Source organism: Actinacidiphila paucisporea (assembly GCF_900142575.1).
In the GTDB taxonomy this organism is placed as follows: domain Bacteria; phylum Actinomycetota; class Actinomycetes; order Streptomycetales; family Streptomycetaceae; genus Actinacidiphila; species Actinacidiphila paucisporea.
The window spans coordinates 1-57,096 of sequence record NZ_FRBI01000034.1 but is presented as its reverse complement, the minus strand read 5'-3'; the positions used below and the strand labels follow the sequence as shown (position 1 = coordinate 57,096).

The 57,096-nt window shown below is 70.9% G+C and carries 47 protein-coding genes and 2 pseudogenes (1 of these 49 only partly in view); 29 read left to right on the top strand and 20 right to left on the bottom strand.

The window, feature by feature from the left end:
• Nucleotides 1-119: the 5' portion of a hypothetical protein gene (locus BUE44_RS39010; protein WP_235002671.1), read on the bottom strand. The gene continues 301 nt to the left of window position 1, outside the view; the window shows 119 of its 420 coding nt (coding positions 1-119); it begins with the start codon at nt 117-119; its stop codon lies beyond the left edge, outside the window.
• Nucleotides 120-253: 134 nt separating this feature from the next.
• On the opposite strand from BUE44_RS39010, the gene BUE44_RS39005 reads away from it, so the two are divergent.
• The 8 genes from BUE44_RS39005 to BUE44_RS31930 all read left to right on the top strand — a co-directional run bounded on the left by BUE44_RS39005 (nt 254) and on the right by BUE44_RS31930 (nt 8,510).
• A complete protein-coding gene (locus BUE44_RS39005; RefSeq protein ID WP_235002669.1) occupies nt 254-616 on the top strand; it encodes a carbohydrate ABC transporter permease in 363 nt (120 codons plus the stop codon).
• Nucleotides 613-2,724 carry an alpha-galactosidase gene (locus BUE44_RS31960; RefSeq protein ID WP_073502517.1) on the top strand — a complete coding sequence of 704 codons (2,112 nt, stop codon included), beginning with the start codon at nt 613-615 and terminating at the stop codon, nt 2,722-2,724. Before BUE44_RS39005 ends, BUE44_RS31960 begins: the two co-directional genes overlap by 4 nt.
• An 89-nt stretch (nt 2,725-2,813) precedes the next feature.
• Nucleotides 2,814-3,575: an SDR family NAD(P)-dependent oxidoreductase gene (locus BUE44_RS31955; protein WP_073502516.1), complete on the top strand. Its 762-nt coding sequence runs from the start codon at nt 2,814-2,816 to the stop codon at nt 3,573-3,575.
• 48 nt (nt 3,576-3,623) lie between these two features.
• The gene (locus BUE44_RS31950; protein ID WP_073502515.1) at nt 3,624-4,358 is read left to right on the top strand and encodes a FadR/GntR family transcriptional regulator; all 735 of its coding nucleotides are present in this window, start codon (nt 3,624-3,626) and stop codon (nt 4,356-4,358) included.
• The gene (dgoD, locus tag BUE44_RS31945; RefSeq protein WP_073502514.1) at nt 4,355-5,500 is read left to right on the top strand and encodes a galactonate dehydratase; all 1,146 of its coding nucleotides are present in this window, start codon (nt 4,355-4,357) and stop codon (nt 5,498-5,500) included. The genes BUE44_RS31950 and dgoD overlap by 4 nt, the downstream gene beginning before the upstream one ends.
• The gene (locus BUE44_RS31940) at nt 5,494-6,351 is read left to right on the top strand and encodes a hypothetical protein (protein WP_073502513.1); all 858 of its coding nucleotides are present in this window, start codon (nt 5,494-5,496) and stop codon (nt 6,349-6,351) included. Before dgoD ends, BUE44_RS31940 begins: the two co-directional genes overlap by 7 nt.
• Nucleotides 6,352-6,631: 280 nt before the next feature.
• Nucleotides 6,632-7,279 carry a bifunctional 4-hydroxy-2-oxoglutarate aldolase/2-dehydro-3-deoxy-phosphogluconate aldolase gene (locus BUE44_RS31935; protein WP_073502512.1) on the top strand — a complete coding sequence of 216 codons (648 nt, stop codon included), beginning with the start codon at nt 6,632-6,634 and terminating at the stop codon, nt 7,277-7,279.
• A gap of 247 nt (nt 7,280-7,526) precedes the next feature.
• A complete protein-coding gene (locus BUE44_RS31930) occupies nt 7,527-8,510 on the top strand; it encodes a sugar kinase (protein WP_073502511.1) in 984 nt (327 codons plus the stop codon).
• 238 nt (nt 8,511-8,748) lie between these two features.
• Here BUE44_RS31930 and BUE44_RS31925 read toward each other — a convergent pair whose 3' ends face one another.
• Nucleotides 8,749-9,228: a MarR family winged helix-turn-helix transcriptional regulator gene (locus BUE44_RS31925; RefSeq protein WP_073502510.1), complete on the bottom strand. Its 480-nt coding sequence runs from the start codon at nt 9,226-9,228 to the stop codon at nt 8,749-8,751.
• Between the two features lie 134 nt (nt 9,229-9,362).
• On the opposite strand from BUE44_RS31925, the gene BUE44_RS31920 reads away from it, so the two are divergent.
• Genes BUE44_RS31920 through BUE44_RS31910 form a run of 3 tightly spaced genes read left to right on the top strand, consistent with a single transcriptional unit; the run spans nt 9,363 to nt 12,280 of the window.
• Nucleotides 9,363-10,469 (top strand): LLM class flavin-dependent oxidoreductase, encoded by a 1,107-nt coding sequence (locus BUE44_RS31920; RefSeq protein ID WP_073502509.1) that lies wholly within the window; start codon nt 9,363-9,365, stop codon nt 10,467-10,469.
• On the top strand, nt 10,462-11,493 hold the full coding sequence (locus BUE44_RS31915) for an LLM class flavin-dependent oxidoreductase (protein WP_073502508.1): 1,032 nt from the start codon (nt 10,462-10,464) through the stop codon (nt 11,491-11,493). Before BUE44_RS31920 ends, BUE44_RS31915 begins: the two co-directional genes overlap by 8 nt.
• Nucleotides 11,494-11,527: 34 nt before the next feature.
• Nucleotides 11,528-12,280, top strand: a complete 753-nt coding sequence (locus tag BUE44_RS31910; protein ID WP_073502507.1) for an NADPH-dependent F420 reductase — start codon at nt 11,528-11,530, stop codon at nt 12,278-12,280.
• A 65-nt stretch (nt 12,281-12,345) separates the two neighbouring features.
• Here BUE44_RS31910 and BUE44_RS31905 read toward each other — a convergent pair whose 3' ends face one another.
• The gene (locus BUE44_RS31905) at nt 12,346-12,807 is read right to left on the bottom strand and encodes a MarR family winged helix-turn-helix transcriptional regulator (protein ID WP_073502526.1); all 462 of its coding nucleotides are present in this window, start codon (nt 12,805-12,807) and stop codon (nt 12,346-12,348) included.
• A 136-nt stretch (nt 12,808-12,943) separates the two neighbouring features.
• Between BUE44_RS31905 and BUE44_RS31900 the strand changes: the two genes are divergently transcribed.
• Together BUE44_RS31900 and BUE44_RS31895 are read left to right on the top strand one after the other, a co-directional pair.
• The gene (locus BUE44_RS31900; protein WP_073502525.1) at nt 12,944-13,504 is read left to right on the top strand and encodes an NADPH-dependent FMN reductase; all 561 of its coding nucleotides are present in this window, start codon (nt 12,944-12,946) and stop codon (nt 13,502-13,504) included.
• A gap of 161 nt (nt 13,505-13,665) precedes the next feature.
• Nucleotides 13,666-14,175, top strand: a complete 510-nt coding sequence (locus tag BUE44_RS31895; RefSeq protein ID WP_073502506.1) for a DUF6233 domain-containing protein — start codon at nt 13,666-13,668, stop codon at nt 14,173-14,175.
• A gap of 61 nt (nt 14,176-14,236) precedes the next feature.
• Here BUE44_RS31895 and fxsT read toward each other — a convergent pair whose 3' ends face one another.
• From fxsT to BUE44_RS31880, 4 genes are all read right to left on the bottom strand, one after another.
• Nucleotides 14,237-16,426, bottom strand: coding sequence for an FxSxx-COOH system tetratricopeptide repeat protein (gene fxsT / locus BUE44_RS31890; RefSeq protein ID WP_073502505.1), 2,190 nt, complete (start codon nt 16,424-16,426; stop codon nt 14,237-14,239).
• Between the two features lie 197 nt (nt 16,427-16,623).
• Entirely contained in the window at nt 16,624-17,253 is a 630-nt protein-coding gene (locus BUE44_RS31885) for a hypothetical protein (protein ID WP_143172632.1), read from the bottom strand.
• 156 nt (nt 17,254-17,409) lie between these two features.
• Nucleotides 17,410-17,532, bottom strand: a complete 123-nt coding sequence (locus tag BUE44_RS39430) for a hypothetical protein (RefSeq protein WP_265737190.1) — start codon at nt 17,530-17,532, stop codon at nt 17,410-17,412.
• Nucleotides 17,533-17,574: 42 nt separating this feature from the next.
• Nucleotides 17,575-19,590, bottom strand: coding sequence for a SpoIIE family protein phosphatase (locus BUE44_RS31880; RefSeq protein ID WP_073502503.1), 2,016 nt, complete (start codon nt 19,588-19,590; stop codon nt 17,575-17,577).
• A gap of 531 nt (nt 19,591-20,121) precedes the next feature.
• Here BUE44_RS31880 and BUE44_RS31875 point away from each other — a divergent pair.
• Nucleotides 20,122-21,000, top strand: coding sequence for an LLM class F420-dependent oxidoreductase (locus BUE44_RS31875; RefSeq protein WP_073502502.1), 879 nt, complete (start codon nt 20,122-20,124; stop codon nt 20,998-21,000).
• A gap of 230 nt (nt 21,001-21,230) precedes the next feature.
• Here the strand turns inward: BUE44_RS31875 and BUE44_RS31870 are convergent, their stop codons facing one another.
• A complete protein-coding gene (locus BUE44_RS31870) occupies nt 21,231-21,782 on the bottom strand; it encodes a hypothetical protein (RefSeq protein ID WP_073502501.1) in 552 nt (183 codons plus the stop codon).
• 97 nt (nt 21,783-21,879) lie between these two features.
• On the opposite strand from BUE44_RS31870, the gene BUE44_RS31865 reads away from it, so the two are divergent.
• Entirely contained in the window at nt 21,880-23,226 is a 1,347-nt protein-coding gene (locus tag BUE44_RS31865) for a BTAD domain-containing putative transcriptional regulator (RefSeq protein WP_073502500.1), read from the top strand.
• A 141-nt stretch (nt 23,227-23,367) separates the two neighbouring features.
• On the opposite strand, the gene BUE44_RS31860 is transcribed toward BUE44_RS31865, so the two are convergent.
• On the bottom strand, nt 23,368-23,781 hold the full coding sequence (locus BUE44_RS31860; RefSeq protein WP_073502499.1) for a hypothetical protein: 414 nt from the start codon (nt 23,779-23,781) through the stop codon (nt 23,368-23,370).
• 96 nt (nt 23,782-23,877) lie between these two features.
• Entirely contained in the window at nt 23,878-24,801 is a 924-nt protein-coding gene (locus BUE44_RS31855; RefSeq protein ID WP_073502498.1) for a LysR family transcriptional regulator, read from the bottom strand.
• Nucleotides 24,802-24,920: 119 nt separating this feature from the next.
• Here BUE44_RS31855 and BUE44_RS31850 point away from each other — a divergent pair, with 119 nt between their 5' ends.
• Complete coding sequence (locus BUE44_RS31850; RefSeq protein ID WP_073502497.1) at nt 24,921-25,862, top strand: DMT family transporter; 942 nt, start codon at nt 24,921-24,923, stop codon at nt 25,860-25,862.
• A gap of 58 nt (nt 25,863-25,920) precedes the next feature.
• Here BUE44_RS31850 and BUE44_RS31845 read toward each other — a convergent pair whose 3' ends face one another.
• Nucleotides 25,921-26,877 (bottom strand): NADP-dependent oxidoreductase, encoded by a 957-nt coding sequence (locus BUE44_RS31845; RefSeq protein ID WP_073502496.1) that lies wholly within the window; start codon nt 26,875-26,877, stop codon nt 25,921-25,923.
• A gap of 79 nt (nt 26,878-26,956) precedes the next feature.
• Here BUE44_RS31845 and BUE44_RS31840 point away from each other — a divergent pair, with 79 nt between their 5' ends.
• The 3 genes from BUE44_RS31840 to BUE44_RS31830 all read left to right on the top strand — a co-directional run bounded on the left by BUE44_RS31840 (nt 26,957) and on the right by BUE44_RS31830 (nt 31,555).
• Nucleotides 26,957-27,355, top strand: coding sequence for a winged helix-turn-helix transcriptional regulator (locus BUE44_RS31840; RefSeq protein ID WP_073502495.1), 399 nt, complete (start codon nt 26,957-26,959; stop codon nt 27,353-27,355).
• Nucleotides 27,356-27,655: 300 nt separating this feature from the next.
• On the top strand, nt 27,656-30,271 hold the full coding sequence (locus tag BUE44_RS31835; protein ID WP_143172631.1) for a right-handed parallel beta-helix repeat-containing protein: 2,616 nt from the start codon (nt 27,656-27,658) through the stop codon (nt 30,269-30,271).
• A gap of 30 nt (nt 30,272-30,301) precedes the next feature.
• On the top strand, nt 30,302-31,555 hold the full coding sequence (locus BUE44_RS31830) for an SGNH/GDSL hydrolase family protein (protein ID WP_073502493.1): 1,254 nt from the start codon (nt 30,302-30,304) through the stop codon (nt 31,553-31,555).
• Nucleotides 31,556-31,730: 175 nt separating this feature from the next.
• Here BUE44_RS31830 and BUE44_RS31825 read toward each other — a convergent pair whose 3' ends face one another.
• Nucleotides 31,731-32,360 carry a YceI family protein gene (locus BUE44_RS31825; protein ID WP_073502492.1) on the bottom strand — a complete coding sequence of 210 codons (630 nt, stop codon included), beginning with the start codon at nt 32,358-32,360 and terminating at the stop codon, nt 31,731-31,733.
• Nucleotides 32,361-32,663: 303 nt separating this feature from the next.
• Between BUE44_RS31825 and BUE44_RS31820 the strand changes: the two genes are divergently transcribed.
• The 3 genes and pseudogenes from BUE44_RS31820 to BUE44_RS39910 all read left to right on the top strand — a co-directional run.
• Nucleotides 32,664-33,224 (top strand): TIGR03086 family metal-binding protein, encoded by a 561-nt coding sequence (locus BUE44_RS31820; protein WP_073502491.1) that lies wholly within the window; start codon nt 32,664-32,666, stop codon nt 33,222-33,224.
• Between the two features lie 101 nt (nt 33,225-33,325).
• Nucleotides 33,326-33,514 carry a hypothetical protein gene (locus BUE44_RS37235; protein WP_143172630.1) on the top strand — a complete coding sequence of 63 codons (189 nt, stop codon included), beginning with the start codon at nt 33,326-33,328 and terminating at the stop codon, nt 33,512-33,514.
• Nucleotides 33,515-33,648: 134 nt separating this feature from the next.
• Nucleotides 33,649-34,005: pseudogene (locus BUE44_RS39910) on the top strand (hypothetical protein); the annotation flags it as partial.
• Nucleotides 34,006-34,053: 48 nt separating this feature from the next.
• Here BUE44_RS39910 and BUE44_RS36845 read toward each other — a convergent pair.
• Nucleotides 34,054-35,262: an FAD-dependent oxidoreductase gene (locus BUE44_RS36845; RefSeq protein ID WP_073502490.1), complete on the bottom strand. Its 1,209-nt coding sequence runs from the start codon at nt 35,260-35,262 to the stop codon at nt 34,054-34,056.
• The gene (locus BUE44_RS31805) at nt 35,259-35,720 is read right to left on the bottom strand and encodes a hypothetical protein (RefSeq protein ID WP_073502489.1); all 462 of its coding nucleotides are present in this window, start codon (nt 35,718-35,720) and stop codon (nt 35,259-35,261) included. The genes BUE44_RS36845 and BUE44_RS31805 overlap by 4 nt, the downstream gene beginning before the upstream one ends.
• A gap of 98 nt (nt 35,721-35,818) precedes the next feature.
• On the opposite strand from BUE44_RS31805, the gene BUE44_RS31800 reads away from it, so the two are divergent.
• From BUE44_RS31800 to BUE44_RS31785, 4 genes are all read left to right on the top strand, one after another.
• Entirely contained in the window at nt 35,819-36,433 is a 615-nt protein-coding gene (locus tag BUE44_RS31800; protein ID WP_073502488.1) for a PadR family transcriptional regulator, read from the top strand.
• A 119-nt stretch (nt 36,434-36,552) separates the two neighbouring features.
• Nucleotides 36,553-36,948, top strand: a complete 396-nt coding sequence (locus tag BUE44_RS31795) for a hypothetical protein (RefSeq protein WP_107415911.1) — start codon at nt 36,553-36,555, stop codon at nt 36,946-36,948.
• A 438-nt stretch (nt 36,949-37,386) separates the two neighbouring features.
• Complete coding sequence (locus BUE44_RS31790) at nt 37,387-38,916, top strand: PKD domain-containing protein (RefSeq protein ID WP_159450322.1); 1,530 nt, start codon at nt 37,387-37,389, stop codon at nt 38,914-38,916.
• A gap of 355 nt (nt 38,917-39,271) precedes the next feature.
• On the top strand, nt 39,272-39,475 hold the full coding sequence (locus BUE44_RS31785; protein ID WP_073502486.1) for a cold-shock protein: 204 nt from the start codon (nt 39,272-39,274) through the stop codon (nt 39,473-39,475).
• Between the two features lie 159 nt (nt 39,476-39,634).
• Here the strand turns inward: BUE44_RS31785 and BUE44_RS31775 are convergent, their stop codons facing one another.
• The 4 genes from BUE44_RS31775 to BUE44_RS31760 form a co-directional block, all read right to left on the bottom strand.
• Entirely contained in the window at nt 39,635-42,418 is a 2,784-nt protein-coding gene (locus BUE44_RS31775; protein ID WP_159450321.1) for an NPCBM/NEW2 domain-containing protein, read from the bottom strand.
• A gap of 379 nt (nt 42,419-42,797) precedes the next feature.
• Nucleotides 42,798-44,846 carry a PQQ-dependent sugar dehydrogenase gene (locus tag BUE44_RS31770; RefSeq protein ID WP_200804586.1) on the bottom strand — a complete coding sequence of 683 codons (2,049 nt, stop codon included), beginning with the start codon at nt 44,844-44,846 and terminating at the stop codon, nt 42,798-42,800.
• Nucleotides 44,847-44,974: 128 nt separating this feature from the next.
• Nucleotides 44,975-46,066: an SGNH/GDSL hydrolase family protein gene (locus tag BUE44_RS31765; RefSeq protein ID WP_073502484.1), complete on the bottom strand. Its 1,092-nt coding sequence runs from the start codon at nt 46,064-46,066 to the stop codon at nt 44,975-44,977.
• Between the two features lie 201 nt (nt 46,067-46,267).
• Complete coding sequence (locus BUE44_RS31760; protein WP_235002666.1) at nt 46,268-48,544, bottom strand: ricin-type beta-trefoil lectin domain protein; 2,277 nt, start codon at nt 48,542-48,544, stop codon at nt 46,268-46,270.
• Nucleotides 48,545-49,355: 811 nt separating this feature from the next.
• Between BUE44_RS31760 and BUE44_RS31755 the strand changes: the two genes are divergently transcribed.
• Together BUE44_RS31755 and BUE44_RS39000 are read left to right on the top strand one after the other, a co-directional pair.
• The gene (locus tag BUE44_RS31755) at nt 49,356-51,968 is read left to right on the top strand and encodes a lectin (protein ID WP_079190269.1); all 2,613 of its coding nucleotides are present in this window, start codon (nt 49,356-49,358) and stop codon (nt 51,966-51,968) included.
• Between the two features lie 118 nt (nt 51,969-52,086).
• Nucleotides 52,087-53,535 carry a glycoside hydrolase family 76 protein gene (locus BUE44_RS39000; protein ID WP_073502482.1) on the top strand — a complete coding sequence of 483 codons (1,449 nt, stop codon included), beginning with the start codon at nt 52,087-52,089 and terminating at the stop codon, nt 53,533-53,535.
• A gap of 461 nt (nt 53,536-53,996) precedes the next feature.
• Here the strand turns inward: BUE44_RS39000 and BUE44_RS38995 are convergent.
• Nucleotides 53,997-54,320 (bottom strand): annotated as a pseudogene (locus BUE44_RS38995) (class I SAM-dependent methyltransferase); the annotation flags it as partial.
• A gap of 322 nt (nt 54,321-54,642) precedes the next feature.
• Nucleotides 54,643-55,338, bottom strand: coding sequence for a hypothetical protein (locus BUE44_RS31740; RefSeq protein WP_073502481.1), 696 nt, complete (start codon nt 55,336-55,338; stop codon nt 54,643-54,645).
• Nucleotides 55,339-56,888: 1,550 nt separating this feature from the next.
• Between BUE44_RS31740 and BUE44_RS31730 the strand changes: the two genes are divergently transcribed.
• The coding region (locus BUE44_RS31730) for a MarR family winged helix-turn-helix transcriptional regulator (RefSeq protein ID WP_143172635.1) at nt 56,889-57,096 on the top strand (208 nt) is incomplete at its 3' end.

The window sequence follows — 57,096 nt, the reverse complement described above, 5'->3', positions numbered from 1 at the left end:
ATCAACAGCCTGCTCGTCAGCATCCCGACGGTCCTGCTGTCCCTGCTGCTGGCCTCCATGGCCGCGTTCGCGCTGAGCCGGTACGACATGCCCTTCCGGCGGGCCCTGCTGCTGCTCATGCTCAGCGGCAACCTGCTGCCCCCGCAGATCCTGCTGATCCCGGTCGACAAGCTCAGCGAGAAACTCGGCATCTACGACTCGCTGTACGCTGATCGGCGTCCAGATCGGCTTCGGCGTCGGCTTCTACGTCTTCGTGCTGCACGGCTTCATGCGCGCCATCCCGCCGGAGATCCAGCAGGCGGCCGTGATCGACGGCGCCGGACCCTGGCAGATCTACACCCGCGTCGTCATGCCGCTGGCCCGGCCCGCACTGGCCGCGCTGACCGCGCTGGCCTTCACCTGGATCTTCAACGACCTGCTCTGGGCGATCACGGTCCTGCGCTCCGAGGACAAGATGCCCATCACCGCGTCCCTGCTGAGCCTGCAGGGGCAGTACGTCTCCCAGTGGAACGTCATCGCGGCCGGATCGGTGATCGCCGCGGCCCCGACCGTCCTCGTCTTCCTCCGGTTCCAGCGGCACTTCGTGGCCGGACTCAACCTGGGAGCCGTCAAGTGACCACCGTCCGACCGCAGGACCCGGCCGGTCCCTGGCTGCTGCGTACCGAGCACACCGTGTACGCGGTGCGACTGGGGGGCGAGGGCCGCTGGGCGGAACTCGCCGCGTGGGGCCCGCACGGCGCCGAGACCGGTCCTTCCCCCCTGGACCGGTCCCGGCGCACGCACTTCATCACGCCCGCCGACGCCGCTCCCGCCGAGTACATCCCCTACGGGCTGCGGCCGTTCACCGGAGCCGACCTCACCGTCCGCCGCCCCGGCGGCGAACGCGGCCTGTGGTGGGCCTTCACCGGCGCGCACTACGACGAAGGCATCGCCCTGCGGCTGGAGTTCACCGACCGGCCGACCGGGCTCCGCACCACGCTCCGGTACGCGACGGTGCCCGGCACCGACGTGCTGCTGCGCTGGACCGAGCTGCACAACGCGGGCACCGAGCCGCTGCACCTGGAACGCCTCGACTCGGCCGGCGTCACCGTGCCCGTCCAGGGCGGCGCCCGGCTCACCTATCTCGCCGGACAGTGGTCGCAGGAGTTCGGCCGCCATCAACTCGACCTGACGCGAGGCCGCTTCGAGATGGCCTCCACCCAGGGTGCGCCGGGCCACGCCTACGCCCCCTGGCTCGCCGTGCAGGACGCCGCCGACGCCGACGGACCCGCCTACGGCGTCGCCCTGGAGTGGTCCGGCAACTGGCACATCACCGCGGACGCCGAACCGGGCGGCGCGGTCCGGGTCAGGGCCGGACGCGTACCCCACGAGGGAGCGGTCGTGCTGCAGCCCGGTGGCAGCCTCGACACCCCCCGGCTGGCCTGCGCGTTCAGCCCCGAGGGACTCGACGGACTGTCCCGCGTCTGGCACCGCTACGAAAGGCGGCTGGCCGGCGAGCGGCTGCACCGTACCCGCAAGGTCCTCTACAACTCCTGGGAGGCCACCGGCTTCGGTGTCGAGGCCGACGCGCAGCTCGAACTCGCGGTGATCGCCGCCGGACTGGGCGTCGAACTCTTCGTCGTGGACGACGGCTGGTTCACCGGCCGCCACGACGAGAAGGGCGGCCTCGGCGACTGGCGGCCCGATCCCGCCGCCTTCCCCGCCGGCTTCGACGACTTCATCGGGAAGATCCGAGCCACCGGGCTGGAGTTCGGCCTGTGGGTCGAGCCCGAGGCGATCAGCCCGGCTTCCCGCCTGTACGCCGAACATCCCGACTGGGTCTACCGGATCGAGGGCCGCCCGGCGACACTGGTCCGCGAGCAGCTGCTGCTCGACCTCGGCCGCAACGACGTCCAGGAGTTCGTCATCGGCACCCTGGACCGGCTGCTCACCGGCCACGACATCAGCTACCTCAAGTGGGACATGAACCGCCCGCCCACCGAGCGCGGCCGCCCCGGCGCCGGCCCCGCGGGGGAACTGGACCTCGACGCCGCCCACGTGGCCGGCTACCTGAGAGTCCTCGACCACCTCCGGGACCGGCACCCCCAGGTCACCGTCGAGGGCTGCGCGGGCGGCGGCGGGCGGATCGAACACGCCACGCTGGCCCGTACCGACGTCGTGTGGTCCAGCGACAACACCGCCCCGCTGGACCGGCTCGCGATCCAGTACGGCTATCTGCACGCCCACGCCCCGCACACCATGAGCAGTTGGGTCACCGACGCCCCCGGCGTCTTCGACCCGCGGCCCCGCTCGCTCGCCTTCCGCTTCGTGCTCGCCGCGGCCGGCGTCCTCGGTATCGGCGCCGACCTGCGGCACTGGACCGCCGAGCAGCGGGCCGAGGCCACCGGCTGGGTCGCCCGCTACAAGCAGGAACGCGACGTGATCCACCACGGCGAGGCCCGGCTGCTCGGCACGCCCGCCGACGCGGGCTGCGGAGTGCAGTACGACGCCCCCGGCGGCGACCGCACCGTCGTCGCCGCCTGGAGCACCGGCCGGCTCGACGGCGCGCCTCTCGTCCCCGGCCGCGCCGTACGGCTGCGGCTGCGCGGCCTCGACCCCGGTGCCCGCTACCGGGACACCGCGACCGGCACCGAGTACAGCGGCGCCCACCTGCTCCACTACGGCCTGCCGCTGGCCTGGACCGCCGACCACGACGCCGAACTGGTCACCCTGGTGCGGCAATGAACCCGCCGGGCACGGCAGCCCCCGACCCCGTCCGCCGCCCGTCACCACCGTCGCCGACACACCCGAACGCAGAGGAGCCGACCCGCCCCATGAACGTCACCGCAGCCCGATTCGCCGGGCAGGTGGCCGTCGTCACCGGCGCGGCCGCCGGTATCGGCGCCGCCACCGCCCGCCGCCTCGCGGCCGAGGGCGCCAGGGTGGTCCTCGCGGACATCGCCGCGGACGCGGGACGGGACGTCGCCGCCGACATCCGTGAGCGGGGCGGCACCGCGCAGTTCGTGCCGGCGGACGTGTCCTCGCCGGAGGACTGGGACCGCCTCGTCACCGCCGCTCACACCTTCGGGCCGGTGGACGTCCTGGTGAGCAACGCCTTCACCGTCGACGTCTCCCCCGCGCACGAGACGAGCCTCGCCTCCTGGGAGCGGCAACTGGCGGTCAATCTCACCGGCGGCTTCCTCGGCGTCAGAGCGCTGCTGCCCGATCTGCGGGAGCGCCGCGGCGCCGTCGTGCTGATCTCCTCCGTGCACGCCCACAAGGGCATCCCCGGCCACCCCGCCTACGCCGCCGCCAAGGGCGCGCTGCTCTCGCTGTCCGGCCAGCTGGCCGTCGAGTACGGCCCCGAGGTACGCGTCAACGCCGTGCTCCCCGGCCCCATCCTCACCGCCGCCTGGGACCGCGTATCCCAGGAGGACCGGGACAGGAGCGTCGCCGAGACAGCCGCCGGCCGTTTCGGCAGGCCTGAGGAGGCGGCCGCCGCGATCGCCTTCCTGGCCTCGTCCGACGCGTCGTACGTCACCGGATCGAGCTTGCTGGTGGACGGTGGCTGGAGCGTCGTCAAGGGCTCCGCCTGACCGTACGCCGCCCGACCGACACACCACCCTGGAGAAAGGCAGAACGACATGACGCCATACGCGCGCCGCGGAGTGCACGGCCAGACCGTGGAGGCCCTCGCGCGCCGGGTGCTCAGCGGTGAGATCCCGGAGGGCGCGACACTCGATCTCGTGGCGTTGCAGGCGGAGTTGGACGTCAGTCTGACGGCCCTGCGGGAGTCCCTGAAGGTCCTCGCGGCCAAGGGCATGGTCGACGCGCGGCAGAAGCGCGGCACCTTCGTCCGCGCCCGGGCCGACTGGAACCTGCTCGACGCGGACGTGCTGCGCTGGCAGTTCGCCGGCGGTACCGCGGCCGGCGCCGACCTGTCGCTGCTGCGCAACCTCGGCGAGGTCCGCGGCATCGTCGAGTCGGCCGCGATCCGGCTCGCCGCCGTACGCCGCACCGACGACGACCTGACCGCCCTCGACGCGGCACTCGCCGCGATGGCCCACCAGGACGGCGGTGCGGCCCACGCCGTCGAGGCCGACCTGGCCTTCCACCGCGCCCTGCTCGCCGCCACCCACAACGAGCTGCTCGAACGCATGGAGATGGTCATCGAATCGGGACTCGCCCACCGCGACCAGATCGTCCACAGCTCACCGCACGGCACGGACCCGGTGCCCAGCCACCGCGCCGTCCTCAACGCGGTGCGCGACCGGGACCCGGACGCCGCCGAGGCCGCCATGAGAGCCCTGCTGGACCAGGCGGTACGCGACCTGGACCTGGTGCACGGTGCCGACTCCGGGGCGGAGGACGCCCGGTGAAGATCGTTCGCGTCGAGACCTTCCTCGTGGCACCCCGCTGGCTGTTCTGCCGGGTCGAGACCGACGAGGGACTGGTCGGCTGGGGCGAGCCCGTGGTCGAGGGCCGCGCCGAAGTGGTGCGCGCCGCCGTCGCCGTACTCGCCGAACAGCTCATCGGGCAGGACCCGTTGCGCATCCAGGACCACTGGCAGGTGCTCACCAAGGGAGGCTTCTACCGCGGCGGCCCGGTGCTCTCCAGCGCCGTCGCCGGACTCGACCACGCGCTGTGGGACATCGCGGGCAAGGCCTACGGCGCCCCCGTGCACGCCCTGCTCGGCGGCGCGGTCCGCGACACGGTCCGTGTCTACGCCTGGGTCGGGGGCGACGAACCGGCCCGGCTCACCGACGACATCAACGCCCAGATCGACGCCGGCTTCACCGCGGTCAAGATGAACGCCGCGGGCCGCAGCGACCCGCTCACCACCCCGGCGGGCACCGCCGCCGTCGTGGAGCGGGTGGCCGCCGCCCGCGAGGCGCTCGGCCCCCACCGCGATGTCGCCGTCGACTTCCACGGCCGCTTCACCCCGGCCGGCGCCCGCCGGATCCTGCACGAGATCGCCCCGCTGCACCCGCTGTTCGTCGAGGAGCCGCTGCTGCCGGAACACGGCCACCTCACCGCGTCCCTGGCCGCGTCCACGCCCGTTCCGCTCGCCACCGGCGAACGCCTCTACGGCCGGGCCGAGTTCCTCCCCGTCCTCAGCGCCGGCATAGCCGTCGCCCAGCCCGACCTCTCGCACGCAGGCGGCATCACCGAGGTGACCCGGATCGCCGCGCTCGCCGAGACCTTCGGCGCGCAACTGGCGCCGCACTGCCCGCTCGGCCCCATCTCGCTCGCCGCCAGCCTCCAAGTCGCCTTCTGCACACCTAACTTCCTCATCCAGGAGCAGAGCCTCGGCATCCACTACAACAAGGACGCCGACTTGCTGTCCTACCTCCTCGACACCGAGCCCTTCCGCTTCACCGACGGCCACGCCCGGCGCACCACCCTGCCGGGACTCGGCGTCACCGTCGACGAGAGCGCGGTCCGAGCCGCCGACCGCGCCGGGCACGCCTGGCGCAACCCCGTATGGCGGCACGCCGACGGGTCGTTCGCCGAATGGTGACCGGAGCGCCGGTCCTGCGGGTGGCCACCGACCCCGCGCACGGCGGGCGTTGGACATCGCTGTCGTCCGGGGCGAGGGAGTGGCTCTGGCACCGCGACGAACCGCGCCGCCTGCGGGTACGGCCGGGTGACGCCTTCGCCGACGCGGGCGGCCTGGAGGAGTGCGTCCCCACGGTGCGCGGCCGCCCGGACCACGGCGACGCCTGGTCCCGGCCGTGGACGCGGGACGGCGACACCGCGTCCGTGCGGTGCCCCGACTTCCACCTCACCCGTACCATCGCGGCGGCGGACGGCGGTGTCGTCGCCGACTACCGTCTGCGGGCCGAACCCGGCTACCGCTTCCTGTGGGCGGGCCACGCCCTGCTCGACGTCTCCGAACACGGGCGGATCGTTCTGAGCGAAGGTGCGCCGGCACGGCTCTACCGCGACGGCGGCTCCGGCTGGGAGGCGTTCGCCTGGCCCCGGGTGGGGGCCCCCGACACCGTCACCGCCGCGCACCGTCCCGGGGCGTCCGCCGTGTCCCCGGCCCCGGTGGCACCGGACCTCCGCTTCGATCTGCTCGGCCCGGACGACGGCACGGCGCTGGGGGCGATCGTCGACACCGCGCGGGCGACCGTCCACGACGCACCGGACGGGCTGGAGTTCGCCCTCGAAGCGCCGGACCAGCCGGTCTCCGTCGCCGTGTGGCGCAACCTGCGGGGCTTCCCGGAGGACGCCCCGTACCGCTCGATCGGCGTCGAGCCGATGCTCGGCCGGGCCTTCGACCTGGCCGCGTCGGGGGAACGGGACGCCGCGCGCGTGCCCGCGTCGGGGGAGGTCCGTTGGCGGCTGATGATCACGCCATGTCGCTGACGGGCCGTCAGTGCGGTGCGCGCGCGCAGGACGGGGACCGCCCGCGCGGGCTCGCCCGGCGCCGGAGGAAGCGGGCCCAACCCGGCGCACCGAGGCCAACTCCGGTGGCGGCGGCAGACCGCTCCCCCGATCCGTCCCCGCGGCTCCCTGCCGCCTTCGGGCGCCCGAACGTCAGCCCCCGGCCCTCCGGGCCCGGCCGCTCGCCGGAACCGCCCCTCCCGCCCCGCCCCGTCTCCCGCCGGGCCGACCGCCCGGCTCAGCAGAGGAAAGGAGCCCGCACGTGGACCTACTGACCGCGTTGCGCACCCACCGGCTCGTCGCGATCGTCCGCGGCACCGATCCCGACGCCGCACACCGGACGGTGATGGCCCTGACAGAGGAGGGTGTGGCTCTGGTGGAGATCTCGCTCAGCGGGGCGGGGGCGCTCGACGTCATCGCCCGGACCCGCGCCGCCCTCGGGCCCGCCGCTCCACTCGGTGCGGGCACGGTGCTCACCGCCGGCGACGCCCGCGCCGCCCAGGCCGCCGGAGCCGACTTCGTGGTGACCCCCGGGCTGGGCGAAGGGGTCACCGCAGCCCGCGAGTTGGGCATGCCGGTACTCGCCGGGGTGATGACGCCCACCGACATCGTGACCGCCCGCAGGACGGGTGCCGAAGCGCTGAAGATCTTCCCCGCGGAGCAGGCCGGCGGCCCCGGCTACCTCCGCGCCCTGCGCGGTCCCTTCCCCGACGTTCCCTTTGTCCCGGTCGGCGGTGTGGACGCCCCCGCCGCCCGGGCCTACCTCGCCGCCGGCGCCACCGCCGTCGGCGTCGGATCCCCCCTGCTCGCAGACGCGGCCGACGGCGGCAGCCTGGACGCGCTACGGGTGAGGGCCCGTGAGTTCCTTGCGGTGGTACGGGACGCCGGCCAGGGACGGGAGGCCCGATGAAGGCCCGGCCCGTGATACGGCCCGCGGTGGCGAGCGGCAGGCGGAGCGCGGGAGGGAGCACCGCGGGGGACGCGGCGGGGCTCGCCGTGGCGACGGCTGCGGTGCGGCCGTCGGTGGCGAGCAACGCGCGGCGTGCGGAACCGAACGGGGCGGGGAGAGCCGCGGCGTGGTCCTCGCTGACCGGCCGGGCGCGCGGCGCATCCGCCCGCCGCGGGCACCGCTTTCCCGGTCCGCGGCGAGCCGCACGATGATCCCCCTCACCGAAGGCCCGGTCGTCTGCGTCGGCGAGACCATGGCCGCGCTCGTCCCCGATCCCGTGGGCCCGCTCGTGGCGACAGCGGGACTGCGGGTCGCTGTGGCCGGAGCGGAGTCGAACGTGGCGATGTACCTCGCCGACCACGGCATACCCGTGCGCTGGGTGTCGGCACTCGGCGACGACCCCTTCGGGCAGCGGGTGCTGGCCGAGGTGGCAGCGCCCGGGGTCGACACGACCGGGGTCCGCGTCGATCCGACCCGGCCGACCGGACTGCTGGTCAAGGACCCCGGGGAGGCCGGGACCCGCGTCCACTACTACCGCCGGGGCTCGGCCGCCTCGGCGCTCGGGCCCGGATTGCTGAGCAGCGACGCCGTGCGGGACGCGGCGCTGCTGCACCTGACCGGCATCACCGCCGCCCTGTCACCGTCCTGCCTGGCACTGGTCGAGGAGGCCTTGCGCGGTCCCGTTCCGGTGAGCTTCGACGTCAACCACCGTCCCGCGCTGTGGACGGACGGCTCCGCTCCCGACCTGCTGGGAGCCCTCGCCGACCGCGCCGATCTGGTCTTCGTCGGCCTCGACGAGGCCCAGGCGCTGTGGGGCGACCGGATCGGCACGCCGGACGACGTACGGAGCCTCCTGCCCGGCCCGCGCCTGCTCGTGGTCAAGGACGGTGCCCACGCGGCCACCGCCTTCGACGGAGCCGTCGCGCACACGGTGACAGCCCTGCGGACCGAGGTGGTCGAACCCGTCGGCGCGGGCGACGCCTTCGCCGCCGGCTTCCTGGCCGGACTGCGCCGGCGCGAGGCGCTCCCGCGAGCGCTACGCCTGGCCCACCTGACCGCGGGTGCCGCCCTGCGGGTGCCCGGCGATCACGGCGTGCTGCCGCCTGCGGACCGGATCGCGTCGCTGCTGGCCGCCTCGGAGGAGGAGTGGCGGCACCTCGGCCCGGCGGCCCGGCCGGACTCCTCCGTTTGAATCCGCAAGGCGCCCGCGGCTGCTCGCCCTGGAGGATGCCGCGACCGCGCTTGCCGACGCGACGGTCGGCGAGGTCGCCGAGGCGCTCACCCTTGGGCGGAGAACGGCGCCCGGAAGCCGCCCGACCTCCACGGTCACCGGCCCCGTGGCGACCTGGCGGCAGGTCGGCGCACTGGCTGCCGCCCACCCTCCGCCCCCCGACGCCGTTCGCACCGCCGCCGGACGGGCGGAGGCGCGTTCAGGGGCCGGGCGGCAGGCGATCGCGGAGCGCCGCGACGATCTCGGCCACGGCGTCGAGCTGGGCCGGGGTGAGCGCGTCGAGGAAGAGTTCCCGGACGGCACGCAGGTGGGGAACGGTCGCCCGGCGGAAGGCACTCATGCCCTCGGTGGTGGCGAGGATCTCCGCCCCCCGGCTGTCCTCCGCGCACTCCCGGCGGGCGACCAGCCCGCGCCGCTCCATCCGCCCGAGGTGGTGCGAGAGACGGCTGCGCTCCCAGCCGATGTGGGTGGCGAGAGCGGAGGAGCGCATGCGGCGCCCTTCGGCCTCGCTGAGCGCGAGCAGCACCCCGTAGTCACCCTCCGACAGCCCCGAGTCCTCGCGCAGCCTTCCGCCGAGGACCGTCCTGAGCTGCTCCGCGGTCTCGATGAAGCCCCGCCAGGTGGCCAGCTCGTACGAGGTCAGCCGGCGACCGGGCCGGCCGCCTGTGGTGTGCGTCATGGTCACCCCTCTTTGTTTGACGCGTCAATCATATCGCTGCATCATCATGATTGACGTGTCAATCACATGGCTGCCGCCAGGTGGAGGACTCGCACCACACGACCGCGCGAGGGCACGGCCGACAGGAGGGAACGATGACCGCACCGCCGTTCGAGTTCGGCCTCAACAGCTTCGGTGAGGTCGCCACCGACGCCGGCCGCACGCTGACCGACGCGCAGACGCTGCGACTGCTCGTCGACGAGGCGCGGCTCGCCGACGCCGCGGGCCTCGACGTCTTCAGCGTCGGCGAGCACTACCGGCCCGACCACACCGATTCCGCGCCGCCGGTGCTGCTCGCCGCCATGGCGACCGCCACCGAGCGCATCCGCCTCGGCACCTCCGTCACCGTGCTGAGCACCAACGACCCGGTCCGGCTCTACCAGGAGTTCGCCACGCTCGACGCGGTATCCGGCGGACGGGCCCAACTGGTGCTCGGCCGCGCCTCGGCGACCGAGTCCTTCGCCCTCTTCGGCTACGACCTGCGGGACTACGACACGCTGTTCGAGGAGAAACTCGGCCTCTTCCTGCGGCTGCAGCGCGAGGAGTCGGTGACCTGGTCGGGCACCGTGCGCACCCCGCTCACCGGCCTGCGGCTGCGCCCGCGGATGCCGCGCGGCGGCATCCCTACCTGGATCGGCGTCGGCGGCAGCCCGGACTCGGTGCTTCGCGCGGGCCACCACGGCCTGCCGCTGATGCTCGCGATCATCGGCGGGCGCCCGGCGCGCTTCGCCGGCCACGTCGAGCTTTACCACCGGGCGCTCGCCGAGGCGGGGCACGCGCCCCAGCCGGTCGGGCAGCACTCTCTCGGGCTGATCGCCGAGACCGACGAGGAGGCGCGGGAGACCTGGTGGCGCCACTGGCAGCCGGTGGTGGCGAACCTGGCCGCCGAGCGTGGCTTCTACCCGCCCACCAAGGACCGGTACCTGGCCGAACTCGACCAGGGCGCCCTGTTCGTGGGCTCGCCGGCGACCGTGGCCGGCAAGATCGCCGCCGTCGCGCGCGAACTGCGGCTGAGCCGCTTCGACCTCAAGTACGACATCGTCGCCCTGCCGCGCGACGCCCGTGCCCGCACGATCGAGCTGCTCGGCCGCGAAGTGGCCCCACGCGTCCGCGAACTGCTGGCGGCGGAGCCCGTACCGCTGCCGTTGCGGGCCGCCGCCTCCCACCCTCACCCGGTCCCCCTGGACGGACACCATGACTGAGCTGCTCTTCGGCCTCGACACCTTCGGCGACCTGCCGCAGAACGATGAGGGCCGCACCCTCTCGTACGCCGCCGCGATCCGGCACGTCGTCGAGGAGGCCGTACTCGCCGACGAACTCGGCGTCGACGCGCTGGCCCTCGGCGAGCACCACCGGCCCGAGTACGCGATCTCCACCCCCGAGACCGTGCTCGCCGGCATCGCCACCCGCACCTCCCGTATCCGCCTCGGTTCCGGCGTCACGGTGCTCAGCTCGGACGACCCCGTGCGGGTCTTCCAGCGCTTCGCCACCGTGGACGCCCTGTCCGGGGGGCGGGCCGAGGTGATACTCGGCCGCGGCTCGTTCACCGAGTCCTTTCCGCTGTTCGGCTACGACCTGCGCGACTACGACGCGCTGTTCGAGGAGAAACTCGACCTCTTCGTGCAGTTGCTGAACGAGAAGCCCGTCACCTGGGAGGGCACGCTCCGCCCGCCGCTGGAGGCCGCCGATGTCTTCCCCAAGACCGACTCCGGCCGGCTGACCACCTGGGTCGGCGTCGGCGGCTCCCCGCAGTCGGTGATCCGCACCGCCCGGTACGGGCTCCCGCTCATGCTCGCCGTCATCGGAGGCCCCGCCGCCCGGTTCCGGCCGCTGATCGAGCTCTACCGGCGCGCGGCCGCCGAGTTCGGCACCACCGCGCACCCGGTCGGCATGCACTCGCCCGGCTTCGTCGCGGACACCGACGAGGAGGCGCGGGAGGTGTTCTGGCCGCACTACCGCGTCATCCGCGACCGGATCGGCGCGCTGCGCGGCTGGCCGCCGGTCCGCCGCGCCGAGTACGAGAACGAGATCGCGCACGGCTCGATGTACGTCGGCTCCCCCGACACGGTCGCCGCCCGCATCGCGGAGGCCGTCCGCACGCTCGGCGTCGGCCGGTTCGACATGATCTACAGCAGCGGAACCGTACCGGCATCGGCACGCCTGCGCGCGGTCGAGCTGTACGGGTCACGGGTGATCCCCCGAGTGCGCGACCTGCTCGCCGGCTGAGAGCCGCCGGGCGGAAAGAGGAGAGGTGAGGACGATGGACACGACCGACGATCCCACGGCCGCAGCGCCGGCGCCCGGGACGACCCTGGGCATACTCGGCGCGGGCAAGTTGGGCACGGTGCTGGCCCGGCTGGCACTGGCGGCCGGCCTGCGCGTACTCGTCGCGGGCTCGGGCGACCCGGCAGGGATCGCGCTGACCGCGGAGGTGCTGACCCCCGGCGCCGAGGCGACGACCTCCGCCGACGTGGCACGGCGCGCGGACATCGTCGTGCTCGCGCTGCCGCTCGGCAAGTACCGCACGGTCCCCACCGAGGAGCTGCGCGGAAAGCTCGTGGTGGACGCGATGAACTTCTGGTGGGAGGTGGACGGTCCGCGCGAGGACCTCATCGACCCGGCCACATCCTCCAGTGAGACGGTGCGGGCGTTCCTGGCGGAGTCCCGGGTGGTGAAGGCGTTCAACCACATGGGCTACCACGACCTGGAGGACGAGGCGCGCGCGGCCGGCCTCCCGGGCCGCAAGGCCATCGCACTCGCGGGCGACAGCCCGGCGGATGTCACTGCGGTCGCCGCACTCGTCAACGCGCTGGGCTTCGACCCGGTCCCGGCGGGTGTCCTCGCGGACGGCGTCCGGCTGGAACCAGGAAGCGAGGCCTTCGGCGCGAACGTCGAGGCGGACGCGCTGCGGGCGATGCTGGATCGTTTTCCCGGGTCCGCGCGGGGGCGGGGGGTGGCGCGGGGGCGGGAGGTGGCGCGGGCGCGAGCGGTGCCGGGCGAGTCGGCGGCGTGAGCGAACATCTGCCCCCGCCGCGTTGCCGAAGTCGCTGAGGCGCGATTCCGGGACGAACTCCGCGGCTAGGCCGTGTCGGCGATCCGCTTCATCACCTCGGCGAGCCGGGTGAGGTCCTCCTCGGGTATGTGGTCAAGGACGTGTCTGCGGACGCTGGCGAGGTGTATCGGCCAGGAGTCCTCGAGTGCGTCGAGGCCGGCCTCCGTGAGGACGGCGTTCCAGCCGCGCCCGTCCTCGTCGCACTTGGTGCGCTCGACGAATCCCCGCTGCTCCAAGCGGCCGACGATCCGGCTCATGCCGCTGAGCGAGAGGTTCGAGACCGCCGCCAGCTCGCTCATTCGCATGGTCCGGTGCGGCGCCTCGGACAGGTACATCAGTGCGGTGTACTCACTGAGCGGGAGCCGCCTGGCAGCTGCCATGTCCTGCTCCACCGCGCGCGGCAGCGCGACGAGCACCCGGCCCAGAGCCCGGACGAAGTCCTCCTCGGTCGCAGTCATCCGCTGCACGCGATCGTCACTCTTCACCATCCGCATATCGTAGTCGATTGTTGCGTCAAGCAACAAGATATTTGCTTGACGCAGCAATCTCTTCGGGGTTCACTTGACAGTGCAAGGAGATCCATCGGGTCCCCGACCCGAACCGAAGGCCATGAAGGGCTCAGACATGACCAAGATCGGCATCATCCTCGGCAGTACCCGCCCCGGGCGCAACGGCGAGGCCGTGGCCCGCTGGGTCAACGACATCGCCGTACGGCGGGACGACGCCGAGTTCGAGCTGATTGACCTGCTCGACTACCGGCTCCCCCACCTCGACGAGATCGTTCCGCCGTCACTCGGCCAGTACTCCCAGCCGCACACCCAGGCATGGGCCCGCAAGATCGACTCGTTCGACGGCTTCGTCATGGTGACGCCCGAGTACAACCACTCGACGTCAGGCGCTCTGAAGAACGCCATCGATTTCCTGTACGCGGAGTGGAACAACAAGGCGGTCGGCTTCGTCAGCTACGGCTCCGCGGGCGGCACCCGCGCGGTGGAGCACCTGCGCCTGGTCGCCGCAGAGTTGCAGATGGCGGACGTTCGCGCCCAGGTGGCGCTCTCGCTGTTCCACGACTTCGTCAACTTCAGCGAGTTCAAGCCCACCGAGTTCCAGGTCGACTCGCTGAACGCCACGCTCGACCAGGTGATCGCCTGGAGCGAGGCGCTCGCCCCGCTGCGCGCGAAGTAGCACCAGCCGGTTCCGATATCGCCGGTGACGGCAGGGAAGGCCCCCCGGCGCCGACCGCTCTCCAGAGCCGCGCGGCCCTGTGCGTGTTACGGCACGGCCGCCGCGGCGGAGCGGGGTGTTCCCCCGTAGAATCGAACGGATAATCGAACTAGGTTGGAGGGGTGAGCGACGACCAGGACCAGGAGCACGGCGAGAGGCAGCCGGCTGACCTGCCGCAGGCCGACGGGCCCCTGGTCGACGTCGCGCTCCCGGACGGGCAGCACCTGTTCGCCGTGGTGAAGTCCCGCCGGCAGGAGCCCGACGGATCGTGGTGGTACGACCTCCAGATCCACCTGCCCAGCCAGGGCAGCGAGCTCGGCCGGCTCCTGGTCCTGCCCGCCGCAGTCGACTTCCGCGCCCCGGCCGCCCTCTGCGAACCGATCGACGGCCAGCCCTACGATCAGGTGCCCACCGAACGGCCCGGCGTCACCCCGGCCTGGAAGGTCGAGGAGAAGGTGTACTTCGGGCCCGAGCGCGGCCCGGCCCGCATCGTCCACCGCGGCGACTGCCACGCCACCCGCGACCTCACCCGACCGGCCACCACCGAGCAGGCCCGCATCGTCCTCGACCGCGACGACGCGGCACCCTGCCCGATGTGCCGGCCCGACCGGCCGTTGCGGAGGGCCGCGTAGCGTCCGCTGTCAGCTTCCGCTCGGCGTTCCACCGCGTCCATGCACGTGCCACTGCCCGCGTTCACGATCTCGGGCCCGTTCCCGCCAGTACGTCGGCCAGGGAAAAGGCGTCGGCGGTCTGGGGGTGGGTCTTGCCCAGCCGCGTGTGCAGGATCTGCGCGCCCCTGCGTGCGAGGCCCGCTGCGGCGGGGTCGTTCAGCGCATGCAGAGCACGGGCCTTGAGCAGCAGGGCGTATCCGATGTAAAGGTGGTCCGGTGCGTAGCTGGCCTCGCGGATGCGTAGCGCCCGGGAGATCAGCGGCATGGCCACGGCGTGGTCGCCCAGGGCGACGTGGACGCCCGCCAGTGCGATCAGGTCGAAGCTGACGTACGGGTCGTCCGGCCCGTACGCCGCCTCGTCGATCCGCAGCGCGCGCTCGGCCAAGAGCACCGCCGTCCGGTGATCGCCGAGAATGTGCCGGATGCGCGCCAGGGTGGCCAGGTCCGTCGCGATGGCGGGACTGTCCGCCGGCAGGCAGGACTCGTGCAGGCGCAGCGCTCGTTCCGCCGTCGGACCCGCCCGCTCCGGAGCGCCGCGGTCCCGGTGGATCTGCGCCAGGGTGATCAGGTCGAAGCCGAGTTCCGCCTCCCTGTGGTCGAGCGACTCGTCGATCGCGACGGCACGCTCGCACAGGGGCAGCGCCACCGAGTGGTCCCCGATCGACAGGAGGAACTCCGAGGCCAGCCTCAGCAGTTCCGCGGTCTCCGCGGCGCACTCGGACGGCGGCTCGTCCTTGGTCACCACGACTGCGTGCGGGAGCAGTCGCTGCCATCGCGACCGCGCGTCCGGGTCACCGTGGATGTCGTGCGGCACCGCCGCGAGCAGCGCCCGGCACAGCCGCACCCGGGCGTCGCTGCGTACGTCGGCCGGCATCGCGGCGCGGACGGCGGCCTGCACCAGCCGGTGCAGCACCAGGGAGGAGGCTTCGCGCCTGGCGAGCCCCAGACCGGCCAGCGCACCGACCGTCGTGTCCCAAGCCACCGGGTCGGCCGCGGCCGCGTTCAGGGTTTCGGTACTGCCGGTGAACAGGTCCAATGGGATCGGCTCCGGCGCCAGCAGGGCACACTGCTCCAGCAGCTGCCTGGCTTGCGGCCGCTCGACCTCCAGCTTGCGCACGCTGAGCTGCCACAGGGTCGCGACCACCACCGCCGGCCGGTCCGCCAGCTCGCCGAGCGCGATCATGTCCTCCAGCCGCGAGGACAGCAGAGCCAGGTAGTCCTCGGGTCCGGTGCGGTTGTAGTCCATGTACCCGGCCGCCTGCTCCAGCGCCAGCGGCAGGTCCCCCAACTGCTCGGCGATCCGGTCGGCCACCGCTGTGGTCATGCCGCGCACCCGCCGGGCCAGCAGTCCCACCGCCTCCCGGCGGGTGAACACCTCCAGGTCGATGACGCCGGCCCTGCTCGACCAGCCACGGCGCCTGGTCGTGACGATGATGTGGCCGCCGGTCCCCAGGTCACCCGTCGGCAGCGCGTCGCGGAGCATGCCGGGCCGCTCCCCGTTGTCGAAGATGACCAGCCAGGGCGTGTGGTCCAGTAATCGGCCGTACACCTGCGAGACGACCTGCTCGGAACTCACCTCCGCCAGTCCCAGCTCCCTGGCCAGCGACGCGAACTGCGACGCCACCAGATCGGGATCCTCGGCGTCCACGAACACCACGTACCGGTATTCCGACCGGTAGAGGTAGGCGTACTCCACCGCGAGCTGCGTCTTGCCGACGCCGCCCAGCCCGTGCACGGCCTGCATCGCGCCGTCGCCGCCCGAGGTGAGGCGCTGCCGCAACTCGCGCAACGCGGCGTCGCGACCGGTGAAGTGGGTGTTGCGCGGCGGCAGCCGGTACGTCGCCGGGCGGGGTCGCGAGCGCTCGGGACGTGGCGCCGGAGTGCGGACGTCCCGGGCGTCCCTGGACGCGGCCTCCAGCAGATCGGTGAGGGTGGCGTGGTCGCCGCGCAGCCGCGCGATCTCCTCCTGGGGCGAGACGTCGATCCGGGCGGCGTGCGCGGCGCGGACGCAGGCGGTCGCGTAGGCCGCGACCCGCTCCCACGGGGGCGGCTTGGTGAACTTGCCCGCCAGCAGGTCCGACAGCGACGACCGGGAGAGGACCTTCTCCTCGTCGCAGGCCAGCAGTTGCGCCTGGGTGGGCGACCCCGAGGACGTGCGCAGACGCTGCAACCGGTTGACGAACCAGCTCTGCGGTGAGTCCGCTCCGCCCATGTACGCCGCTCTCCCCGTCTCGCCCTCCGGATTCGTCCGGACATCGGAGTCCAGAAATGTAGCTCATCCGGCGGCCGAGCCCGGCCGATCCGGGCTCCACGGAGAACGCCCTACCCGGGCCGCGCCGCCCCTCACCGGTCCAGCCCGTCCACGCTCAGCGCGGTGAACCGCTGCCTCGGCTGGAGCGTCGTGTCCGACTACTTGCCGGCCTCGATCCGGTCAGCGTCCTTCTGGGCGTCCGCGAAGTCCTCGCGGAAATGGGCCACGGCATCCTGAACCGCCTGCTGTGCGGCGGCGTCGCGGGGGCCGCCCGCGTCGAGCCCGAGGTAGGCCAGTATTGCCAGATCGGCGGAAAGGAGGCCGTTGTCGTCGTACCAGTCTCTGACTGAGGACGGCGCATCGGCGGCGGTGAAAAACCCGTACACCTCGGCGGACGCGTCCTTCCAGGGCTGCTGGTCACCATTCGCCGCCCTTTTGTGCCAGGCGTAGAACGCCGGGTAGCTGCCGGGCTTGGACCGGTTGAGGATCGCGATGACGCCGTCGTGGAACTCGGTCTGGTAATAGGCGTTGGCGGTGCGGCAGATCGCGGCTGCCTTGCGCCGTGCGGCAGCCGGCGCCAGGTGTGCGGGTTCCGGTGCGGACAGCCCCGCGGGGGTGGCCTTCCTGGTGCTGGAAGTGGCCGAGGGGGACGCTGCGGCCTTCCCTCCGCCGCTGCTGCCCCGCAGGCCGGATGCCGTCCCGACGATCACGATCGGCGCGCACACGAGCACCACCACAGCGATCCCCCTGCGCTGAAGGGCGCTCAGTTTGCGCCAGAACGACGGCATGCCGCACCCCCCGATCGTGCGAGCCGCGACCCGGCGCGCTGTCGCACCAGACCGTACAGCACGCGCCGACCTGGGCGGCTTCTCCTTTCCCTGGTCCGCCGGGTGCCGGCCGCAGGCGACGTGCGGCGAACGGCGAACGGCGAACGGCGAACGGCATCAGGCGAGTTGCGGCATGAGCTCGGCTGCGATCCACTCCATCGCCTTCTCCACATGCCCAGCCGCGACGGGCAGCCACAGAGTGCAGGTGGCGTGCGCCGCGTTCGCGGACGGGTACGCCAACAGCGCCGAACTCGTCGGGGTTCCAACCGATGGCGGCCGGGCTCACCGGGGCAGGGGGAGCGTGCGGGCCAGCAGCAGGGCGGTGTCGTCCGCGGACCCGCCCTCGGGCAGCATCGTGTCGATGACTGTGGTGCACAGGTCGTCCAGGGTCGCCGCCGGGCGGGCGAGGGCCGTGCGCAACCGGTCCAGGCCCTGGTCGATGTCGGCTTCCCTGGTCTCGACCAGGCCGTCGGTGTACAACGCGATCACGCTTCCCTCCTCCACGTGCATCTCGGCGGAGCGGAAGTCCCCCAGCCCGATGCCGATCGGTGCTCCGGACGGCAGGGCGACGAACTCCACGCTCCCGTCCGGGGCGACGATCGCCGGCGGGGGGTGCCCGGCGCTGGCCATGGTGCAGGAGCGGGTCGCCGGGTCGTAGACGACGTAGATGCAGGTGGCTCCCACGCTCGGTGAGGTGAGCTCTTCCTCGGGCCGGTCGCGCGCCAGGCCGACGACGAGTTCGTCCAGCCGGGCCAGCACCTGGTCCGGGGGCAGTTCCAGGTTCGTCAGGGTGTTCAGCACCATACGGAGCCGACCCATGGTCGCGGCGGCGTTGATGCCGTGGCCGACGACGTCGCCGACGACCAGGGCGACCCGGTCGTGCGACATCGGGATCACGTCGAACCAGTCGCCGCCCACCCCGCCGTGCTTGTCCGCGGGCAGGTAGCGCGAGGCCACCTCGACCGCGTCACCGCTGCGCAGGATGTGCGGCAGCAGGTCGCGCTGGAGCGCGAGGGCGGCCGTGCGCTCGCGGCTGTAGCGGCGGGCGTTGTCCAGGCTCAGCGAGGCGCGGGCCGCCAGTCCCTCGGCGAAGAAGAGGTCGGCCCTGCTGAAGGGCGCCGGGTTCTCCGAGCGGAAGAAGGTGACGATGCCGAGCACGTTCCCGCGGGCCTGGAGCGGAATGATCATCAGCGAGTGCATCCCGAACTGCTGGAGGACCGCGGCACGGCTGGGGTCGTCGTCACGCCAGGTCCCCGGGGAGGTGTCCATCACCGGCTCGAAGTGGGACGTCCCCGTGGCCCACACCTCGGTGTACGGGGACGAGGGCGGCACGAAGACCGGCATTCCGCGCGGCCAGATGGCCTCGGGGACACCGGAGTGGATGGAGGCCATGCCGCCGCGGTAGAAGGCGGCGTGGCCGGCCTCGTTGGAGCTGACGCGCTCCAGCGGTTCCTGATCCGGCGTGATGGAGTCGGCGAGGTCGACCGTGACGAAGTCCGCGAGCGTCGGCACCGCGGTGTCCGCCAGCTCCTGGGCCGTGACCATGACGTCGAGCGTGGTCCCGATCCGGGTGCCCGCCTCGACGAGCAGTCCCAGCCGCTGCCGCGACCAGCTCTCGCGGATGTCCTCGACGATCAGGCACAGGCCCAGCGCCCGGCCGTCCGCGTCGTCCACGCGGAAGAGGGACAGCGACAGCGACGGCTCGGGGCTCCCGTCCGGCCCGGGCGGCATCCACAGCAGGTCCACCGAGGCTGTCCCGCGTTCGAGGATCCGCCGCATCGCGGCCTCAAGGCTCTGGCCGCGCCCCGACGCGAGCAGCTCGGTGAGCCGCCGCCCCACGCGGGGGCCGCCAGGGATGAACTCCATGCCGGTGATCGCCTCGTTGTACCAGGTGCAGCGCAGGTCGAGCCCCCACAGCGCGGCCCCCATGGGCGCGTGCTGGAACAGGGTCTCCAGCGCGGCCGTGTCCAGGCCGGAGGGGGGCAGCCGCCCGGCGGGAGCGGCCTCCCACACCAGCCAGTCGTGGCCGGCCTCGCCGACGAAGAAGGGGGTGACCCGGAAGTCCACGTTCCGTCCCCGGCCGTCGGCCTGCCGAATGTCCACCGGCCCTGACCAGCCCCTGGCGGCGTTCAGCGGACCGGGCCGCCCGGGCTCACCGCCGACCGTCACCAGCCGGTCGGCGGGCAGGCCCAGCGCCTCGGCGGCGGAGAAACCCCAGAGGCGCTCGGCCGCAGGAGCCCAGGTGACGACCGTACCGGCGTCGCTGATCACCGCCACCAGTTCGAACGAGCTGCTCACCGTCTGCTCTCCTTTGACCCCGTGGGGTCATCGACGGGCGTGCGAAACCGGCCACCGGGGAAACCCCCCTCACCGCCAGGCTCGCACAATATCGGGCATATCGTACAAACAGCGACGGTCGGGGCCTCCCGCCACCGGCGCTCCCGCGGGACGCGCCGCCCGTCCACGCGGTGCGGGACGGACGCCGCGCCCGGCGGAAGCCCTCCCGTGGGCGCGAGGCTCGCTGACGACCGGGGCCCCCAGCAGGCCGGCGATCAGGGCGGGGGACGCCCGTGGCGGGGCTGTCGCGGCGCGGACCCGGGGGTCAGTGGGGGCGGGAGATCGGAGGGAGGCCGGTGGATTCCTCCCGGACGACGTGGGCGGCGGACATGGCAGCGGCCGGCGATCACTACTCCTACAGACGTCCTGGCGCGCGACTTCGTTATGTCCGGCAGCTCAGCGCACGCGCGAGGTGCGCGTCCGCAACGGCGGGCACCGGGCCGTGTACAACGGAGGTGACCGCGAATTCCCTTTCGAGCGAGGACGACACACATGGCACAGGACAACCCTCTGGGCAGGATCGGCGTCTGGAGCAGCGCCTGGACCACCGCCCAGAACGGCGACGGCCCCGCGTACTCAGGTGTGCACGACGAGGCCGCGGCCGAACTCGACTCCCTGGGCTACGGCACGATCTGGCTCGGCGGCAGCCCGGACGTCGGCTACGCGGCGCCGCTGCTGGCCGCGGCGCCCCGGATCGTGGTGGCCACCGGCATCCTCAGCATCTGGCAGCACGGCGCGGAGGAGGTCGCCACCGGGCGGGCGGCGCTCGAACGCGCCCATCCCGGGCGGTTCCTGCTCGGGCTCGGTGTGAGCCACGGAGCACTCGCCAAGAACTACGCGAAGCCGTACTCGGCGATGCGCGAGTACCTGACCGCGCTGGACTCCGCACCGGAGCCGGTGCCCGCGGCCGGAAGGGTCCTGGCCGCGCTCGGCCCCAGGATGCTGGAGCTGGCCAGGGACCGCGCGGCAGGCGCGCACCCGTACCTGGTGACCGTGGAGCACACCGCCGGGGCCCGCGACATCCTGGGCCAGGACGCGCTGCTCGCCCCGGAGTTCAAGGTGGTGCTCGACCCGGACCTGGACCGCGCCCGCGCCACCGCCCGCGACTACCTGGCCATGTACCTCACGCTGCCCAACTACACCGCGAACCTGCGGCGGCTCGGCTTCACCGAGGACGACCTGCGCGACGGCGGCAGCGACCGGCTGCTGGACGCGGTGTTCGCGCTCGGCGACGCCGACAGGGTCGCCGAGCGCGCCCAGGAGTTCCTCGCCGCGGGGGCCGACCACCTGGCGCTCCAGGTCGTCACCGCCGCCACCCGGAGCGAACTCCCGCTGGACGCCTGGCGGCGGCTGGCCGGGGTGCTGCTGTAGCGCGCGCCCTGCCCACATAGCGGGCGCCGGCCTCGGCGCGGGCGTAGAACGCGGCGAGTTCGTGGCTGGTCCGCCACGACCGGACAGGAAGCAGGACGCCCGATCCACGAGTAGACCTCGACGCTGTCCGCCTCATCCGGAATGAGGAACCGGCCCGTCACCGCACAGCTGTCACGCCCAATAGGGACACGGATATGCCGTCGGTGACCACGGCGCGGTCGTTCGGTGACTCAGCCGATTCGCGCGCAGAGGTCGTCCGTCGAGCCGTGCAGCATGGTCAGGGTCTTGTATCCGGTGGGGCTGAACTCCAGCGTGTAGGCGCCGTCGATGGTGTAGAAACCGCGGGCCAGGCTGCCGCTGTTCTCGCCGAAGCCGACCAGTACCGGTCCGAGCACGTACCAGAGCTGGGAGCCGTCGGTGCGGTAGTCGACGATCGCCGTCCCGCCGGCGTCCGCGTCGTAGAAGGCGCCGGTGTCGGTGTCGGTGAGCCGTACGACCAGGTCGCCCTTGTAGGCGACGCGCTTCGCGGTGCCGTCGGCGTACGTGTCGAGGACGCGCTGCTCGACCTCGTCGACGACGGGCTCGCCGTGGACGGGGAAGTCGCACCGCGCGCCTGCCGGCTTGTCCCAGGGCGCCGACGGCGCGGGGACCCAACCCGCGGCGGTACTCCCCGCGTCGGACGCGGACGCGGACGCGGACGAGGTCGCGGACGCGGTGGCTACGGGTGCCGCGCCGACGGCGACAGCGGCAAGGACCGACAGGGCGATGACAGTTCGTCGCATGCTTTTCCCCTGGGGTGAGGTGGTGGAGATCCGGACCTCAGCCTCACCCCGGCAGCTGACCGGATTCTGACCACGACTCATGAGGGTGGGGGCAGTCATGAAGTTCCAGTTGCTCGGCCCGTTCGAGGCCCGCCACGAGGGCGAACGCGTCATGCTCGGCGAGCGCCGGCAGGAGCGCTGCCTGCTGGCGATCCTGCTGCTGGAGGCCGGTCACGTGGTGACGACCGCACGCCTCATCGACCTGCTGTGGAACGGCTCCCCACCCGCGTCGGCCCGCGGCACCGTGCACACCTACATCGGCAGGGTGCGGGCCCGGCTCAGACCGTACGGTCTGCTCGTCGAGACCCGCCACGGCGGTTACCTGCTCGACCTCGGCGAGCACACCACCGATGCGCGGGAGTTCCTGAGCCTGGTCGGGGAGGCGGCCGTGACCGGCGATCCCGGGGAACGGGTGCGCTCCTACGACCGGGCGCTGGCGCTGTGGCACGGGCCGCTGCTCGCCGACGTCATCGACGACGAACTCCGCGGGCGGCTCGGCGCCCGGTTCACCGAGCTGCGGCTGTCCGCTCTGGAGCAACGGGCCGAGGGCCAGCTCACCATGGGCCTGCACGAGCGGGTGCTGGCGGATCTGACGCCGCTGGCCCACGAACTACCCACGCGGGAGCGGCTCGTCATCGCCCAGATGACCGCACTCTACCGAAGTGGCCGTCAGGCAGACGCCCTTGAGCTCTACCGGCATGCGCGCCATGTCCTGGTGACCGAACTGGGCATCGAGCCGGGCCCCGCGCTGGCCACGCTGCACGACCGCATACTCCAGGGCGACCGCCGGCTGGACCGGCCGCCCGCGCCCTTGTACGCCGTGCGGGTGCGCGAAGAGTGGCTGCCGTGGAGCACCAGCGGGCATCCGGCGCTGGAGTTCTGCAACACGTACGCCGGCTGGGGAGCCCCCGGGCTGCCCGGTGCGGACTGGCTGCGCCGCTACGCCACCCTCGCCGTGTGGGCGGGTCACATGGACCTGGCGGACGACCCGACCGTCGACCGGCTGCTCCAGCAGGCGCAGGAGCAGCCGGACGAGGCCGCCGCCGCGCTGGAGGAGGCCCGGGGCTTCCGTACGCAGCTCTACGCCTGCCTGGCCGACCCGCACGACGCCCGTGCCTTCAACGCGGTGGCCGCGGTCGTGCAGGACGCCGCCGGCTCCGCGGTCTTCACCCGGGGGGAGGACGGCCTCGGCCGCTGGCGGCTGTCCCCGGCCGCGGGCTTGCGGCTGCCCGTGCGCGCCACCGCCCGCAGCGCGGCGGAACTCCTCGCGGACCCGCGCCGCTTCACGATCCGCGCCTGCTCCAGTGACGACTGCGGGTGGCTCTTCCTCGACCACAGCGGTCGCCGCCGCTGGTGCAGCCTGGCGACCTGCGGCAGCAACCGGGCGCGGGCGGGCGCGGGTTGAGGCAGCTGGGGAGCGCGGTCCACGGCAGCGGTGAGCGGGCCCGGTCGTGGGCCGCTGCGGTCGGCGCGGAATCCGTGCTCGCGGCAGCCCGCGCCTCCCGCGTCAGGCCGGACGTCGGGCCGTCCCCCGGGGCCGTCGGACCTAGGGAGCGAAGCCGGCCTCCCGGTCCGCGGCAGCGATCTGGTCGTGGAAGCGTTTGTGGACCCAGTGACGCTTGCCGAGGAGGTCCAGCTGCCCCCATCGTCCGGAGACCGGGCCGAGTCGGCTGTGGCGTGGCATCGTTGCCGCCAGGCGTTGCGGGTGGGCTCCGCCCGACAGCCTGCTGCTGTCCAACACGTGGATGGCGTCCTGAGTGACCGCCACGCACCGGTACTCGTTCCGGAACATCGTCAGGCCGGTGACGTAGGTGATGACGAAGAACCAGAAGCTCGGCGCGCTCTGGCAGATGAACGCCTGCCGAATCTCACTGCCGGCGGGCAGGAACGGCGCCGACCGCCGTACAAGGTCCTGCCGCGGCTCGGGGTCGCGCCGGCCGGACTCCTCAGCGGTCGTCATGTCCTGCCTTCCCTGGCGCGGTGCTCCCGCGTCCACGAGGTGATCGAACGGTGCTGTCGCGGAGTAACCCGTTGCAGCAGTGGCGCGATGGCGCCGCTACCCCCGCCGGGGGCGCGGTGTGGTCGGTCCCTCGTCCTTCGCCGCGTCCTTGAGCGCTTCGAGCAACGCGCGCAGGGCGGGTTGCTCAAGGGTGGTCTCCGGCACTGCGGCGTAGATCGTTCTGACAGGCTCGGGGCGGCGCACCCGCCGGACAGCGACGCCGGGGTGGCGGTTGCCCAGCCCCGTGCGAGGTATGAGGCAGACGCCGAGGCCCGCTGCGACGAACGCCTGCGCCGTGGCGTAATCCTCGCTCGACGCCGCGAAGTTCGGACTGAATCCCGCTGCGGCGCAGGCGTCGGTGATGGGCACGAGGCACGGGCCCGGCGCTTCGCTGCCGACCCATGCCTCACCGGCGAGTTCGGCCAGATCGACGGTGCGTTGCGCCGCGAGCGGATGCCCCGAAGGCAGCACCGCGCGGTAGGCGTCATCGAGGAGATGCACCAGATGGACGCCCTGCGGGACGCTGCGGCCCGACCCGACCATGATCGTGAGGTCCGCCCTGTTCTCGTCCGCCACCGACAGCGGGTCCTCGGGGTCGATGAGTCTGAGATCGATCCGCAGCCCCGGGTGCTCCTTGCGGAGGCGGGACAGGGCGGGTGCCACCACGGTGGGGCCGATCGAGGACATGTAGCGGATCGCCAGCCTGCCCGTACGCCCTGCGCGCAGGTCGGCCAGCGCGGTCTCCGCCTCGGCGAGGTTGTGGCTGATGATGCCCGCGTGCCCGGCGAGGAGCCGCCCGGCCGCCGTGGGGCGGACGCCCCGCCCGATCCGTTCGAGCAGCGAGATCCCGGCCTCCTTCTCCAGCAGGGTGATCTGCTGGCTCACGGCAGAGGGCGAGTAACCGAGGTTCCGGGCGGCCGCGGTGATCGATCCACTGGTGACCACCGCCCGCAGCAGGTTCAGGCGTCGCACGTCGAGCATGTAGAGGAGCTTAACGATAGTGCAGTTCTCTGTGCTTGTCCTTGAGGGCAGGCCTTGGCATCGTTCCTGATCGTGGACCTGGACGACCTGATCCTGGCCCTGGACGAGGGGAACAACGAGTGAACAGCGCCGCAGGCCGGGCATGGGTGGGGGCACGGCTGGGTGTGCTCGCCCTGCTGTGGGGATCCACTTTCCTGTGGATCAAACTGGCTCTGGCCGCCCTGGCTCCCGTCCAGGTCACGTTCAGCCGCTGCGCCCTGGGGGCGGCCGTCCTGCTGGTCCTGTGCCTCAGGGCGCGCCACCGGCTTCCGCGGGGCCGCACCCTTTGGCGCCACATCGTCGTCGCGGCCTTCTTCTGCAACGCCCTGCCGTTCGCCATGTTCAGCCTCGGCGAGAGAAGTGTCAGCTCCGGCCTGGCCGGCGTACTCAACGCCACGACACCGCTGTGGTCGGTGCTGATCGGTACCGCCGTCGGCACCGAACGCGGACTGCCGCCCGTCCGGCTGGCCGGGCTCGTCCTCGGCTTCGCAGGAACGGTGCTGATCTTCGCCCCGTGGTCGCAGACCGGGCCCGTCGGCTGGGGCGCACTGGCCATCCTCGCCGCGGCGGCGAGCTACGCCGTCGGCTTCGCCTACATGGCCCGCCATCTCGTGGGCAGGGGCATCCCCACCCTCTCCCTGTCCGCGGCTCAACTCGTCGCCGCGGCCGGACTCACGGCGCTCACCCTGCCGGCCGGCGGCCTCGTGGCGGTCCATCTCCCCGCCAAGGCATTGATCGCGGTCACCGTCCTCGGGATCTTCGCCACCGGGATCACCTTCCACCTCACGTACCGCATCATCGCGGACGAGGGTGCGACGAACGCCGCGACAGTCGGCTACCTGCTACCGGTCGTCTCCGTCGTGCTGGGAGCGATCGTCCTCGGCGAGGCCCTCAACCCGCGGATCGTCACGGGCATGGTCGTCGTCCTGGTCGGCGTCGGCATGACGCGCCGGCACAAGCGGGTGCCGTCGCCGGCGGCCCCGGAAGCGCTGTCCCGTTCACCACTCCCCCAGCCGGAATGACCGGTCGCCGCCCGCAGTGTTCGTGGGTACGCGCCGCGATCGCGTGGACGGGCCCGCCTCAGGCCTCGTCTGCAGGAGTCAGCAACAGTCGGCCGCGTATCCCGCCCGCGGCGAGGCGATCATGCGCCTCGGCCGCGCGCTCGAGCGGGAGGACGTCAGCGACCCGCAAGCTCAGATCCATGGCGGCGAGACCGGCCAGGGCGCCCCCGTCAGCACTGATCCACTGCTGGTGGACGCAGATGCCACGCAACGGCGGTGGCGCTGAACCGCCGACCATCGTGACGTAGGAGCCCCTGGTGCGGACGGCGGCCAGCGCGCGGATGCCGAGCCCCGCGGTGTCGAGCGCGCCGGCGACGCCGCCCGGAACCAGGCGGCGGACATCGCCCGCCAGGTCGCAGGCGTCACGGCCGACGACCCACTCCGCGCCGAGGCTTCGAGCGCACTCCTCGTCGTCGGCGCCGGCTTGGGCGACGACGCGCAGGCCGCGCCGTGCCGCCAGTTCGACGGCGAAGCCGCCGACCGCCCCGGTGGCTCCGGTCACCAGCACCACATCGCCGGTGACGAGGTCGAGCAGGTCCAGGGACTGGAGGGCGGTGAGGCCGTTCAACGGCAGCGTCGCTGCGGCCGCGGGACAGGCGCCGGGCGGCGCGGGCGCGACAGCCGTGGCGTCCAGGACCAGGTATTCGGCGTAGGCGCCCAACGACACGTCGAGCAGGTCGCGCAGGCCGATCACCCGCTGCCCCGGTGCGAACGCCGTCACGCCCCCTCCGAGCCGGTCGACCACGCCCGCGACGTCCCATCCGATGCCCGTGTGTTCGCGGGGCGCCATCAGCCCTGCTTCGACGAGCGCGCCGGAACGGGTGACCAGGTCGACGGGGTTGACGGTCGCGGCCTCGACGCGGATCCGCACCTGCCCGGGACCGGGCTCGGGCAGCGGGACCGTCACCGACTTGAGTACCTCGGACCCGCCGTAGCCGCGGGCGACCACCGCCCGCATCTTCTCTTCAGCGATCATGTGGCTACCGTAGAGAGCACTACTCTCCAGCGGTAAGTACGCACTTCGAGGTGCCCAAGGCACCGGAAGGAGAGCCAAGATGCCCACCCGCACCGCCTCCCAGCGCCGGGCCGAGGCGAGCATCATTTACGACGCCTACCTCGCCGAGTGCCCCGCCCGGCAACTGCTGGACCGCATCGCCGACAAGTGGGTCAGCCTCGTCGTCAACGCGCTTGCCGACGGGCCACGGCGGTACTCCGAACTGCAGCGCAGGCTGGCCAGCGTGAGCCAGAAGATGCTGACACAGACCCTGCGGCATCTCGAACGCGACGGTCTGGTGTCGCGGACCGTGACCCCTGCCGTCCCGGTGCGCGTCGCCTACGAGCTCACCCCCCTCGGCCGCTCGCTGCTGCCGGTGATGCGCGCGATCAAGGACTGGGCGGAAGAGCACATGGACGAGGTGCAAGCCGCCCGCGTCACCTACGACACTCCGGACTGACGGGTCGGGGGCGTCGACTGGTCGGTGGCCTGCGGGGGCTCCACGACCGTGCGGGCGCCGTGGACGGGTGGCACGTCCGGCGCCCGGAGGGCGGGCGAAGCCCGTGGGCCGACAGGCCGTCGCACCCCCCCGATACAGCGGTCAAGCCTCGACGGCCCCACGGAGTAGGACGGTTGCGGACTACGGAAAGGTCCGATCTCCTGCAGGAAAATGCGGGCGCGATCTAGGAAGCAACCGCGTGCTCCCGTACATTCATAGGACGTATCTCCCTCATCGTCGCCCGCCGTCTGGAGAAAGAACATGCGCAGGGCTGTTGTTGCATGCCTTGCGGCCGTCGCCGCCGTCACCCTCGGGGTGTCGAGCGGCGGTTCGGCCGAGGCCGCTCCGCACACCGATGTGCTCCACGTCGCGCCCGACGGGCACGGGACCGCCTGTACGGCGCAGAGACCCTGTTCGCTGGACACCGCCAGGGACCAGGCGAGGAAGCTGGTCCCTGGCGCAGAAGGGGACGTCGTCGTCGAACTGCAGGGCGGCACCTACCGGCTCACCGGTCCGTTCCGGCTCGGGGTCCAGGACTCCGGACGGCCCGGGCACCCGGTGGTCTACCAGGCCGCCGCGGGGCAGAACCCGGTGCTCACCGGTGCCGTCAAGGTCACCGGGTTCGTCAAGACCGACGCCGAGAAGGACGTCTACCGCGCGAAAATACCGGCGGGCGCCGCCGGCCGGGAGCTGTTCGTCAACGGAGTGCGGGCCGACCGCGACCGGGGCACCCGGGACCCGAGTGGGTTCACCGTCACCGCCACCGGCTTCACCACCGCCGACCCGGGGTACGCCCGTTGGACCGATCCGGCCAGGGTGGAAGTCGTGCGCAACAGCGGCTGGAAGCAGATGCGCTGCCCGCTGGCCTCCATCGCGCCCTCCGCCTCCGGCGGTTCGAACCTGACCGTGGACCCCGCCTGCTGGAACAACAACCACTCCTCGGTACCCAACCCGGGCTTCCCCTTCAACGGCGCCGGCCTGCCCACCCTGGACGGCATCACATGGCTGGAGAACGCCTACCAACTCCTGGGCACTCCAGGGCAGTTCTACATCGACCAGAACGCCGGCTACCTCTACTACGTGCCGCGACCCGGTGAGAACCTGGCGACCGCCGACGTCGAACTGCCGGTCGCCCCGGAGCTGGTGGACGCCTCCGGCACTCCCGGCCATCTCGCACCGCTGAACGACACCGACTGGCGGGCGGTCTACACCGGCAGTTGGGGTTACTCCGGCGGCCGGCACCTCGGTGACCTGAACGCCGACGTGCACTACACCTCCACCGACGGCGACGCGGTCAGCTACACCTTCGACGGCACCGGCATCCAGATGCTCTCGGAGAGCAACGGCGACGAGGGCAGCGCAGACGTCTTCATCGACGGCACGAAGGTGTCGACGGTCTCCGGCAACGGTCCCGTACGGCTGGCCCAGCAGGCCATGGTCTCCGTCACCGGGCTGTCCAAGGGGTCCCACACTCTGCGCGTGGTCAAGACCGGCGGGTCGTACCTGCTGGTCGACGGCTTCACCGTGATCCCGGACCCGATCGCACCGGTGCACGACATCACCTTCTCCGGCATCACCTTCCAGGGCGCCACCTGGACCGCCCCCACCGCCGAGGGCTACGTGGACAACCAGGCCGGCGTCGTCTGGGACCCGACCACGCGCGCACCGGCCCGTATCCCGGCCGCCGTCCAGGTGCACAGGGGACAGCGGATCACCTTCACCGGCGACACCGTCACGCACACCGGCACCAGCGGGATCGACCTGGCCGACCAGACCCAGGACTCCACGGTGGCCGGCAGCACGATCACCGACACCTCCGGCATCGGCGTGGCGGTCGGCGAGGTCGACGACTACTACCAGACCGAGCCCGGCCTGATGACCAGCGGCAACACGGTCTCCCGCACGGTGGTGCAGTTCCCCGGCCAGGAGTACGCGGACGCGGTCGGCATCTGGGTCGGACACAGCCGGGGCACGACGCTGTCGCACAACGACGTCGGCTACACCCCGTATTCGGGCATCTCCATCGGCTGGGGCTGGGGCTGGGCCTCGGACTGCACCCTCCAGGAGAAGCAGGGCCTTCCCAACCCGTGCCTGCACGGCACGACCTACGCGGGCGACGCCCATGTGGTCGGCAACCACGTGCACAGCGTCATGGGGGCGCTGTTCGACGGCGGTCCGATCTACACCCTCGGCGGCCAGTCCGCGCCCTCGGAGTTCACCGGCAACGTCCTGTCGGAGTGCATCGACGGCTGCAACATGATCTACCACGACGAGGGAAGCTCGCTGTGGGAGACCCACGACAACGTGGTGCGCTTCGGCAACGGGTCGCTCTGGACGAACCTGTGGACGCCGAGCATCCACGACGACTCGATCCATGACAACTACAGTGACACCGCCGCCTACAACAACAGCGGCACCGGCATCACGTTCCAGCAGGCCACCGTGGTGAGCGACGGGAACTGGCCGGCGGCGGCGCTGGCGATCATCAAGGCCGCGGGTCCCGGCACCCTGCCCGGCAGCGCCGTCGACGACGACGACCTCCGGGTCGCGTACACCGGCAGCTGGTCGTCGAGCGGCTCCCGCGGCGACGGCGACCTCGACAACGGGGTGCACTACACCCAGCAGAACGGTGCGGCCGCCACGATCAGCTTCACCGGCACCGGCGCCGCCTTCTTCACCGAGACCAACTCCGACGAGGGCGACTTCGGCATCACGCTCGACGGCGTGTCCAAGGGCACTGCCAGTGCGAACACTCCGCAGAGACACAGCCGGCAGACCCTCTGGTCCATCTCCGGCCTGACCGACGCCCCGCACACGCTGACGGTGACCAAGCTCAGCGGCACCTACTTCCTGGTGGACGGCTTCGCCCTGAGCTGACCGGCCGTCACGGGCCGAAGAAAGGCAGAAATGATCCTCGCCAAGACACGAAAGCTGCCGGTGCTGGCGGCGGCGACCGCGATCGTGGCCGCCCTGCTGGGCGCCGCACCCTCCGCACCCGCCGCGCCCACCGCACCCACCAAGGGCGGCTCGGCACCCGGCAGTGGGCAGCTGGCGGCGTGGTCGCCCAGCATGACCATCGGCGGACCCAACTTCGACAACCGGACCATCCGGATGGTCGTCCACTCCAGCATCAACGGGCATTCGCTGCGTATCCACCTGTCCAACCTGCGCGGCACCACCCCGCTGACGATCGGGGCGACGAACGTGGCCGTACAGGCCGACCGGGCCACCGCGGTCCCCCACACCGAGCACGCGGTCACCTTCGGGCACCGCACCTCGGTGACGATCGCCGCGGGGGCGGAGGTCGTCAGCGACCCGGTCCCGATGGCGGTCTCCGCCGACCACAACATCCTGGCCAGCGTCTACCTGCCGAACGCGACCAGTTCCGCGACCTGGCACTCCGACGCGTTCGACACCACCTACCTGTCCGCCGCGGGCGACCACACGGCTGAGGCGGGCGACGGCAACTACATCGCGTCGACCACGTCCTGGTACTACTTGTCCGGTCTCGACGTCGTCTCGCCCGACGCCCGCGGCGTCGTCGTCGCCTTCGGCGATTCCATCACCGACGGGTACAACACGCCGACGGGTACGTACCAGCGCTGGCCCGACGACCTGGCCCGGCGGCTGGCGGCCACCAGCCCGATGGGAGTGGTGGATGCGGGCATCGGCGGTAACCGCGTGCTGACCGACGTGCCCAACATCTGGCAAGGCGTCAGCGCCACCAAACGCTTCGCCCACGACGCTCTCGGCCAGGCCGGAGTGCGCGACGTGATCCTCATGGAGGGTATCAACGACATCGGCAACAACGCCGGACCCGGCGGCGGCCCGCTCACCGCGCAGGATCTGATCGACGGCTACCGGAACCTGATCGGCCAGGCCCACGCCGCCGGAGTCAGGATCATCGGTGCCACCCTCCTGCCGGACAAGGGCAGCGGCTACTACAGCGGCTCCGCCGACGCCCTCCGGCAGGCGGCCAACACCTGGATCCGCACCAGCGGCGCCTTCGACGGGGTGGTCGACTTCGAGAAGGCCGTCGCCGACCCGGCCGATCCCTCGGCGCTCGACCCCCGCTTCGATTCGGGCGACCACCTCCACCCGAACGCGGCCGGCATGCAGGCGCTGGCCGACGCCGTCGACCTCCACCTGCTGCACCAGTAGCCCAGCCGCGCTCCTCCCTCACCACCGGCTCGCGGCGGGGAGGTGACGAGGCCGTAAGGTCATGGGGCGGTCCTCGCCGGACCGCCCCATGACCGTGCGGCGCCACGGTGCGTCACGGCCGCCTCGGAGGAACCTGGTGCTCACGGCCTTACCGTCCGAGCCGAGGCCGGCCGGGTCAGGCCTGCCTGACCGCCGAGATGTCGAAGGTGAGCTTGACCTTGTCGCTGATCAGGACGCCGCCGCCCTCGAGGGCCGCGTTGTAGGTCAGGCCCCAGTCGCCGCGGCTGACGGTGGCGGAGCCGTCGAAGCCGACACGGACGTTTCCGTAGGGGTCGGTGACCTGCCCGTTGAGGGTCAGGTCGATCGTGACCGGGCGGGTGATGCCCTTGACGGTCAGGTCGCCGTGCATGCGGTAGGTCTCGGCGTCGATCTGCTCGGCGCTGGTGCTGCGGAAGGTGATCTCGGGGAACTCCTCAGCCGCGAAGAAGTCGCCGTTGCGCAGGTGCTCGTCCCGCGCACCCAGCGCGGTGTCGACGCTGGCGACCTTGATGGTCAGCGTGGCGCTGGAGGCGGAGGGGTCGGCGCCGTCGAGGGCGAGGGTGCCCTCGTAGTCGGTGAAGCGCCCGCGGATGGTCGTGACCATCGCATGCCGCGCCGAGAAGCCGATCTCACTGTGGGAGGTGTCGATGACGTAGTCACCGGTCAGGTGCGCCAGATCCGCGGTGGCGCCGGCCTGCGTGGCAGACGCGGTGGCCGCGGGTGCGGCGGCCGGGGTGACGGTGCTCTTGCGGGCGAACAGGCCCATGGTGTGCTCCCTGGGGACGGGGTTGGTTCGCTTTTCAACCACACACAGAGGAGTCCCATTCCTTGCTTTATGCCGGCTTCGCGTGATGCCGGTCACCCGCCGAGGGGGCGGGCGTACCGGCGGCGGCGCGAGCGGTGACACATCCGGGGCGGGCGCCGGCGACGGGCCGTGGATGGTGTGGCGCTGATCCCTGGTCCAGGCACTGCCCGGCTCACGAACGTCCCGCTCCACATGGCAGGCGTATGTCGCCTTTGTTCAATACACCTCCGACCCGGGCCGCCTAGCGTCGCTCCCATGTCACATATGTCCAACGCTGCCGAAGCCATGGCCGCAGTCACCCGCACCATCACCGACGACCAGCTCGCCAACAAGACCCCGTGCACGGAGTACGACGTGCGGGCACTGGTCAACCACCTCCTGTTCTGGGGCCCGTCGCTCGCCGGCGGCGGCCGCAAGGAGTCCGTTCCGCAGCCGGCGGCCGCCGAGTCCGATGTGGACCTGGCGGGCGCCGACTGGGGGGGCCGCCTGCTCGCCCTGCTGGACGACATCACGTCGTCGTGGGCGCCGCCGAGTGCCTGGGAGGGCGAGACGAGCATGGGCACGCCGCAGACGCTGCCCGCGACCGTCATGGGCGACATGATCGTCGGAGAGCTGGCCATGCACGGCTGGGACCTGGCGGTCGCGACCGGGCAGCGGCTGGAACTGCCCGCCGACCTGCTGGCACATCTGCACGACACGATGTTCACCGGCGTGGAGCAGGGGCGGCAGATGGGCATGTACGGGCCGGAGGTCGCGGTGCCGGCCGACGCACCCACCTTGGACCGCATCCTCGGCCTGACCGGCCGTGATCCCGCCTGGGCGTAGCCTCCGACCGGTGATGCCGGTCACGTCTGGCGCGAGCCGTCGAAGCGTGGTGCGGTGGCGCCGGGCAGCAGTGGGCGAGGTGCGCACAGTGGCTGTCGCGCGTGCCTCCTCCGCGCGGCGGACGTCTGCTGAGCGAGCTGTCCACCGTTGTCCAGCGCTGCCCACACCAGCACCGGACGCCGGCGGCGCGAAGCGTTCGGGCTCTGCTGCGTCCGGGCGAGGAGGCGGAGGTCGACTTCGCGGACTTCTGGCTGGACCTGGCCGGGCAGCGCCGCAAGTGCGTGCGGTGAAGGTCCTGGCCTTGCCCCACCGTCGCGGAATCCGCGAGCGGCTGCCGCTCTGCGCTTCGCAGCGATCTCGAAGCAACCGCAGAATGCGGGACTGGCAGCGGCATACCTGATGACTGAGGCGAGCAAGGGCGGCCATGGCCAGTGAGACCGGACGAGGAGGACAGGCCATTCGCCAGAGGAAGGCCATGGGCTGGCTGTCGAAGGTGGTCGGTGCCCTCCCCCAGCCGGTGAAAAGATCATTCGTTCGCCCCAATGAACTTACCGGGTCGGTCGGACACATGGGTCTGCCGCACGTTTGGGCATCGGCTTCGGCGTCGTGGTGTACGCCCGAGACCCGATACTCTTCCGAGCCGTTCGCCCAGGCATTCACCATCGTCGGCGACGCCGGGCTCATTTCAGCCCCGCACGCAGGGGAACTCGCCGGCCCGGCCAGCGTGCGCGCCGCACTCGATGTACTCGGTGCACGACGGATCGCCCACGGCATACGAGCGGTCGCGGACCGGCCGTCCCGGCCGTCGCAGCCGGGGGTGGGCCGGGGTTCAGGTGAGGGGGGCCGCCCCCGCGTTCCAGTCGATGTGGTGGTCGAACTGCCAGGCCGTCTTCTCCGGGTTGATCAGCCTCATGGCCACCGGCATCGCGAGGTCGCGCAGTACGCGGCCGACCGGGCCCGCGCTCTTGTTGCCGTTCGTGCGGGCGCCCAGCTTGATGATGCGTTCGACGCGCGGGCGGCGCAGTTGTTCGTACGTCGAGAAAGCCTGGTCGTAGGGCAGATCCCGGAGGCAGCGCGCGAGTTCGACGGCGCTTTCGGTGGCGATGGAGGCGCCCTGACCGGAGCTGGACGACGCGGCGTGGGCCGCGTCGCCGATCAGGGTCATGCGGCCGCGGGTCCAGGTCGGGACCCTTGGCATGTTTTCCATCGGGCCGGTGATGAGGAGCTGGCCGACGTCGGTGCGGCTGATCATCTCGGAAGCGGGGGTGCGGTCGTCGGCGACGGCGGCCAGGAGGGTGCGCATCCACTCCTGCGCGCCGATCGCCTGGGCCTCGGCGACCGTCATCGGGACTGTGCGGGGCAGGTTCACGAACCACACCGCCGAGGAGTCGTCGAAGACCTGGTAGCCGAAGAAGGCGCGCTTGCCGAAGCACATGTACATGACGCCGCCGGTGGAGGGAAGTCCGGATTGGTGCATCTGGGCTCCGAAGCAGACCAGACCGGCGTACTTCGGCTGCGGCGCGGCCGGGTCGATCAGGGGGCGGACCGTGGAGCGGATGCCGTCGGCGCCGATCAGGATGTCGGCGCCGGCCCGCGTACCGTCCGCGAAGTGCGCGGTGACGCCGGAGTCGCTGTCCGTCACGTCGGTCAGCCGCTTGCCGTGGTGGACGGGTACCGAGCGACGCTCCGCCTCGTCGTAGATCGCACGGTAGAGGTCCGCGCGCCAGACGAACTGCAGGGACGGCAGGCGGGAGGGCGGGGCGAACTGTGCGAGGTGCTTGCCCGTCCAGCTCCGTAGGCCCATGGCGGTGACCGGTGTGCCGATGGCGCGGACGAGGTCGCCCGCGCCGATCGCGTCGAGGGCGTTCTGGCCGTTCGGGGCGATGGTCATGCCGCCTCCGACCCCGTCGGCCGTGGAGTCGTACGCCTCGTAGACGGCAGCCTCGATACCTGCCTGGCGCAGGGCCATCGCGGCGACGGGTCCCGCGATGCCGCCGCCGACGACGAGCGCGGTGCGGGTCTTGCCGGTGCGGGTCATGACTGCTGACCGGTGGTCAGGCCATCGATGGTCATGGCGCCGCCGGTCTTGTGGGCGCGGCGCGCATCCTGGATCCACGCACGGGAGAACATCGCCGACAGGACCGCGATGCCGCCGCGGTGGATGCGGATCTCGCTGTTCGTCGCGGAGCCGGACAGGCGGATCCGGCGGCCGGTCCCCTCGTCGCATCCGGATACGGGCCGGGAGTCCTTGATCCTGCCTCGGGCGGTCCACCTCAGGTTCCAGTGGTCGATGGCGGCGCTGTCGTCGACGAGCAGCTTGACCATGGCCCGGTCCAGGTCGATGTGGATCACGATGTCGTCGGGGAGGCCGGGGGAACGCAGGTCGAGGACAGCGGCTCCATGGCGGGCCTTGACCTCGAAGCGGCCGGCCTCGGTCCAGTTACCCAGGTGCTTGACGAGGCCGTGGTCGGAGTGGATGCGCTCAGCGAGGGACATCTCGGTGGTTCCTTTCGTGGTGGTGGTGTATCGAGAGCAATAGTCTCTCTGAGACTAGTCTCCTGTCAACTAGTCTTGATGAGGCTAAAATCGGCTCCATGACGTCATCCGCTCCGCGCAGCTCCCCCCTCGCCCTGACCGTCCTGGCCCTGCTGCACTACAAGCCACTGCACCCGTACGGCATCCAGCGCCTGGTCAAGGACTGGGGCAAGGAACAAGTCGTCAACGTCAGGCAGCGTGCGAGCCTCTACCGCACGATCGAGCGGCTCAACGGCGACGGGCTGATCGCGGTCCGCGAGACAGAGCGCGATCAGCAGTACCCCGAGCGGACCGTGTACGAAGTCACGGACGCGGGGCGCGAAACCGCCCGCGCCTGGCTGGAGGAGATGCTCTCCGCGCCCAAGCAGGAATTCCCGGAGTTCCCGGCCGCCCTGTCGAATCTGCTGCTGCTCACGCCGGAAGAGATGACGGAGGTGCTGGAGCGGCGGCTCGGCGCGCTCACGGAGAACCTCGCCGGACTGGAAACGGCCATGGCCGCGGAGGCGACGCAAGGGCTGCCGCGCATCACCCGCCTGGAGACCGAGTACCTGCGAGCCGTAACGGCCGCGGAGCTGGAGTGGGTGCGCACGGTGGTCGAGGACTTGCGAGCCGGCGGGCTCGTGTGGTCGAAGGAGCAGCTCGACGCCCTCGCGGCGGGGCCCGTGCATCAGTGAGCCCGTTGCCTCCCGAAGTGGCTGGTCACGGGTCTGGGGTGGCGGCTGCACCGGTTCGCCTCCGGCGCCGTCACCCAAACCCCTGGCAGCCGGCCCTGGGGCCGTGAGATCGTCCGCAGGTGACCGACGTTGCTGGTGGAGAAACTGCTTCGGAACGACCGGACGACCGCGCCGCGTCCGCCCTGCGCTTCGCGACGGAGCTCGTCGCGTGGGTGGCCACCCCCTGGGCACTGGCCGGCCACTCATGGCTGCTTGCCGCCGTGTCCGTGGTGACCCTGATCGGCCTGCCGACTCTTTTCTCCACCCGGGGGGACAAGGCCAACGTGATCATCGCGGTGCCCGGCTGGGCCACGATCCTGCTGGTGCTGCTCCAACTCGCCGCAGCCGTGATCTCCTCCTGGCTGGCCTGGCCCGTCTGGGCAGCGGTCACCGTGACCCTGCTGGCCGCCGGCACACTTGTCACTGAGCGTTCGCGCTGGCGGTGGCTCGTTTCCGCGGACCAACTCGCCGGCTGAGGCGCTCATCCGCCGGCTGAAGCGCTCGGTCGCACGTGCATGTCCGTGCCTGACGCGCAGGCCCGTGTCCTAGCGCCTGGCGGTAGCCGTCCGCGGCGTCCTCGCGGGTGCGCACCGGCCCGGCCGGCTCCGGCACGGCAGCCGGGCAGCAGGTCCAGGCGGCCGTGCTCTGCGTCGGACCTGACGGCCCGCACGTGGCCCGCCAGGTCCGGGGGGATGGCGGGCCACTGCCGCAGCACGCTTCCGCCGGCGGCCGGCCCGGACCTGACCAGGCCTCAGGCGGCGGCACAACCTAAAGGCCCGATCGTGGGTCGAACAGGTGCGGGATCTCCCGCCTTCCGGTGGCGTCGTCGCCCCGGTCCTTTCGCGCCGCCGCCCGGGCGGGCCCGACCGCGGTCCGGACCGTGCCGGCGCGGCGTCCGAGTAGTTGGGGGAATCGTGCCTCTGCGCTTCAGAGCCACCGCTGTGGCCGCCTTCGTCCTCGTGTCGGCGGCGGCCGGCCTGCCGTCGGCCGCGCCCGCACTGGCCGGTACGCCCGCGATCACCGCGGGGGTCACGGTCAGCCCCCTGCCGGGGAGCGATCCGCTGGCGGTCACCTTGCATGGCAAGGCGACCGCCGACGGATCCCCCGTCCCCGACTCCGTCACGTACACCTACGATTTCGGCGACGGGACAACGCCGACGGTCACCTCCTCCCCCGCGGTGGACCACACCTATCCCGCCGCCGGGATCTACGCCCCGGCCGTCACCGCCGCCGATGCCTCGGGCACCAGTACACCGGCCCACCTCGCCGGCGGCCGCATGGTGCTGGGCTCGGGCTACAACCCGCTGCCGTCCACCCGGATCCTCGACACGCGCGCGGGCATCGGAGTCTCCGGCAACGAGCCGCTGCGCAGCTACGACACGCTGACCATTCCGGCCGCCGGCCGGGGCGGCATCCCCGCCGACGGCGCGACCGCCTTCGTGCTCAACGTGACGGTGACCGGCGGCACCGCTCCCGGATACCTCCAGGTCTTCCCCCATTTCACCGGTGGCCCGGGATCCAGCGTCAACTGGGCCGCCGGACAGACGATCGCCGCCCAGGTGACCGTCGAGGCCGTCGCGGGCGGCATCGACATCGGCAACTGGTCGACGGGCTCCGTCCACGTCGTGGTCGACGTCCAGGGCTACTACAGCCCCGCGCACGGCTACCGTTACGAGCCCGTTCTGGAGACCCGGGTCCTCGACACCCGCGTGAAGAAGGGCGTGCCGACCACCACGCCGATCCCGGCCGGTGGCTCGGTGACGGTGACCGTGCCGCTGCCGGCGCACGCGCCGAAGGACCCGCAGGCCGTGGTCGTCAACGTCACGGCGACCGGTTCCACCAGGGCCGGCTATGTGACCGCCTACGGCGCGGACAGCCCTCGGCCCGCGGTCTCCACCGTCAACTGGGCCGCCGGGACGACCGTCGCGAACCTGGTGACCGTGCCCTCGCAGGGCGGCCGCATCACCTTTTACAACCACGGCCCGGCCCCTGTCCACCTCATCGCCGACCTGAACGGCTACTACGCCGCCGCCGCGCGCACCTCGTTCCGCGACTCGCGCATCTTCCGGGTGCTCGACACCCGCTCCGGGTTCGGCACGGCCGTCGTGGCCCCCGCACCGGCCGGCGGCGACATCAGCGTCCCCCTCCCGGTGCCCGCCGATCTGGCGGAACCCGAACAAGCCGCCCTGCTCCTGCGCATCACCGTGACCCGGCCCGCCGCACCCGGCGTCCTGCTGCCCTTCAGCGGCCCCTACAGCCTGCCGCTGAACGCCTCGGTGCTCAACTGGACGACGGGCCAGAACATCGGCAACACCATCAACCTGTCCGCCCGGCACTTCGACGAAGTGCGCTTCCGCAACCACAGCGCCGGCCCCACCGACCTCGTCGTCGACCTCGTCGGCTTCTTCGACACCCTCACGCCGCCCGACGGCACGACCGGCTGAGCGCGCACACCGCCTCGCTCACCGGCGGCCGCCCGTCCCACAAGGACGTGCTGGACCTGGCCGTACGACGCGGAACCGTGGCGAAAGCCCCTCAAGACGGCGTGGCGGACCCCCGGCGACCGCCCAGTCGCCGTGCCGGGCGCGTTCGATCACCTCGCACTTGTCATCGGTGTTCTGTGGTGTGGCCGGGACTGGCCGTGTAAGGTCGGAAACAGCTGTCATGGTTCCGAAGTACCGGTCGCCCGTGCGCGTGTGCACGGGCGATTTTGCTGTTCACCGTCTCTGAGGACCAGGGCGATCACCTCCGGATCCCGCGCGGTGCGGGAACCGACTTCGAACCCCCTTGGAGGGACAAATGGCCAGCGGAACCGTCAAGTGGTTCAACTCGGAAAAGGGCTTCGGCTTCATCGAGCAGGACGGCGGAGGCCCTGACGTCTTCGCCCACTACTCCAACATCGCCAGCTCCGGCTACCGAGAGCTCCAGGAAGGCCAGAAGGTGAACTTCGACGTCACCCAGGGCCAGAAGGGCCCCCAGGCGGAGAACATCACCCCCGCCTGACCCGCACTCCTGTACGGCGCCCGCCCCGCGGCATCCGCGGGGCGGGCGCTGTATGTCGTCAAGCCGCTGACTCACCCCGGCAGGCCGACCGGTGGCGGGTCCGGGGACGAGCTGAGCGGCACCGGGTCAGCGGGCTCGGACAGTGCTCGGACAGTTCGTTCAGCTGGTGCAGGTCAGTCGGGGGGTGGCCCAGTCGCCGTGGTCGTAGGCGTTGCCGTCGCCCGCGTCGCCGACGACGAGGTCGAGCATCTGTACGCCGGTGAGGTCGGCGCTGATCTGCTGGGCCGGGTCATTGCCCCGTACGGTCCCGGTGGCAGCCAGGGTCTTGCCGTCGCCGAGGACGCTGAAGGTCATCGTGCCGTTGCCGCCGGCGTCGGCATCGTCACCGACCGTGGAGGTGAAGGTGGAGCAGTTGCCGCCGAGGTAGATCGTGATGTCGCTGACCGAGTTGGTGCCGAGGCCCTTGGGGTAGACGGTGCCGTTGACGGTCAGCGGCGTTCCGTCGTCGGGGTTGGAACCGCCGACCGAGTGGTCGCGTTCGACAGGGCCCCAGCCGTTGGTCGACGAGACGAATTGCAGGTCGCCGACGTCGTTGACGCCGGTGGGGGGCGGCGGGGTGACCACCGAGATCTGGGAGTCCGCCCGGAGCCAGTGCGCGACGCCGCCCTGGGCGAGGGTGGCGGTGGCGGTGAGGTTCGTCTTGGCCGTCTTGTCGGTGGGTGCGGTCAGCTCCCAGGTGGCGATCGCGCTGTGGCCGGGCTTGATGGCGCCGAAGACCTGGGGCAGCGGGTCGAAGCCGAATCCGGGTGCCGTCAGCGTGATGTTGACGCCTTCGGCGGTCCTGGCCGTGGACGGGACCGAGACGGTGGTGGTGACGGTGACGGTCTTGCCGAGCTGGACGGTCGAGGCCGACGGCGTCACGGCGAGCGTCGAGGAGGGGGCCTGCCCGGCGGCGCGGGCGAAGGACAGGTTGTCGAACTGGTCGGTGGCGTACGAGGTCAGGCCGAGACCGCCCTGACCGGCGGTGTACGTGCTGTCGTTGACCACGCCGATGGCCTTGCCGTCGACGGACGCGGTGATCTGCGGTCCGCTGAACGACAGTCCCAGCTTGTGCCACTTTCCGGTGCCGAGCACGGTGGTGGAGGAGCGGGCCAGCACTGTCCGGTTGCCGCCGGCGTCGCTCTTGAACAGGGTCCACGCGCCGGTGTCGCTGATCTGGTAGTAGTAGCCCTGCTGGTGGGACTGGGGGCGGTTCTGCGTGCCGGCCCGCCCGATCAGCTCGACGGTGCCGGGCTTGGCCAGTTCGACGTCTGACTGTATCGAGTAGTCGGTCCAGGTCGGATCGCCGACGAGAGTGAAGGCGTCACTGTCGTCCTGCCATTCGATGGGCTTGACGGCTGCCATCTGCTGCAGGCACATGCCGCTGCGACCCGCCGCGCACTTCTGCACCTCGAACGAGCCCTGCATGTCGGAGACGTACTTCGCCTCGGTGCCGGCCGCGTTCTTGTTGAAGTTGTCGCTGTAGGGCAGGGCGAGCGGGTGGGCGGCCGGGGCGGTGGCGGCGCCCTTGCCCTGGCCGGTGGTCGTGGTGACCGTGTAGATGTAGCCGGGCTTCAGCACCAGCGAGTACGCGCCATCGCTCGGGGTGACGTCCTGCGTGTGGACGAAGTCCGTCGAGGGGCTGGGGGCGGTGACGGCGGTGGCCCACACGTGGACGGCGCCGGTCGACAGGCCGCCCGCGACGGTGAACTTCGCGGTCTGCGCTTCGGTGGCCGAGGTCGTCTCCAGCACCGCGGAGTAGTCCGTGCCGTTCGGGGACTTCAGTGTCACGTAGCTGCCGTTGGACTCCTTGCCACCGAGGTAGCCGGAGGCGGAGTCGACGAACTTCCAGCCGGGCTGGGCGAACTGGGTGACATGGGCGGTGGCCCAGGTGTTCTCGCCGATGCTGTAGTTGCCCGACCAGGGCGAGTTGGCCGTCGCGAGGCCGACGGTGTTGTAGGGAAGGTTGGGGTAGATCGCGGCGATCAGCGGCCAGTTGAAGTAGCTGGTCATCTTCGCGTCGACGTATCCGCGGGTGATGGAGCGGATCAGGGCGGGGGCGCCGGTGTTCATGTCCTGCGAGCCGTTCTCGGACGCCCACAGCGGCTTACCGCTGTTCTGCGCGGTGGCGGTGCTGGAGCAGTTGTCGGCCGGTCCGCCGTCGCCCTGGCAGGGGTAGTGGGCACCGATGATCGACACCGCGTCGTCGAACGCGGAGTCCTTGGCCATGTCGTCGGCGACATCCCAGCCGCTGTCGTCGGCGACGAGCTTGACGCCTGAGTAGCCGGCCTTGTCCAGTGCGGAGCGCAGCTGTACGTACCAGCCGGCGTCGTGGCCGCGTTCGTTCCAGCCACCGAGGTAGCTGATCGTCAGGCCGTGCTGCTTGGCGCAACCGAGCCAGGAGATCAGGTAGTCGATGGTGTCGGTGGACCAGAAACCGCCGTTGATCCAGCCCGGCGCGGCCCATGCCAGCCCGTACAGGCCGATATCGGGGTTGCGCGCCTTGGCCTGCTCACCGAGCCAGAACTCGTACCCGGCGTTGCAGTTGACCGTGCCTCGGGCGTGCTCGATCGACGGCTCCGAGCCGTCGGTGGAGTTCGCGTCGCCGCCGATCTCCAGCTTCAGCAGCTGGAGGTTCGCGCCGTAGCCGGGCTTGAACATGTAGTCGAGAATCTGCTTCTGCTGCGCGGCCGGATAGTCGGTGAGCAGGCGGGAGTTGCCGCCGCCACCACTGATCGCACCGATCCCGTCGAAGGTCCGCCCGCCCTTGCTTCCGTCGACGCTGATCGTCGTGTCGTCAGGGGCGGCGTGGGCCGAGGTGGTGCTCACTGCGAGCAGGGCGGCGAGAAGTGCCAGCACCCACAGAGGGATGAGTCCGTGTGCGCGGGATACGGCTCGGGGCATGGTCGACATCCTTCAGGCGGTGGAAGTTGGTGCCTAGCGTGTCTTTATGTTGAATCCGTCGTCAATGCAGCGGACAAAGAAACATGAGCAAACAAATCTGCGGCTGTGTCCTCGCGTGCGTTCTGCTGCAGGGGCGTGCCGCCCGCCAGCCCCCCACGGGTCTGGGCGGACGGCACGCCGTCTTCTGGGTGCCTTCCCCGTGAGGTCAGGCGCCGGGGAGGGACCAGATCTGCGCGGCGGTGTCGTCGGTCAAACCGCACGTCTCGTCAGGCACCGTGGGGGCCAGAAAGGGCCAGACCTATCTGAGAGCGCTCTCAGAATCGTGGCGCCGGCAGCCGGCCCGCCGACGTGCGGACGCGTCGGCGGGCCGGGCACGGGATCAGCCGAGGGTGACGTGGAAGAGCTTCTCGTTGCTGTTGTTGGGGATGCTGTCCTTGTCGCCGTCGTTGCTGGTGGTGAGCCACAGGCCGCCGTCGGGCGCGGGTTCGACGGTGCGCAGCCGCCCGTAGGTGCCGTTGAAGTAGGTCTGCACGTTTGTCAGGTCGGTGCCGGATATGACCTCGCGGTACATCCGGGTGCCGCGCTCGCAGGCCACGTAGAGGACATCGCGCACGATGGCGATACCGGAGCAGGAGCCGTCCGCGGTGGGGTAGGTGTACTTGGGCGCGATGTATCCGGCGGTCCCGCAGGTGCCGCTGGTGCCTTCACAGGCGGGCCAGCCGTAGTTGCCGCCCATGGTGATCAGATTCGTCTCATCCATGATCGCGTTGCCGAACTCCTGCTCCCACAGCCGTCCCTGGGAATCGAACGCCAGGCCCTGGGGATTGCGGTGGCCATAGCTCCACACGTAGTTGCCGAACGGGTTGTCCGAGGGGACGGTGCCGTCGGGGTTCAGCCGCAGGATCTTGCCGTTGAGGCCGTTCTTGTTCTGCGCGTTGTCGCCGTTCTGCGCGTCGCCGGTGGAGGCGTAGAGCTTCCCGTCGGGGCCGAAGCGCAGCCGGCCGCCGTCGTGGAATTTGTTGCGCAGGATCCCGGAGAGCAGGACCTGCTCACTGCTCAGGGTGAGCTTGTCGTCCTCCAGCTTGATCCGCACGATCCGGTTGTCAGTGGGTGAGGTGTGCATGATGTACAGCCAGTGGTCACTGGCGTAGCCGGAGGAGATGGCAAGGCCGGTGAGGCCGCCCTCGCCGTCGGTGTTCTCGACGTTGGGCACGGTGCCCACCGTGGTCTTCGCGCCCGTGACGGGGTTGAGGTGGATGATGTCGTGCGCGTCGCGCCGGTTGTACAGGATCGTGCCGTCCGGGAGGGTGACCAGGCCCCAGGGGATGTCGGTGTCGCTGGCGATCTGGGTGACCGCGCACACCGGGCTGCCGCATGCGGCGCCGGTCTTCACACTGACGGCGTTGCTGTGGGCGGAGACGTTGGCCTGGGCATCGCGGGCCACTACGTAGTAGGTGTAGGTGGTGTTCGCGGTCAGTCCGCTGTCGATGAACGTCGTCGCCGGCGGGGTCGCCCCGTTGGCGGTGACGGTGCCGGCCTTGGCGGTGCCGCGGTAGATGTCGTAGTACTTCACCGCGACGTTGTCGGTGGCCGCCGACCAGTTCAGGGTGACCGTGGTGCCCGAGACGGACCCCGTGAGGTTGCCGGGCGCGGTCGGTGCCTGGGTGTCGACCTGGCACTGCGGTGGTGTGACCGGCACCGTGGAACTGGCCTGGGAGACGTTGCCTGCGGCGTCACGGGCATTGACGTACAGCCCCCAGGTCACTCCGGGGACGACGGTCAGGCTGGTCGAGAGAGTACTGCCGCTGACCGATTTGATCAGCTGGCCGTCGTGGTAGACGTCGTAGAAGGCCACGCCGGTGTTGTCGCTCGCGGCGCTCCAGCCGAAGGTCACCGAGTCGCACAGCAGGTCGCTCACCCGGGGGTTCCCCGGGACAGTGGGGGGCTGGGTGTCGCCCGCGGTGGTCTTCCACTGCTGGTTGCCGCCGCCGTTGCAGGTCCACAGGTCCACCAGCGAGCTGTTCGCGGTGGCCGCGCCTACGACGTCGAGGCAGAGCCCGGACTGCACTCCGGAGATGGTGCCGTTGCTGTTGATCTTCCACTGCTGGTTGGCGCCGCCGTTGCAGGGATAGATCTGGAGTTTCGCGCCGGCGGTGGTGGACTGGCCGACGACGTCGAGGCACATCGGGTTGTCGTAGACCCGCAGCTCCCCGGCTGCGGTGAAGGTCCACGCCTGGTTGGCCTGGCCGTTGCAGTCGTAGATGTTGATGCCCGCGCCGGAGGACGTACTCTGTCCGATCACGTCCAGGCACCGCCCGGAGGCGGTGCCGGTCACCGGTGTGCCGGTGGCCGCAGAAGCGGTGACCGCGCTGGTCGTCAGCATGGCCACCAGGGCGGCGACAGCTGCGAGCAGCGCTATGAGGGCCACGGGCAAAGGGCGTCGCCTTCTGGGATGGGTGGTTCCGAACACGCTGTGCTCCTTGCGAAGTCGGGATGCCGGCAGGACCGGTGTTCGCCATCGGCCCTGCCGCACGGTGTGCTGTGTGTTCGGGCCGGTCAGGCTCCCGGGGCGGACCACTGCTGGTTCGCGGCGCCGTTGCAGTCCCAGATCACCGCTTGCGTACCGTCGGTGGTGGAGGCAGCGGGGTCGTCGAGGCAGCGGCCGGAAACCGGGTTGCGGTAGCCGCCGTTGTACGGCTGCCACTGCTGGTTGGCGCCGCCGTTGCAGTCCCAGATCTCGACCTTGGTGCCGTTCGCCGTGCCGGCGCCGGTGACGTCGAGGCACTTGCCCAGTGCGTGCAGCGTCCCGTCCGGGGAGGCGGCCCAGGACTGGGCACCGGTCCCGTTGCAGCCCCAGATCTGGGCGGCGGTTCCGTTGACGCTGCTGCCGGTGTTGACATCCAGGCACTTTCCGGCGACACCGGACCGGATCGGACCGCCGGCGGCGACCGGGGGTTTGATCCATCCGGCGCTGTCCGCCGCCTGCACACCGGCGTTGAAGGCGTCGGCCATCTTGCTGAAGCCGTTGTCGTTGGGGTGCAGAGCGTCCGACAGGTCCGACGGGGTCAGCGCGCTCATGTCGACCAGGCGGACGTGCTTGCCGGCGGCTTGCTTGGCGGAGACGATGCCGGGGAGCTTGGCGTTGAAGTCCGCCCGGTACTGTTCCTCGGTCGTGGCGGTGGAGACGATCAGGGTGCCGACCAGGACGGTCGCGTCGGGCGCGTCCCGGGTGATCTGGTCGATCAACGTGCTGAGCCGGTCGCTGGCCGTGGTGGGCTGGTAGTTCCCATTCAGGTCGTTGGTGCCGATCTCCAGGGTGACCACGTTCGGCCGGTACTGCGCCAGGACGGAGTCGGCGATGCCCGCGATCTGGTCGATCCGCCAGCCGGAGTGGCCCTCGTTGTCCGGGTCGGACATCGGGCCGTTGCGGCCCGAGCCGACGAAGTCCAGGGTGTGCCCCTCGGCCGCCAGCTCGTTCCACAGGAAGCCCCGGTAGCTGTTGCCGGACGGGCTGCCGACACCCCAGGTGATCGAGTCACCCAGCGGCATCACCCGCAGCGGCGCGGGGGCCGCTGCGGCCCGGGGCCCGGTCACAGCTGTGCCGGCCATCGCGGGCAGTGTCGCGCCCAGGCCGAGCGCAGCCGTCATCGCGACAATCAGACCTGCCTTGTCATACCTCACGTCTTCTCCTGCTGTGTGGGGGTGCAAAAGATAGTGACGGGATTCTTTCTGGTCCTGCCATGAGGCGGGCGTGGGTGGCGGGCCGGGCGTGCGTCGTGCCTCGACGCACGCCCGGCCCGCGTCAGCCCCCGCAGCCTCGACTGTGTTCATCCAGGCGAACGCGCGGAGTCATCCGGTGGGGAGGTTCCATTTCTGGTTGGCGCCGTTGTTGCAGTCCCAGATGTCGAGCTGCGTGCCGTTGGTGGTGGTGAACCCGGGGACGTCGAGGCAGCGTCCGGATGCGGGATTGACCAGGGTGCCGTTGCTCACCGTCCACTGCTGGTTGCCGGCCCCGTTGCAGGTCCACAGGTCCACCAGCGAGCCGTTGGCGGTGCCGTTTCCGACCACATCGAGGCACAGGCCGTTCGCCTTGACCGAGCCGTTCGACACCGTCCACTGCTGTGCGCCGGTGCCGTTGCAGTCCCACAGGTCCACCACTGCGCCGGCGGTGGTCGAACCGGTGTAGTCGTCCAGGCACTTGCCCGCGTTGATCGCCGAGGTGACCGGTCCGGTGGCCCCGCCGGTGCCGCCGCCCGTACCGGGGGTGATGGACAGGTTGTCGAACTGGTCGGTGCGGTAGCCCTGGATGCCCAGGCCGGCCTGCCCGGTCTGGAAGGAGGCGTCGGTGACCGAACCGAACTGGTTTCCGTCGAGCTTGGCGCTGATCGTCGAGCCCTGGAAGGTCAGCGAGAGGTTGTGCCAGGTCCCGGTGCCCAGCGCGGTGGTGGTCCCGGTGGCCAGGGTGTGGTTGGACCCGTCGGTGTACATCTTCTCGATCCACCACTGGCCGGTGTCGCGGATGCGCAGGTAGTACGCGTTCATGTGCGACTGCGGGCGCTGCTGGGTGTTCGCCCGGCCGAGCAGCTCGGTGGTGCCGGCACCGCGCAGGTAGACATCCGAGCTGACGGTGTAGTTCGACCAGCTCGTGTCACCGATCAGCGCGTAGGAGTCGGAGTCGTCCTGCCATTCGATCGGCTTGACCGGCGCCATCTGCTGCACGCACTGACCCGAGCGGCCGGTGCACGGCTGGACCTCGAACGAGCCCTGCATGTCGGAGAGGTACGTCGCCTCGCCCCCGGAGACAACGTTGTCGAAGTTGTCGGAGTAGGGCAGCGCGAGCGCGTGAGCAGCCGGAGCAGTAGCGGTGCCCCTGCCGGCGCTGCCGACGGTGGTGGCGGTGTAGACGTACCCGGGCTGCATGGTCAGCGAGTACGAGCCGTTGTTCGGCGTGATGTCCTGGGTGTGGACGAACGACGTCGCACTGCTCGGGTTGTTGACGTTGGTCGCCCACACGTGGACGGTCCCGGTGGACAGGCCGCCCTTGACCGAGACGTTCACCGTCTGCGACCCGGTTGAGGTCGTGGTCTCCAGGACCGTGGAGTAGTCCGAGCCGGTGTTCGACTTGATCGTCACGTAGGTGCCGTTGTTCTCGTTGCCCCCCAGGTATCCGGAGGCGGAGTCGATGAACTTCCAGCCGGGCTGGGTGAACTGGGTGACCTGAGCGGTGGCCCAGGTGCTGGCGCCGATGTCGTAGTGGCCGGACCAGGGAGAGTTGGCAGTGGCGAGGCCCACGGTGTCGTACGGCAGGTTGGGGTAGATGGCCGCCAGGAGCGGCCAGTTGAAGTAGCTGACCATCTTCGCGTCGATGTAGCCACGGGTGATGGCTCGGATCAGCGCCGGAGCGCCGGTGTTCATGTCCTGCGAGCCGTTCTCGCTGTCCCACAGCGGCTTGCCGTTGTTCTTCGCCGTGGTGGTGCTGGAGCAGGTCTTGGCGTCGCCGCCGTCACCGCCGTTGCACGAGTAGTGCGCACCGATGACGGAGACCGCGTTGTTGAACGCCGAGTTGTTGGCCATGTCGTCGGCCACACCCCAACCGGAGTCGTCTGCGACGAGTTTCACCCCGGAGTAGCCGGCGTTGTTGAGCGCCGAGCGCAGCTGGATGTACCAGTTGGCGTCGTGGCCGCGTTCGTTCCAGCCGCCGAGGTAGTTGATGCTGAGGCCGTGCTGCTTGGCGCAGCCGAGCCAGGAGATGAGGTAGTTGATGGTGTCGGTCGACCAGAAGCCGCCGTTGATCCAACCCGGCGCGGCCCACGCAAGCCCGTACAGGCCGATGTTGGGGTTGCGCGCCTTGGCCTGCTCCGCGAGCCAGAACTCGTAGCCGGCGTTGCAGTTGATCACCCCGCGACTGTGTTCGATCGAGGGCTCCGAGCCGTCGGTCGAGTTGGCGTCGCCGCCGATCTCGATCTTCAGCTGCTGCAGGTTCGCGCCGTAGCCGGGCTTGAACAGGTAGTCGAGGATCTGCGCCTGCTGCGCGGCCGGATAGTCGCGCAGCAGGCGGGAGTTGCCGCCGCCACCACTGATCGCGCCGATTCCGTCGAATGTCCGGCCGCTCTGGCTGCCGTCCACCGTGATCGACGTGGTCGCCGCCTGGGCGGGAACGCTGCTGACCGCAAGAACTGCCGCAAGGAGCGCCAATACCCATAAGGGGGCAAGCTTCCATAGTCGTGACATAAGTGACATCCTTTACTGAGGGATTGGCGCACAGTGTGCTGTCATGTTCATTTGCCAGTCAAGGCCCCTGACAAGAAGACAGAAACAAACAACTGTCGCCGAACTCACCCAGTCAGCAAGCCGGTTGGAGCGCTACAGGAACGCACACCGACCCCTCTACCCAGAGGGCTGATCAACACCCTGCCCAGGTGGGTATGAGGCGTGCTTTTCAGCTACCAAAGAGCTCCCCCGGCACCCGGCCCGATGCGGCGAACTGCGCTGACAGCAGGGAGAGAGCGCTCTCTGAAACTAGCCAGCGACCATAGTCCCGTCAATGGTCTGGACATATGGTCGGACCGCTCGGCCGTCCAGCGCCATCCGCGCCGTCGACGCGGTCGCGCTCCCACGCCCAGGGATCGGCGGTATCGCGGGGCACCTTCACCCGGTCCTCCCCCTGGCGCCACCGACCAGTGCTCACCCGTTCTGACCTGCGGGCAAGGTGCGGAAAAGCAGCGACGAGAGGGCGTCGCGCCGGCGTCGGGCACTGCGGGAGCCACAGGGCGATAACACCCCCTCACGTTCAAACGCCTTTGCTCCGATGTCTGTTGAGTCATGTTCGCTATTTTGGTCCATTGCGTTGACACGCCTTCCGGGACTGCCCTTTGCTGTGCGGGTCTCACCCCACCGGCGCAGCAAGAGCCGTGCCGTCCGCACCTGGAGCCGCGAAATGAAGCGATGGCGTATCCCCCTGGCGAGCTGCCTCCTTCTCCTGGGCCTCGCCGCCCCCACCACCGCCGCGCACGCCGCCACGCCGGCCGGGGTGACCGATCCCGCCTCTCTGGTCAACCCGCTGTTGGGCACGTCCAACGGCGGCAACACCTTCCCCGGAGCCGACACCCCGTTCGGAATGGTGTCGTGGAGTCCCGATACGAGTTCCCGGCCGCCCGGCGGTAACTACGCTTACTCCGACAACGTTGTCACCGGGTTCAGCCTCAACCACATCTCCGGTCCCGGCTGCGGCGCGATGGGAGACATCCCGGTGCTGCCGACGATCGGCACCGTCGACGGCGGCGCGACCCAGACGTTCAGCCACAGCAACGAGTCGGCGAGCGCGGGCGCGTACGCGGTGACCCTGGGCAACGGCGTGCAGACCGAGCTGACCGCCACGGCCCGCTCGGGCATGGCGCGGTTCACCTTTCCCGCCAGCACGCAGGCCAATCTGCTGTTCAAGCTGAACGCGGACAAGGCCACCAACCTGCACTTCAACCGGGTCAGCAGCACCGAGGTCAGCGGTTCGGTGGACGCCGGGCTGTTCTGTGCCTCGGCGCCGTCCTACACCGCCTATTTCGACATGGTCTTCGACCAGCCGATGACGGGCAACGGCACCTTCAACGGCGGTGATTCGGTCACCTTCAACACCACGAACAACCGCACCGTGCAGGCCAAGGTCGGCCTGTCCTACGTATCGATCGCCGGAGCAACCGCCAACAGGGCGGCGGAGAACGGCGGCTGGGACTTCAACGGCACCCGCACCGCCGCGCACAACGCGTGGAACGCGGTACTGAACAAGGTCGCGATCAGCGGCGGCACCTCTGACCAGCAGAAGGTGTTCTACACCTCGCTCTACCACTCGCTGCTGCACCCGAACCTGCTGAGCGACAGCGACGGCCGCTACTGGGGCTTCGACCACCAGGTGCACACGGTCTCCGGCAACCAGAAGGCCCAGTACGGCACCTACTCCGGCTGGGACATCTACCGCACTCAGGCGCAGCTGGAGGCGCTCGTCGCTCCCCAGCAGGCCAGTGACAGCGCGCAGTCGCTGGTCAACGACTACACGCAGGCCGGGTTCTTCCCCAAGTGGTCGCTCAACTCCGCCGAGACCCAGGTGATGAACGGCGATCCGGGCCCGGCCGTCGTCGCGGACTACTACGCCTTCGGCGCCCGGAACTTCGACACCGCGACCGCCAAGGCCGCCATGGTCAAGGAGGGCACCACCAGCAACCCGATCCGGATGGGCCTGGACCTGCAGACCAAGTACGGCTACCTGCCGTCGGACGGGGCCTACCCCAAGGACTTCTACGGCTCGGCCGCGACCCTGCTCGAATACAGCGCGCAGGACTTCGCGACCTCCGCCTTCGCCGGCGCGCTCGGGGACACGACCACCCAGTCGCAGTTCGCCAACCGCGCGCAGGACTGGAAGAACGAGTTCAACCCCTCCAGTGGCTTCATCCAGCCCAAGCAGGCCAACGGCTCCTGGAAGTCCGGCTTCAACCCGACCAGCAGCGACCAGTTCGTCGAGGGCACGTCCTGGCAATACACCGGCGCGGTCCCGCACAACATCCGCGGCCTGGCCGACGCGATGGGCGGCAACGCCAAGTACGCCGCCTACCTCGACAGCGTCCTGTCTGACCTCCACGGCTCCGGCGGCGCGCACGCCGACCTCGGCAACGAACCCTCCGTCGAACTGCCTTGGGAGTACGACTACGTCGGCCAGCCCTGGAAGACGCAGAAGATCGTCCGCCAGGTCCAGGACCAGCTCTGGCCGAACAATCCGGCCAACTGGGGCGTCGGCAACGACGACCTGGGCACCATGAGCGCCTGGTACGTCTTCTCCGCGATGGGCTTCTACCCCGAGACCCCCGGCACCGCAGACCTCGCCCTGGGCAGCCCGCTGTTCACATCCGTCGACGTGACCCTGGGCAGCGGCGGCCACATCCTGGTCAACGCCCCCGCCGCCGCCGACAACGCGCCCTACGTCCAGAGCGCCACCCTCAACGGCGCCAACTGGAACAACGCCTACCTGCCGCCCTCCTTCGCCAGCAGCGGAGGCACGCTCAACCTCACCCTCGGCACCAGCGCCAACACCAACTGGGCCACCGCCGCCTCCTCCGCGCCGCCGTCCTACAACGGCAACGGCGGCGCCAAGCCCCCGGGACCGCCGGTGGGCTCCACCGGACCGGTCACCTCGGACAACGCCGGCAAGTGCATCGACGACAACACCGGCTCGACGACCAACGGCACCAAGATCCAGATCTGGAGCTGCAACAACTCCACTGCCCAGCAGGTCACCAAGGGCACCGACGGCACCCTGCAGATGGTGGGCAAGTGCGTGGAGGTCACCGGCAGCGGCGCCACCGCCAACGGCACCCTGATCGAACTGTGGGACTGCAACGGCGGCAACAACCAGAAGTGGACCTACAACTCCGGCACCAAGGCCCTGGTCAACCCGCAGTCGGGCCGCTGCCTCGACATCCCCAACTCCAGCACCAACGACGGCACACAGTTGCAGATATTCGACTGCAACAACACCAACGCACAGCGCTGGAACCTCCCCTCCTGACCGCTGTCCGGCCGCGGCCCGGTGAGACCTCCCCCGTCCGGGGTCGTCTCACCGGGCCGCAGGGAGGGCGCCCCCCATCGAGCCCTCAGGCAACACCCCCCACGAGGAGAGAAGAACGATGACCGCACTTTCCCTCAGACAGTGGACAGCGCGAGCAGTGGTCGCCCTGCTCAGCATGCTGCTGTTGGTTTCGGGCACCACCAGCGCGCAGGCCGCGCCCACCCCGGCGGGCAACAGCATCGCGGTCCTGATGCAGTCCTACGACGCGAACAACGGCCGGATCGACGCAGGCGGCTGGTGGACCTCGGCAGTCTCCCTGAGCACCGTGATGACCTACCACCAGGCCACCGGCGACACCCAGTACGACTACGCCATCTCCGGCGCTTTCGCCAAGAACAGCAACTTCACCAACGACTACATCGACGACACCGGCTGGTGGGCCCTGGTCTGGCTCCAGGCCTACGACATCACCGGCAACACCAGCTACCTGAACATGGCCAGGACGACCACCAACTACATGCACAGCTACTGGGACTCCGCCTGCGGCGGCGGCGTCTACTGGAGCACCGCCAAGCAGTACAAAGCCTCGATCGCCAACGAACTCTTCCTCGCCGCCACCGCCGGGCTCCACAACCGCATTCCCGGCGACACCACCTACGGCGGCTGGGCCACCGCCGAGTGGAACTGGTTCAAGAACTCGGGTCTCATCAACGGCAACCTCGTCCGTGACGGCCTCAACGTCCCCAACTGCACTTTCAGCACGGCGAACTACTCGTACAACCAGGGCGTCATCCTCCAGGGACTCATCGAGCAGTCCCGGGCCACCGGCGACACCTCACTGGTGACCACGGCGAAGACGATCGCCGACGCCGCAGTCTCACGGTTCAACCACAACGGCGTGCTCTACGACGGGTGCGAACCCAACTGCACCGGCGACGGCTCGGCGTTCAAGGGCATCTTCGCCCGCTACCTGCGAGCCCTGGCCACCGCGACCAAGAGCACCCAGTACGACACCTTCCTCGCCACTACCGCCAGTTCGATCCTCGCCAACGACACCAACGGCGCCGGCCAGCAAGGCAACTCCTTTGTCGGGCCGTTCGCCCTGTGGACGCCCACCACCCAGGCGAGCGCGGCCGAGGCCCTGGTCGCCGCCCTGGGCACCACCAGCGCGCCACCGCCCGGCACCACCGGCGTCCTTCGCGGACAGGAATCCTCGCGCTGCGTGGACGTCCCCGCAGCGAGCCACACCAACGGCACGCAGGTGGCTTTGTGGGACTGCAACGGCGCGGCCAACCAGTCCTGGACAAGCGACACCTCCGGGCGCCTGACCGTCTACGGCACCAAGTGCCTGGACGTCCGCACGTCGGGAACCGCCGACGGCACACCAGTGCAGATCTACGACTGCAACGGCACCAGTGCCCAGCAGTGGAACCTGCGCTCGGACGGCACGGTCGTCAACACCGGCTCGGGGAAATGCCTGGACGCCACCGGCCACGGCACCGCCGACAACACCCTGCTGGAGATCTGGACCTGCAACGGCGGCACCAACCAGAAATGGAGCCGGTGAGAGCCGTCCGGTGAACACCACCTCCCCGTACAGCGGCCGGTGGACAGCATGACTTCCGGCTGTCCACCGGCCGCATACTCCTGGCAGAGCGTGGTGCTCCGCTCCGGCAGGAGGCAACCTTTGCTCCTGGCGGTGGGAGGTCGGAGCTCGACTCGTGCGGACATCGGGGCGTCATCTTCAGGCTGCAACACCATCCGGGGCTCCTCGGAGAGCGGTCGCTGGGCGTCGATGAAGGCGCGGGAGCCGTGCGAGAGCCCCCAGTTCCAGAACGTGTCGGCGTCGGGGACGGGAAGGCGCTGCTCGATGGCGGTCTCACTGACGCTGGTGAACCCCGCTGTCGCGAGGAACTGCTCCTCGTCCAAGGGTCGGCTGAGCCGTCCTTCGCCGACGGGTATCCGGGGCTGGAACTCGCGGAAGAGGGCACCGTAGAACTCCCACTCCGGCGCGTCCTCGACCGCGCCGGGGACGGAGAAGGAGAACACCCCGCCGGGAGTGAGGACTCGACGGATCTCCTGGGCCGCCACAGCCGGATCATCGAGCAGGTGGACGACGAATCCCGCACAGACCAGGTCGAAGCAGCTGTCGGGGAAGTCCAGCTGGTGAGCGTCCATCACCCGCGCTTCACGAACCTGCGGGTGCTGGATCGAGATCCGCTCGATCATGCCAGGGGCGCAGTCCACCGCCGTCACCTGGCAGCCGCGGGCGAGCGCGGCCGCGGTCAGGGCGCCACGCCCGGCGCCCAGGTCGAGGACACGGGTACCGTGCACCGGAGCGAGCCACTCCATGTGCTGTTGGCCGAACCCGGTGAAGAACGGCAGTACCTCGTCAAATACCGCGGCCACTTCGTCGAAGAGGGCGGTAGCCCGCGCTGCGGTCATGGCCGGTCATCCTGGCAGAGGGACAGATGGTCTGCACACCTATTTCGCCACTGGGCGCTCGGCCCCTACTCGCGGGAGACAGTGACCACCGACAGCAGTCGCTCGCCCCCTTCCCGCCCAGCGGCGGCGGCGCATTCTCCAGGGGGCGGGTGGCCTCGGCAATCGCGGGGGCCTCGACGAGGACGGGTTGGGTAGCTGATGGCTGAGCCGCGGGTGGGCGGAGTGGCGCTCAGGGCATCGTGGGTGATCCGGGGATCAGGGCCGCGTCCGTGGTGTCCCGCGCGGCGGGTGGAGTGATGGTCCGCGGACCACCGAAGTCGAAGAGGTCGACGGCGACGGACCGGCCGGTTCCCAGTGTCGTGACCCAGCGGACCGGCTTGCCGTCGGAGCCGGACCATACGTCCAGCTCCGCGCTGTCGGCGCCCGCCAGCAAGGCGGAGGGCGAGGTGCCCACCGCTTGCACCAGCCGGCTGTCGGCGGACAGCGCCGCGCGGGTGACTGTGCCTCTGTAGTGCCTGGCGACCGTGTCGTCGAGGTTCTCTTCGCCCAGGTCCGTCCAGCCGGTGGCGTCGGGCAGCATGCGCAGGCCGTCCTCGGGGTTGACCTGCAGCCCGCGGGTGGCCGTATCACTGCCGTCGGCGGACTTCGGTAGCGGCGTACGCATCCAGTGCCGGCCCTTGAGCGGTCCGCTGGGCTGCGGGTCGACGCGGTAGTAGTAGCGGTCGCCGACCAGCAGCACTTCGGTCTTGTCAGCCGAGTGCAGGTGCTGCAGGCCCAGTTGCGCCGTCGGGGCACGCACGTCCATGGCCGGCTGGGCGCTCCAGGTGAACAGCCCGTCGTAGCGGGTCTTGCGGCCGTCGAAGACCACGTTCTCGATGGCGGTCACCGATTGGTGGTCGTCGCTCCACGCCGCGAGTCGCTGCATCAGCGAAGTGAGCCTGACACTGTCCGGACTGGCGGTCGTGGGCACCGGGGAGGCCGAGATGGGGACAGAAGACGGCCGCGCGGCGTGCGGCCGGCCGGCCCGGCCGGATGAGCAGCCCGCTACACCTCCCAAGGCCGCCGCAGTAGCCACGCACACCGCGAGCAAACGTGTCCTCATGCTGTACTCCCCCACCCTGGGCCCCAGCCTCGTGGACCACATTGCTTCGTGCGGCCGACCGCTTCGCAAAGGCACTGTAATCGCCCCCGGGAGCGATCACCGAGTCACATCCGACCAGGCAACCGCAGGCGGCGGCAGCCGTACGCCCAGGCTGACGCCGAGCAGCGCCTCGTCTCGCCTCGCCTCGCGGATTGGTGCGGCCCGGCGGGCAACACAACGACATGGCGGGAAGCGGTGGCGCGCGGCCGACCGTACAGGAGACGGGCCGACGGATGCACGAACCCGGACCGGGGGATGGAGACCAGCAGCCGGCGGCGGAGCTGTGGAGACTGTGGTCGCACAGCTGGCGCCTCCCCGTCACTGGGGACGGCAGGCGGTGGGTGCCGAACGGCGTCGCTGCCGATCGGCGGCTGGAGGCCGACGGCAGGGCGGGCAGCTGGACCGGCGCACGGGCGAGGCGAGACGAGGCGGCCGCCGGTGCCTGCCTGCAAGGCGGACGTCGCGGTACGACGGCTCACGTCGTCGCGCAGCTGCCGGGCACCGCCGCGCTCACCAGTCTCCCGACTGTGGCCATGGCCGTGGGAGGTGCCCCGTCGTGGGCCCTGCTCCTCACCACGTTCCCCGGGCGCTTCGCCGGCGTCGTCGCCCCTGTCACCGCCGCCGTAACACCGCAGTCAGCGTGAGCCGGCTCGTCGGAGGCACGCGGCGGGGTTCAGGCGTGCAGGCCCTGCCTCCGTCCGGGTAGCCAGGCGGAGGGCGCTACAGGACGAGGCCGCCGCTGCGTGCGGACCACAACCGGCGCCGGCTGAACGCACGATGCCGGGGGCCGGGCGGGAAGGGATCAGACGCCCGGCGACACTTCAGTCGGGCGCGGCGCTCCGGCGTGGCCCGAAGGTGCGCGGTAGCGGCTACGTCTCCTCGGCGTACCGTCGCTGACGGGGCTGGGTGAGCGGTCGGCGGGGCGCACAAGGGGTGCCCGGGTGCCCGCTGTCGCCAGGTCTCCCCATGCCCGCACCGCACCGTTACGCCCAATCCCGGGACGGCACCGATCCGCGAGTTCCACAACACCTTGATTGCCCCGTCCCCGCACTTCCCACCGTTTCCCGCCCCTACATGCAGTTTCCCCAGAGGTAAGCCCAGTTCGGGGTGCGGCGGGTCGTACTCCGCTGCCGTCCGGTGAGGGTTCGACGGCACGGGACAACGCCCATCGGTCGAAGCCTCCCGCGCCAGTCGGCCATCTCCATAGATTCTAAATATAAAACTGTTATGCTTTGAGCATGAGTCGTCACGACACCGCTCCTGGCGCGTCCGCCGCCATCGGGGCAGCCCTCTACCGCCTGGCCACCAGGGCCGCGAGACGCCTGCCCCGGGACATGAGCCTGACGTCCGCCGCGACCCTGGCCACCCTGGACCGGACCGGCCCGCGGCGCATCACCGATCTGGCCGCGGTCGAGGGCGTCACCCAGCCCGCGATGACGACCCTGGTCCGGGTGCTGGAAGAATCCGGCCTGGTCGAACGGCGGGGCGACGCGTCCGACAAGCGGGTCACACTGGTGTGCCTGACCCAGGCCGGCGCCTCCT

What these genes read in the sequence shown, in the direction of transcription:
- BUE44_RS31955 (WP_073502516.1), top strand. Translation starts at nt 2,814, where the DNA reads ATGAACGTCACCGCAGCCCGATTCGCCGGGCAGGTGGCCGTCGTCACC.
- BUE44_RS31950 (WP_073502515.1), top strand. Translation starts at nt 3,624, where the DNA reads ATGACGCCATACGCGCGCCGCGGAGTGCACGGCCAGACCGTGGAGGCC.
- BUE44_RS31940 (WP_073502513.1), top strand. Translation starts at nt 5,494, where the DNA reads ATGGTGACCGGAGCGCCGGTCCTGCGGGTGGCCACCGACCCCGCGCAC.
- BUE44_RS31930 (WP_073502511.1), top strand. Translation starts at nt 7,527, where the DNA reads ATGATCCCCCTCACCGAAGGCCCGGTCGTCTGCGTCGGCGAGACCATG.
- BUE44_RS31925 (WP_073502510.1), bottom strand. Translation starts at nt 9,228, where the DNA reads ATGACGCACACCACAGGCGGCCGGCCCGGTCGCCGGCTGACCTCGTAC.
- BUE44_RS31920 (WP_073502509.1), top strand. Translation starts at nt 9,363, where the DNA reads ATGACCGCACCGCCGTTCGAGTTCGGCCTCAACAGCTTCGGTGAGGTC.
- BUE44_RS31915 (WP_073502508.1), top strand. Translation starts at nt 10,462, where the DNA reads ATGACTGAGCTGCTCTTCGGCCTCGACACCTTCGGCGACCTGCCGCAG.
- BUE44_RS31910 (WP_073502507.1), top strand. Translation starts at nt 11,528, where the DNA reads ATGGACACGACCGACGATCCCACGGCCGCAGCGCCGGCGCCCGGGACG.
- BUE44_RS31905 (WP_073502526.1), bottom strand. Translation starts at nt 12,807, where the DNA reads ATGGTGAAGAGTGACGATCGCGTGCAGCGGATGACTGCGACCGAGGAG.
- BUE44_RS31900 (WP_073502525.1), top strand. Translation starts at nt 12,944, where the DNA reads ATGACCAAGATCGGCATCATCCTCGGCAGTACCCGCCCCGGGCGCAAC.
- fxsT (WP_073502505.1), bottom strand. Translation starts at nt 16,426, where the DNA reads ATGGGCGGAGCGGACTCACCGCAGAGCTGGTTCGTCAACCGGTTGCAG.
- BUE44_RS31885 (WP_143172632.1), bottom strand. Translation starts at nt 17,253, where the DNA reads ATGCCGTCGTTCTGGCGCAAACTGAGCGCCCTTCAGCGCAGGGGGATC.
- BUE44_RS31875 (WP_073502502.1), top strand. Translation starts at nt 20,122, where the DNA reads ATGGCACAGGACAACCCTCTGGGCAGGATCGGCGTCTGGAGCAGCGCC.
- BUE44_RS31870 (WP_073502501.1), bottom strand. Translation starts at nt 21,782, where the DNA reads ATGCGACGAACTGTCATCGCCCTGTCGGTCCTTGCCGCTGTCGCCGTC.
- BUE44_RS31865 (WP_073502500.1), top strand. Translation starts at nt 21,880, where the DNA reads ATGAAGTTCCAGTTGCTCGGCCCGTTCGAGGCCCGCCACGAGGGCGAA.
- BUE44_RS31860 (WP_073502499.1), bottom strand. Translation starts at nt 23,781, where the DNA reads ATGACGACCGCTGAGGAGTCCGGCCGGCGCGACCCCGAGCCGCGGCAG.
- BUE44_RS31855 (WP_073502498.1), bottom strand. Translation starts at nt 24,801, where the DNA reads ATGCTCGACGTGCGACGCCTGAACCTGCTGCGGGCGGTGGTCACCAGT.
- BUE44_RS31845 (WP_073502496.1), bottom strand. Translation starts at nt 26,877, where the DNA reads ATGATCGCTGAAGAGAAGATGCGGGCGGTGGTCGCCCGCGGCTACGGC.
- BUE44_RS31840 (WP_073502495.1), top strand. Translation starts at nt 26,957, where the DNA reads ATGCCCACCCGCACCGCCTCCCAGCGCCGGGCCGAGGCGAGCATCATT.
- BUE44_RS31835 (WP_143172631.1), top strand. Translation starts at nt 27,656, where the DNA reads ATGCGCAGGGCTGTTGTTGCATGCCTTGCGGCCGTCGCCGCCGTCACC.
- BUE44_RS31830 (WP_073502493.1), top strand. Translation starts at nt 30,302, where the DNA reads ATGATCCTCGCCAAGACACGAAAGCTGCCGGTGCTGGCGGCGGCGACC.
- BUE44_RS31825 (WP_073502492.1), bottom strand. Translation starts at nt 32,360, where the DNA reads ATGGGCCTGTTCGCCCGCAAGAGCACCGTCACCCCGGCCGCCGCACCC.
- BUE44_RS31820 (WP_073502491.1), top strand. Translation starts at nt 32,664, where the DNA reads ATGTCCAACGCTGCCGAAGCCATGGCCGCAGTCACCCGCACCATCACC.
- BUE44_RS36845 (WP_073502490.1), bottom strand. Translation starts at nt 35,262, where the DNA reads ATGACCCGCACCGGCAAGACCCGCACCGCGCTCGTCGTCGGCGGCGGC.
- BUE44_RS31805 (WP_073502489.1), bottom strand. Translation starts at nt 35,720, where the DNA reads ATGTCCCTCGCTGAGCGCATCCACTCCGACCACGGCCTCGTCAAGCAC.
- BUE44_RS31800 (WP_073502488.1), top strand. Translation starts at nt 35,819, where the DNA reads ATGACGTCATCCGCTCCGCGCAGCTCCCCCCTCGCCCTGACCGTCCTG.
- BUE44_RS31785 (WP_073502486.1), top strand. Translation starts at nt 39,272, where the DNA reads ATGGCCAGCGGAACCGTCAAGTGGTTCAACTCGGAAAAGGGCTTCGGC.
- BUE44_RS31775 (WP_159450321.1), bottom strand. Translation starts at nt 42,418, where the DNA reads ATGCCCCGAGCCGTATCCCGCGCACACGGACTCATCCCTCTGTGGGTG.
- BUE44_RS31765 (WP_073502484.1), bottom strand. Translation starts at nt 46,066, where the DNA reads ATGACGGCTGCGCTCGGCCTGGGCGCGACACTGCCCGCGATGGCCGGC.
- BUE44_RS31755 (WP_079190269.1), top strand. Translation starts at nt 49,356, where the DNA reads ATGAAGCGATGGCGTATCCCCCTGGCGAGCTGCCTCCTTCTCCTGGGC.
- BUE44_RS39000 (WP_073502482.1), top strand. Translation starts at nt 52,087, where the DNA reads ATGACCGCACTTTCCCTCAGACAGTGGACAGCGCGAGCAGTGGTCGCC.
- BUE44_RS31740 (WP_073502481.1), bottom strand. Translation starts at nt 55,338, where the DNA reads ATGCAGCGACTCGCGGCGTGGAGCGACGACCACCAATCGGTGACCGCC.